This window comes from Rickettsiales bacterium, assembly GCA_035765535.1.
Taxonomy (GTDB): domain Bacteria; phylum Pseudomonadota; class Alphaproteobacteria; order Rickettsiales; family JABCZZ01; genus JABCZZ01.
Genome location: DASTXE010000002.1, coordinates 1 through 57,671 on the forward strand (window position 1 = coordinate 1; position 57,671 = coordinate 57,671).

The window sequence follows — 57,671 nt, forward strand, 5'->3', positions numbered from 1 at the left end:
CGGGGGCAATACCATCACGATCAATGGTGGTGGCAATACGGTCAGCGCTGCGAACGGAGATACTATTAATCTTTCCGGCAATGGCACCACCGGCGCGAATGGCGGCATTGATACGGTCAATATGTATTACGGCACGATCAACGTATCTGCGAATACCGACGTACAAGGCAATTACTCGGGTAATACGATCAATGTAGCCAATAACGATACGGTGAGTGTTTCCGGTAATGCCAACACAGTGACTTCCACTGGCAGCAATACGTCGATTTCCGTCACAGGTAACAATAACATCGTCAATGCGGTGGCTTCCGATACGGTTACCATTGCCGGTAACGGCGATACGGTCAACACGACCGGCGCAGCTACGATCTCTCTGTCCGGTTATAGCAACATTGTGAATGCCTATAGCGGCAGCAGCATTACGCTGGCGACCAATGCCACAGCGACTATCAACGGCTCCAATCTGACGATCCAAGGTAATGGCAACCACTACCAGTTTGCTCGCGGTGCAGGTCAGGACATCCTGACCAATGGCTTGTCCACGAATACCGGTCCGAGCGGTGAATTGGATATGGGAACCAATATCGCAAAGGACCAGATCTGGTTTGAGAAGGTAGGTAATAATCTGCAGGTCGATATTTTGGGCACAACCGATCACATGACGATCAACAACTGGTATAGCAATAGCTATTCTCAGCTGAGCAGCATCCACACCGCTGCAGGTAATGTGATCGATACCCAGATAGCGCAGCTGGTGCAGGCGATGGCAACTTACAGCGCTAATAACTCGGGTTTCAATCCCACCACCGCTACCGCCATGCCGACCGATCCGACGCTGCAAAGCACGCTTGCAGCAAGCTGGCATTGAGAGAGAGCACATCTATGCAGGAGCGAAAGAATCGCTCCTGCAATATGTCCCTTACGTTCAACAAAGAGTAATGTTGTCTAAGAAGGGCTATTGCAATTCATCAATAGGATATTATAGAGCCAGATTACGCAATATAAGTGTGTCTAAATTAGCTTGGCTATATGGCCGAGCCTTTAATTGTAGATCTTTTGCAAGAATTAGTATTGAAAATAACTAAAGATGTCCTATAATTAATTATTCGTAACACTATAATTGTGTTTAGAATCATCCCAGCAACAGCTGGGTTTTTTATTGCTTCCAGTATAGAAATCCAAATACGCTTAGTAAGAATGGCCAGAGATTGGCTGCCTACTAGGGCAAGGCTATTCTCATAAGATTTTCTTATTTCTACCAAGAAGGGGGATTGCAAAATCCTATAATTATACTATTATTGAATAATCGCGTCAGCAGTATTGCGTCTAGAATTTATATCCCACCTAAAGGTGGGTTTTTTATTTTTATCCAGTTTTTGTATTTAATCGGTTAGCGCCAACTAACTGTCTATGGGCTGCCCGAAGCTTTGTTGAAGGCATAGAAATCAGCTGAAAATTGTAAATTTCCTGATAAGGAGGTGATTATTATGTTAATCTAAAGTCTTAATGACGCAAACTCGCCTATAGTCTTGAGGACGCCATTATTGCGTCTTCAAAAATAAAAGCCCGCTTCTTAGCGGGCTTTTTTATTCCGGCGCACTTTAACATCCAGTTCAAAGTAGCGGTTAAGAGCATTCAAGCTTAACCATACTCCATATCCGGCTTAAGTACGAAACGCAGAGTAGCCGCATTTTATCTCCTTTCATACATACTTTTTTACGAATCCTGGGGCTTTGCGCTGTACTGGGAAATGGATGCTTATGCTGTGCCATTATATCCCAATCATTTCTATTGAGGAATTATATGCATAAAATTCAAATAGTGCCCATCAACTCCCTCAAGCCTTATCCTAATAATGCCCGTACACATAGTGACCGGCAGGTAACACAAATTGCCAGAAGCATCCGTGAGTTTGGATTTAATAATCCGATCATCACGGACAATGCGGGTATGGTTATCGCCGGCCATGGAAGATTACTGGCCGCTAAGCAGTTAGGACTGGCAGAGGTGCCAGTGATCTGCCTTGACCATATGAGTGAATCCCAGAAGAAGGCATATATCCTGGCTGACAATAAACTCGCCGAGAAAGCGGGCTGGGATAAGGAGATTCTGAAGATAGAGTTGGAGGGTCTTTTGGCATTCGATGCCGATATCGATCTGACAATTACAGGTCTGGAAACCCCGGAGATTGATCTGCTGTTCCATGAACCAGCAGTGAAGCAAGCCAAAAACCCTATCGATGAATTGCCTTTAGACAGTACCATTACGCCCCAGGTATGCAAAGGCGATCTCTGGCAGCTTGGGGGGCACCGTCTTTATTGCGGTGATAGTCTGCAGCAGGAAAGCTTTAATATACTGATGGGTGATAAGAGAGCCGACCTCGTATTCATCGATCCACCTTACAATGTGGCGATCGACGGCCATGTCTGTGGGAGCGGTAAGATAAAGCATGCAGAATTTGCCTATGCCTCGGGAGAAATGACCCCAAAGGAGTTCATGGGGTTTTTAACAAAGTCCTTTGAATTGCTGGTGCATTTTAGTCAAGACGGATCCCTGCATTATATTTGTATGGATTGGCGCCATGTATTGGAGATTAGCAGTGCGGGAACAGGTGTTTACGATTCGCTTAAGAATATTTGCGTCTGGAATAAGCAATTGGGAGGCATGGGCAGCCTGTACCGTTCACAGCACGAGTTCGTGTTTGTATTCAAGCATGGTAAAGCGCCGCATGTAAATAATATCGAACTCGGTAAGCATGGCCGTTACCGGACTAATATCTGGGACTATCCCGGTGTCCACGCCAATAATGGACATAAGGATGATCTAAAACTGCATCCCACGGTAAAGCCTGTACAGATGATCGCGGACGCTATCATCGATAGTTCCCGTCAGGGAAGCATTATACTGGATAGCTTTGCTGGAAGCGGTTCGACCCTGCTGGCAGCGGAAAAGACCAAGCGCAAAGCGTATGTCATCGAGTATGAGCCTCATTACTGCGACGTTATCCTGTATCGCTATGAAAAACTGACCGGCGTAAAACCGGTTCTATTGCAGGGAGGAGCCCATGCCTAAAGAATATAATATTGGGTACGGAAAGCCGCCTGCAACTACCCGGTTCAAACCCGGCCGGTCCGGTAACCCGAAAGGGCGTAAGAAAGGGGTAAAGAACTTTGCCAGTGTCTTTCAGGAGGAGTTGGAAGCATATATCACCATTACCGAAAATGGGGAGCGCAAAGCCATTCCAAAGAAATTGGCTATCATTAAGCAACTGATTAATAAGGCCTTAAGTGGAGACCCTAAAAGTATAGCCATGCTAGTAAATATCTATCGCCAGAATGATAACCACCAATCGGACACAAGAGCAGCCTCTATGGAAGAACTACTGGAGGAGGACCAAAAGATTCTGAAACATCACAGACGCGGGAGGGAAAACCATGATGCTATCTGAACCTACACCGAAACAAATATTTCATGCGCTATTGCGTAATGAATTGAGCGCTTTCATAGAGAAAACCTACTATACGGTCGATGGCAGTCAGGAATATATTTCGAATTGGCACATCGATCTGATTGCGGACGCCTTGAAAAAGTGTGAACGCGGTGAGAGCAGACGTTTGATCGTTAACTTGCCACCCCGCAGCCTGAAGTCGATTTGCGTTTCGGTAGCGTTTCCGGCATGGCTTCTAGGTCGGGATCCGCGGCGGCGCATCATTAATGTGAGTTATTCGGAAGAGTTGGCGGCGAAACATGCGAGAGATTGCCGCGCGGTTATAGAGTCTGATTGGTACCGCAACATATTTCCATATACACGCCTGAATCCCCATAAGCGCAGTGAAGGAGAGTTCGAAACCTTATCGCATGGTTATCGTCTTTCAACTTCCATTGGGGGCACCCTCACAGGGCGTGGTGGTGGCTTTATCATTGTAGATGATCCGCTGAAACCTAACGATGCGAATTCTGATACGAAGCGCAATCTTGTGAATAACTGGTTCGGCAATACGCTGTTTAGTCGATTGGATAATAAGGAAACCGGATGTATCATCATAGTAATGCAACGCGTGCATCTGGAGGATTTAGCGGGGTTTTTGCAGCAGCAGGGAGGATGGGAAGTGTTAAATCTTGCAGCCATTGCCCCTCAAGCGGAAACCCATATCTTAAGTGATGGCCGAAAATTTCATAGGGCGCAAGGAGAAGTGCTGAATCCTGCACTGGAAGCCGAATCAACCTTGACTGCGATTAAAGCCAATATCGGCAGCTATAACTTTTCTGCACAATACCAGCAGGAGCCTGTTCCGCAGGATGGTAATATTATCCAATGGAAGTGGTTTCCAGTCTACCAGGATATTCCCGCCAAAAGAGGGCGATGGAGCCGAATCGTACAAAGCTGGGATACGGCGATGAAAGCCCATGATGGCAGCGATTACTCGGTCTGTATTACGGCATGTGAAGTGGATAAAAAACTTTATATACTGGATATATACCGGGCCAAGCTGGATTTTCCTGAGCTACGAAAAAAGATTCCATCATTAAAGCAGCAATTTGGAGCAGATGTGGTCATTATCGAGGATAAGGGATCGGGGACGGGACTCATTCAGCAACTGCGCAGCGAAGGATTTGGGGTTATCGAGTATAAGCCAGTGGGAGATAAGAAGGATCGTGCGGTTGCGCAGTCGGCGCATATCGAAGGGGGAAAGGTCTATCTGCCAGAACACGCCTCCTGGCTGGAGGATTTCCGAATGGAAATCGCCTCCTTCCCCTATGGGCGCAATGATGACCAGATCGATGCTCTGTCACAGCTTCTCGATTGGGTATGGAAAAAGAAAGTGGGAATTCTTGATATACTTGCTGGCGACGATGATTGTGAGTTACCCATGTAATCAAGCATCGAGATCTTCGTTTGATCAGGTTTACCCTTATTTAACTTATATATTTTATTATTCATGTTTCAAAGTTATTCCGGAAGGAGTCCCATATGGCGTATGCAAACACTCCCGTTATTATTAGCGGGATAACAGGAAAGTCCATTACCTTGGAGGAACTCCGCGAGAGTGGAGTTCCCGCACTTCAATTTGCCGTAACTAATCAATATGATCTGGTGTGGTGGGGATCTAAAATGCACGGAAGTTGCTCGAGCGTGCGTGTATACCGCCCCCTTCCTCCTGATGATACTTGGTCGATTGTAAGTTATTGCGCTGTATATGGAAGCAATCCGCCACCGGGACCGGCCCTCATTGTACAAGAAGTAAACCGTGATCCACAGAATCCGATTCTAATGCCGCCTAATCCTCAGAATCCTTTTTTTGAAATATGGAATGACAGAGATACAGGGGGATCTCAGAATGGCTCCATCTGGATACCGCAAGCGCCTCAAGGATATTATTTCATTGGTAATGTTGCGAATGGACAAGGATATCAGGGGGCATTTACCGGATATGAGATGCCGATTATACCTGATTTAATGTGTGTACGTGCTGACCTCTGTACAGTAACGCAAGCTACCTATCAGATATGGAATGACCACACGTCCGGGGCATCTTTCGGAAATGCTGCCTTCTGGGCTCTAAATGGTATTCCGAATGCATTTGTGACAGGAACTGATTATGACGGCTATGAGGGCACAGCCTATATACCGAAAGGAGTACCCGCGATAGAATAGAATGCTTTCGAGTCATTTCTCTACGAGCATACTTGTAGCGTCGTTGGCTAAGAAAGAGCTGGACTTCCTCCCCAAAGGAAGCATTGCTGTTGTTACGGGCTGACCTCCATGGCCCGTAACACTAGCTCGGACAAGACTCTCCGGGCTTTGGGCAGTACAAGCGCCGGAATAGTTCCAGCGTATCAAATGGAGGATAATATGATAAAGAACGCAAAACCTACTGCCGTAGTGGCCACGAAAATCAAAGCGCCGCTAGGAAAGCCTCAGCCTGGAGAAGTGATCAGGAACCGCAGCAATAATGATCTACTGAAGCAGTCGAGGAAGGCTCCGGTGGCGCATAAGCCAGAAGTTCAGAATGCAGCGGTTCCAGAAGATCAGCTACCTTCTGCAGAAGTTGGTAAGCGGGGGTCGAAGCAGTCAATAATAATTAATCTGCTTATGCGTACAGAAGGGGTAACCCTTCCCGAACTAGTGCAAGCCACGGGTTGGCAGAAACACAGCATTCATGGAACACTGTCTGGGGTCCTAAAGAAGAAGCTCGGTCTGACCATTATCTCGGATCAGGAAGAAGAGCGGGGCGGGGTATATCGCATTCAGACAGTAAAGGCTTAGTGCTATGCCCACTATTTATAGTACGTACCTGCTACGTCATCTGCGGCATGTTATCGGTCAAAACATTCATCGACAGCGTAGCCAACGGAAGTTGACCATCCATAAGCTCAGCTTACGCACCGGCATCCCGGAATGGCTGCTTGATCACTACGAACTGGGAAAGAGTAATATCACCCTTGAAGCGATACTCCGGATTGCCTGCATACCGGAAGTAACAGTGGGGGAGTTGGTACACGATGGTAGGAGCAGTGCGGTATGAAGCACCTCGTGACTCAAGAGAACCTCGCCAGGGAACTGGCGAGGCTTCCCGGGATGGACCGCCAGGAGCTCGTAGAATACTGGCTAAAACTTTATAACGCGCTACCTCCTGCTAATTTAAGTCGTCGCTTGCTGCTATGGGGTACAGCTTATCGGTTGCAGGAAAAGGTGCTGGGAGGATTGCGGCCAGCTACTCGGCGACTATTAACCAAGATCGCTAAGGAGAACAAAGCGGTTGAGCAGCTTCAAAAAAACACTGCTCGAGTTGGTGCACAGCTGATCCGTGAGTGGAACGGCCGGACTTACGAAGTGACTATACTGGAAGACGGCGTGTTGTTCCAGGGCAAGCAATACCGGTCGCTTACGGAAGTAGCCAGCCTGATTACCGGTGTCAAATGGTCGGGGCCGTTATTTTTCGGGCTGCGTGGTAAACGACAGGTGAGGCGTTCATGACATTACGTTGCGCTGTATATACACGAAAATCCTCCGAGGAGGGATTGGAGCAGGATTTTAACTCCCTGCATGCGCAGCGTGAAGCTTGCGAGGCCTATATTACAAGCCAGAAGCATGAAGGCTGGCAGGTAATTAAAACCCTTTACGACGATGGCGGTTTTAGTGGTGGTAATATAGAACGCCCAGGATTGCAGATGCTGCTGGAGGATATTGAAGCGGGCAGGGTCAATATAGTAGTGGTCTACAAGGTAGACAGGCTAACGCGTTCTTTGGCGGATTTTGCCAAAATTATCGAGCGCTTCGAAAAGCACGGAGTTTCCTTCGTTTCGGTCACCCAGCAGTTCAACACAACTACCCCTATGGGGCGGCTGATGCTAAATGTGCTGCTCTCCTTCGCTCAGTTCGAACGTGAGGTTACCGGAGAACGCATCCGCGATAAGATTTCTGCCTCGAAAGCCAGGGGCATGTGGATGGGCGGAAACATACCTCTGGGGTATAAAGTGGAGGCTCGCAAACTAGTAGTTGTTCCAGAAGATGCCGATACAGTTGGACAGATATTCCAACGCTACCTAGAGCTGGGTTGTGTCCGCCTTCTGCAGGAGGATATTGTCCAGCAGGGGATTCGGTCGGTAAAGGGGCATTTTCTGTCCCGCGGTAGCTTGTATAAAATGCTATCTAATCCGATCTATATCGGTCAGATCCGTCATAAAGAGAAATGCTATACGGGACAGCATAAAGCAATCATCGATCAGGCATTGTGGGAGCAGGTGCAGGCCCGTCTGTCGAGTAATAAAAACGGTGAGAAAACCCGTTCCCAAAAAGTTCAGTCCGGTTTTCTAACCGGGAAGTTATTCGATAGCGCCGGTAAAAGGCTGGTGCAGGTGCAGGCTAACAAAAAGGGGAGGCGCTATCGATATTATGTGTCAGAAGGCATAACGAATGGTCCTGCGAAAGAATGTCCGGATGCGTGGCGATTACCAGCCCAGGAACTTGAAAATACCGTAACACAATGCGTTATACGCATGATGAATGACGATGGAGCAATAAGTTCTGTCTTGCATGATGCGGGGATATCCGGGCAGGATATTGCTATCGTCCTGAATGCGGCAATAGAGCACCAGAAAAAATTGGCCTCCGAGGTTCATAAGCATGAGGCATTGAAAGAGTTGGTTGAGCGGATCGAGCTGAAACCGGATCAGTTACATATCAGCCTAGATTTGAAATCCTTCTTTAATAGCAAATCAACTTCCCAGCCGCTTACCTTAAAGCAGGACATTATGATGCAAATGAAACGGCGAGGAATAGAAACCAAGCTGATTATTGAAGGAAACCATACGGCGAAAATTGATCCAATGCTCGTGCGGACTGTAGCGCAAGCATATACAAGGGCTGAAGAGCTATTTTCAGGAAAAGTTCCATCCATGGCTGCAATTGCGTCTCGGGAAGGGATTGATAAGGGAACACTTAGCAGAATGATGGATCTGGCATTTCTGGCCCCCAATATTGTGGAAGCGATAGCGGAAGGCCGTCAACCGCCAAAGCTTACTACTCAATGGTTATTAAGGAATACTCAATTACCCTTAGCATGGAAGCTACAGGAAGTCTTAACCATATAAATATCTATAGTTCTTTATTGAAATTCAACTTCAAGTTGACAACAATGTCCCTGGCGTATAAAAAACTCATAAAGAAATAACATGCCAATTTGGGGTATTATGAAGTTCTATCAAAAATCGATAGCGATTGTAACGACTTCTTGTTTGTTGCTTTGTTCCTGCGCTCATCCTGATCAAAATACCTATGGAGATAAGGAAGTAGGACATGATGCCGTAATTTTTCATGGTAGAGTTAAATCTGCACGCCAGGTTGATATAAAGGCCCAGAACACCGGAACGGGTGCGGCACTAGGTGCTGTAGGTGGTGGTGTTGCCGGTTCTACTATAGGAAGCGGCAGGGGATCGGTTATTGGTATACTAGCCGGGGCTGTTATTGGTGGCGTAGCAGGTGCAGCAGCAGAACAGGCTCTCAAAGACCGGCAAGGAATCGAATATATTATAAAGATTTCCGAAACGGGTGAGACTCGCTCTGTTGTGCAGAATATTGCAAAGACAGAGACGCCAATTGCGAAGGGACAATGCGTAATGCTGCAGGTAAGTGGTAGCTACCAACGCGTATTGCCAGATGATGACGAAGATGATTGCCCCGCACCGGTAGTGCATAAACAAAAGCATGTCAAAACCGTTATAAAACATCACGAAGCGGCGACAGAAGTCAGCGACGATCCCAATGAGTAAATAGTCGGATCTCTACGATTTTGGATTCCGTAAGTGTTACATAGAGTTTTTTACTAACAGGCTTTTCTTTATTCTTATTGCTACCTTATCTATAAGCTATTCTGTTTGCATTATTATTTAATGCCATCGAATAAGTCGCTGATGGCGATGCCTAATGCATGAGCGATTTTAATTATATTATCGATTGAAATATTGCGTTCGCCACGTTCTACATCTCCCATGTACGTGCGGTGGAGCCCGCACTCATAGGCAAAATTTTCTTGTGAAAAGCCTTTCTCTTTACGCAGCTTTCTTATGCGCTCTCCGAAACTCTTTCGTATCTTCTTGATTCTAGCTTCATCCATGAAGCCGGATTTTCAATCTATGATGTCTATAAGTCTACAGACTATAGGTGGCATTTTCTCTTGCATTTCAAAGTAATGACACTTATAGTCATCATTAGGTTGAGCTCTTAAAGAGCTAATAATGATGATAAAAAGGAGCTAAAGGGTGGCACTTGTTGCTTGCAAGGATTGTAATAAAGAATTCAGTATGGATACTGTAAGATGTCCCCATTGTGGTGCAAATCGGCCAGAAACCATCTGGAGCATAACTAAGAAAGTAGTAGGAGCTGCATTACTGGCAGGAATAGTACTTTATTATTTTAAAGTACCGGGATTCTATAAAGCTCAATCGGTAGAGTCACAAATGTCTCTGGATAAAATAATCCCTAATACCTGTCCGATAGAAAATATAGAGCTTAGACAAACTTCATGGCACACTTTGGAATTTGGCCAGAATGTCAAAGTGCTCGGTGAAATTTATAATGGCTGTGACGATGATGCGGGTGTTCAAATACAGGTAGTCTTCAAAGATAATAATGGTCATGTGGTCTCTGCTGATGAGCTATGGCCTGCTAGTGTTCGCAATATCCGTTCCCATGATACTTACTCATATGCTATAACACTTCAGCGGCCCTTAGTATCTGCTGATGAGAAATTGAAGATGTCAGTACATGTGTTAAAAACACATCGCTGGTAAACAAGAAAAGAATGGCGGTTATAAGATTGAGCAATGGCTAATAATTATTGCTTTTTTTATACTGCGTAGATCATGATCCACAATCAACATATATGAAACTTAATGCTAACGGCTCCCGTGTGTGCCATATCCACGAGCTGCACCTGTTTGTGTATTAGTCCTTCCAAGAATATTGCTCTCTCTTTGTTTACAGGCTAATTCCACCATCCTTTGAGCCATTCGATCAGCTCCATTATAATCCAACTCCAATGTAGGATCTGATTGCAAGGTACGGGTAGAATCCAGCGTTTCAGCAAGTCTCGTAGCAATAGTTTGCTGCTCCGATTCTGTAAGCGACTGGTCCCTTTTAAATTCTTCCTGAGGAAACTTCCTGGCAAGGCCATGCCGCTCTAATAAATCAGCGCGCATTATTTGTTCATCTGAGAAGCGGGGAACTGTTACGAAGGGCATGTTGTAATACAGTAATTCAGTGGTGACATTATAGCTGCCGCCAATAATAGCGCCTGCACAATTAGCAATATCGTTTGTAAAATCGGCAGAATTATAGGGTTTGGTAACAATGATCTTAGTTCCACTAGGATCAATATCCCTTGCCCTTTCAACAAGCTCTTGAAAAATAGGTTCGGGACATTTTTCCGAAACAACAATTTTCCAGGGATTATCACGGAACTGTGCGGAATGGCTGCGTGCTTCTATCGCTGTTTTAAATAACGCTTCATCACTTGGATTGTAGCCGCCGCCTGCAAATACCATAAGGGGACGTTCGGCATCATTTATAGTATCATCACGCACTGGTAGGTCCCGAATGACATTTCCCATATATTCTATAGGTGTGGTAATCTGATGCCAATCCTCCTGACAATCCTGCAATTTATTCATAACTCCATCGCTATGCACAAGAATATGATCGAAATCTTCTAATGCACCCAAAACACGTTGTGGATTATGGGAGTGCATTATATCCCTTCCCAAACAAATAAAGCTGGGATCTGCCGAGGTATCTGCGAAAGAACTTTTGAGTGCGTTCATATCATCGATACGATAATTAGAGCCTGCAAAAGGATATATATCAAAAACGACAATATCAGGTGTAAACTCTTCCGTAATGGCTTTCAGTTTATCTGCCCGCAATGCCTGATATTCCGTATCTTCCTTGTAAAGCGTTCCTTTAGGGGTAATATATTGTTTGCCTTTTTCGGGATCTCTCCTGGACAGTACGGGCGGGAGAGAATGCTGCTTTACCCCTTTCATATCGAATATACCTTCTGAAGCTTTGGCAGTGCTGGACGCAATGCATACATCCGCCCCCATATCACGCATGCGACTACATACTTCGGCGGCTGTATTAAAGTGTCCAAAGCCATTGGTAGAATCCACCATGAACAATATGGATGGAGGACGTCCATGTCGTTCTGTCCATTGTGCAATTTCATCTTTATTAATGCTAACCATATATAATTCCTGTGATTTAAGTGTGTTTCCGGTCTTGACTGCAGTACCCCATCCTTTTCATTTTCTCTATGATATGCGGAGGAGGAAACGAGCCGTAACCTGATTCTAATATTGTGCCATATCTCTTGATATCGCCGCCGATTCTTTTCATATCGCGCTCAAATTGCCTCAATTTGAATGGGCTGACATCGACAAAATACCATGCAATTCTGTTGGTATGGTCTCTTGCGAGTAAAAAACTAATCAGGGGCACCTTACGAGAGTGCTGTGCGGTATATCCCATATTATCTCTCATGCTGAATCTGTCCCGGAACTTCTATATAAATCGCTGGCTGAGGCGTTCCTGGCTTATCCTGCGACTGGTGGATATATTGATTGAACAATTTCTGAATAGTTCTAACTTCATGTTCAGCCGACCATTTTCTATCAAAGACTTCTCTGATGCGAGTCCGAGCTAATTGACCGATGCTATGCACCGCTTCGACAGCGCGCGTTATAGCCTCTTCTTCTGTATCTGCAGATATCTTAAAACCTGTAACTCCCTCATCTACAATTTCCTCGACGGCACCGACCCTAATATCACCAAGCCTGGAGAATCCAATGACCGGTGTGCCAGAAGCCATAGATTCAATCATAATCAGCCCAAACGGCTCTCGCCACGAAAGCGGCATTAAGGTGGCGTCGGCATTGGCATATAAACGCTTCTTCTGTGCATCATTTACCTCGCCCACAAAGATCACTGGTGGTTTGGCTCTACCCGGATGTTCGGAATAGAACTTATCTTCTATTGCTTTAATGATCTTTTCTACTTCTTCGGGCTTTTTATCTGCAATCCGTTCCGGAAGAGTCTCATCATAAATATCGATATGGGGCTGGACCTTTTCATCAAAATACTCTTGTTTTCCGTATTTTGTGGTTCCGGCTATAATTAAAGTTTTTCTAGAACGCTGCGCAATCTCTATCGCTCGATGGGTACCCTTATATTCGGCAAATCTTCCAATAGAAAGCAAGTATCCGGCAGATTGATCCGTAGCTGGCCAGTTTTCTGCGAAAAGGCCATGATGCGCGACTCCTAGAATATCAACATCGGGCATCTTATGGAGAATATTATCTGCATGATCTTGGGATAAGGCTATAATGGGATAAGGATATTTTTTCTCCTGTGTTCCTGAAGAAGTTCTCGTATGCGCGGTATGCTCATGAAGAATAACATTCTGTAATCCTCCTGCTGCAAGGTAATCCGCACGTTTTCTGTCATGCAAGTGGACCACATCGGAAGGGTGTTCATGTTCATCTGCTATCAGCAAATCCAGTAATTTCGTATTCGCTTCTAAGTCTCGAGTTGCATTCTCTCCCGTTGTACGAAGGGTTACAGTGCCCCAACTCCCATTTTGGTTCTGAATACGTATTGTAGAATAATCCCGGCTTATCTCGGACTGTAGTTTCAATGCATCTGCAATATCTTTTGTATAATTGATAATGTCAGAATCTGCGGGGGCATATAACGTTACATCGTCTGCGCATAAAGCGGCCTGCATGGCTGTGAGCTGCGCCATAACACGCTCCGTACCTCCATATCCCAAAGGAGGTACGACGTTATTTTGAGATCGAATGCGGGCAATCTTCATACGTAATAAACCAACACGAATGCACTAATCATTTTTATGATCGGTGTTCTCACGCACTTTGCGAGGATACTGCTTGCTAAGAGCATCGTAGACGTTTTTATATAATTTCGCCGATTCGGATAGGAACAGTTGTTCAGTTGCAGTCGTTAAGTGTTTATCCGGAACAGCTAAAGGCTTTGTGTATATGGTTTTCTTATGCATAATTATACCCTGTGATAAATAGTTCTTCGGCTTTCTTCTACGCCTTCTTTAATGAATTTTCCTAGCGTGCCAGGGCTTATTGGTGGTTTTTCAAGCATTGTAGAAAAACTATCCAACCCCTCTCTAACATCATTTCCGTCTCCTATTGCTTTTTTAAGATCATTAAACCATTTCACTTCATCTCTATCTTCGCCGTTGATTAACATGGCAATAATGTAGAGCGCTTCCATGTTGGTAATAGTCTGACGACTTAATCCGACTAGGCTAAGGCTTCGATCGAGATCATTCTTATATTTTCCAGCGTCTTGATTAAAATGGTCTGCGCATTTTTCCAGTGCTGCATCTAAGGCTGTTAATATGGGAGGACTTATTCGCAGATCCTGGCAAAGATTATGGCTTGATAGTGCGGCATAACCAATAATATCAATAGGAACAGAATTGCCTATATTGTGTAGGGCCCATGCTACTCCCCCAGCTTGAATATGCTCATCTGCCAGTAATACCATATCACCTGGGTGAAACTCGGATGGATCAAATACAGGATGAGATGTTAATCTGCTGACAATACCAGCGGTAGTGCGAGGAACTCTATCACTCACAAGTGAGATCATCGGTCGATCGTTCCTAAAAACTATCTGACTTTCAAGGCCTCTCTCCTCTAAGCGCTGATTAAGCCGTTCGGTTATTTCAATACCATATGTCAAGGCCATGTAATTAATGTTAACACCAGGGCGTGTGGTATCTTTTACAGGGCTGGCAATATGGACAACGGCTGGCAATTGGGAAGAAAATGTGCCGTTTGTTTTAGATAATACATTATCAATAATGGCATCCAGTGATTCGGTATTAAGCCAGCTATCTACCACCAGTCGAGATGCCAGCATTCTCACATCATCCGGTGCTTTTGACCGCCATGGATCAAAATCTTGACCATCTAGAAACTTTCCACGTTTTGCAATATGGCGTAACTCTAGCGTTTGATCTGTACTATCGGCACTATTCACAACCGGAACCTCTGTTTCGTAATGGCCAGAGAAAACCCTGGATTCTTCTCCTTTCACAAAGGGTTCCCGTGTCTCAAATTTTTGCCCTCTTTCCTTATCAATTTTCCTGAGTAAACTGCCTTTATTACTGTGGTAGAACGTATCCAGAATTAAAATAGCCTGCTCCAGTGACTCACTTTTATTGGCGCGATATAAATCATAATTTGTAATTCGTATCCCTGAATCGGCAGAGTATTTTAAATATTCAGCACCAGTCTTTTTGTCTGTAAAACTAATGTCGGAAATAGTGAGTGCCAATTTATTAAAAATATCTACGGGATCAGCATGAACGTTAGCATTACTATAATAATCAATGGATGATTTTTGGGCTAGATCGAGAAATTTAGGAAGATCACGAATATCCAGAAATCCTCTTTTTAAGTCTGCATGGGCAATAACAGGTTTTATTTTATCAGGCGATGTTCCATCTAAAACCTTAATCTTTGTATTCGTGCCGACATTATGAATGAGCAGTGAGATGATGTACTGAGAAGATTTATGATGTCCTTCAATAACCTCTTCTTCTAAACTTAAACGCCCATGGTTTACTCCCGGGATTCCCTCAACATCATGCGCTCTTTTTAAAACGCGACTCTTTGCTTCTTCATAAGGAACATGAATAAATATAATACTTTCACGTGCATTCCTGGAGGAAAGAAGTTCAAATTGCTTAGGAGTGATAACCGAAGAATCGATTACGAGGTTTGGTAATTGCCCCTTTTGAGACAGCTCACCTATAAATCTCCACTGCATATCTTTAATGACGCGCGCTTCATCCTCTGTAAACCGACCATAATCCTCGAGATATTTTTCTGAAGCGCCGTCCCGGCGTGCAGCTGCTTGATGCTCTAATAGTAAAGGCCTCAATACATCTATATTTAAGCATGCTGGCGTATCATTACAGCGGGTTATTCTATCTTTAACGATATCCGCTCGTAATGTTGTTTTCCCGGAGCCTTGCCCACCAATAACGGCGATATGTTTTCTTTTTGTTGTATCACTTGCAGCCAAGAGCTCTAAGGGTGAATCAGGAGAAGAGGCACACGTCTCAATCGCTTGTAGCACAAATGGCTTGAGTTTATTGACTGCCATTTTGTTATAAAGATGGGACGCGGTTAAAAGGGAAGTAAGTTCTTTTGTATCAACATGAGGGCTATCAATCATGCCTAAGTTTGCTCTTAAAGATATCAAGCGCCTTATTCGTAATGCTGCATCCGCAACTTCATTATGCGGAGGCGAAGGTGGTTCCTCAGAAAATATTTCTTCGACTGCATTAGCCGCATTCTGCCTAATGCTTTCCCTTTCTTGGATTATTTCTTGTCCCAACTTTTCCATAGAAGGAAGAATGGTACTATAATAGAGGCTGTTAACAGTATCTAAATACTGCTGATCATCTGCTACCTTGACTTTCAAGGGCACTAAGGCTGCAGTTAACTGTAATGCGATGCGTTCCGGTCTGGCTTCAATAAATTTGGATATAGGAAGCCCTGTGGCTTCACTCATATCACGCAGCCAAGCGTGGTTATTAGGAAAAACATTCTCATTATTGAGAATGGTATAATTTTCTAATTGATCATCAGGCTCTGAGCGTAGTGCAGCTGTTCCGTAACGTGGTCTATACATTGTACTTAATATCCCTAACCAAATTTGCGGCGCGGATAATAAGTATAATGTGTTAAAGAAGTATGAACTGCTTTGTCCCAATTCAGATAAATCAAGTAACCTTTGCGTAATTAAATTTCTTAAAACGCTCTATTTCGCATACAGAGCTAGTAAATGAAATCTGTCGTTTCAGCGGATATAATTGGTAGCGTTTGAGTTTATAAGCATGTTCACAGGACGTTTGTATAGAAAGAGAGAAAAACATCCCTGCTAACTAGTAGATAATCCCTGTTCTACAGAAAAAAATTCCCTGTTATGTTTTTAGGGAATTTGAAGATAACTATCTAATATAACGCTGTTTTCTATATCGCCCGAGAATGATGTGCCTTTGAAATACTAGAAATTCCCTGTTTTTTCCCTGATAAACAGGGAATTTGATGCGGAGACTGGTTCGCGGTAGACTCCGTCCACTACCATTTACACATTCGCCAGGCTCCGTTAAAGCCCGCCAAACCTATACTCCATATAACCGTCGGAACCTACCCTCAAGTCATTGGAAAATTGACTGCCATTGGGCGCATAAAGACTAATCCATCTCATGTCTATACTTTCAACCGACGGGTTTATATAAGATAAAAGCATAATAAAAATATTTTTATATTTCAATAAATTAAAACATATCTATTTTATTCGATAAGGTATACGCTCGTTTTCCATTCGATATTATTTGAATGCAACTGAAAGGCTATTTTATGACAACCTCAACCTCTCCCACCCCGCAAAAGGATGACGCAGAGAAAAATGGCCCCTCTGTGCCAGCAAACGATACCAATAAGAAACAGGAAACGAATAATGCTCCTGCTAACAGTGATAAGAAATAGCATTGGCTTATACTAAGTAGCAGTCTCTGCAGAGACTGCTACACTTCTTTAGTTATTCCCTATACGAACCGGGCTTATGCCAAAGAATATTGAAGTTGTTCATCTCGAATGAACGGAAAGAATCCATGATGACTTTGATAGATCGCGGCACCAAACACACCTGTGCAAGTTGTGCCACTCGATTTTATGATCTCAATAAGCAACCGGCAATTTGCCCCACTTGCGAAAAGAAAGTTTCCGTAATAGCAAAAACGGTTATTGTACGGCGTAATCGCCATAGAAAAAAGGAATAGGTTCGCTATAGAGTTTATCCATTACTATAAATGTTAGCGCTTTTTCCGGTTAAGTGTCTTCGCTTTGCGTTTTTGTTCAGGCTCCACGAACATTTCCTGCAGCTTATTGCTTCTTTCAACATCGCCTGCGGCCGTCGGGCGTCTTGTGCTGAGGTCGAACTGATCTCCGTCGCTGAGTACATGCAGTCTCACATCGGATATGGATAATGTCCGCTTTTCTTCGCCATCGGTAATATTGGAACATGTGACGCTTGCGCCGTCCACCACATACACCGCGCCTGCGCCCAACACAGTGAATTTTCGCTCTTTGACGATGATGGCGGTATTTTCATCAATACCGATACCGAGAATACGCGGATTCAGTGCAACCGCGCCCAGAAGGCGGCCAATGCGCCCGCGTTCGGCAAAATGCTGGTCGATAATGACGTCGCGCAATAAGCCCAGTCCGGCAGCCATGTGCAGATCGCCGATACGGTGCGATTCGGAATTCGATCCACGAATCAGCATGACTTCACTCATCACAGAGGCCCCTGCGGAGGTTCCCGCAATCATGCCGCCATTGTTGAATATCTCATGAATACGTGTTTCAAAAGGCGTATCGCCAATCTGGCTGCTGATGCGCAATTGGTCTCCGCCGGAGAAGAAGACGCCGTCAATATCATCAAAGAGACGAAGTTTTTCTTCGCTGGCGGATTCCGCACGATCCGAGATGTACAAGTGCCTCAGTTCATGAATGCCGAGCTTTGCAAATGCGATTTTATATTCCTCGAAATAATCTTCCGGCACTTCCGACGCAATAGTAGCCAGCAGCAGCTTGTCGCCATGCACATGCTTGGCAACTTCCTTCAGGATAACGCATTCGCCTTCTTTATCCTCATGGCCGCCGATAATGATAAGCGTGCCATGTTTTCTGGAATTAGGCATATTCAGCGCCTTTTTTTAAGTACACTTTCGGCTCAGGACTTTCTTCCCATGCCATACCGACTGCGAAACCCGGACTGTTATGCGCCCAGGTAAGATGGCCTTCCGCGGTGATGCCGATGATGCCTGCCTCGCCTTTGACTTTATCCAGGAGTTTGATCGCATATTCCGCTGCTTCATTGCTGGACATGGCTTTAAAGTAATGCAGGCACTCGGAGGCAAGCAATACACGCGCAATGGCCTCGCCTTCGCCGGAACAGCTGATAGCTCCGCGCTTGTTGTCGGCGTAAAATCCGCATCCAGGTAGAGGCACATCGCCCACGCGCCCCACGCGTGTGCCGCTCAGTCCGCCGGTAGAAGTGGCTGCCGCCAGATTACCTTGCTTATCCCTTGCCACACAGCCTACGGTGTCGCATTCAGTGGCCTTCTTGGCTGCGGCAGGGGGTGATACCTGTTCGAATCCCTGGGATTGTGCAAACCTCATCGCACCTTCGCCGATAAGAAAGATTGCTTTGTCTCGCAGTAATGCCCGCGCGACTGAAACCGGATGTTCGATATTTTTAAGACCGGCGACGGCCCCGATATCAAGCGTTGCGCCGTCCATAATGGAAGCGGTAAGCTCGATATTGCCTTCCTCATTGCGGACAGCGCCATAAAGCCCGGCATTGTAAGCAGGATCATTCTCCAGTTTTTTGACCACTTCCTCTACCGCTTCAAGCGCCGTCCCGCCTTCCGATAGGATACGGCTGCCGATCATAATAGCTTCATGCAGCCCTGCACGATTGCATTGCTCTTCCTGCGGCTCAATGGATTTTGCGCCGCCATGCGCGATTAACGACCAGTGCACGGGATCAGACATAGGTTTGCATTTCCTTTAAAGAGGATGAATGATGCGGATGCTGGAAATCAGGTTTGAATTCCATCACCTGTTTCCAGCATTGCTCGACATCGCTGGGAGTCAGGATCACTAAATCGCCCGGCCGTGCTTTTTGAAGGCACAATTCCGTTGCGTCTTCTTCCGAATAAACGCCGATAATATGCTCATCCCCGCGTCCGGCCAGACGGGCTCCCTCGCAAAGCAACCGCACGATCTCGCCATCCGGGCGGCCGCGTGTATCCGGTTTTTCGCGGAACACGGCCAGATCCAGTTCTTTCCCGGCAATACGGCCTACTTCAAGTATGTCTTCATCCCGCCTGTCTCCCGGCGTGCTGACATGACCGATAACGCGTAAGTAATTTCCTCTCATATGCCGGATCATGCGAAAGAATGCGCGCAGGGCAGCGGGATTATGCGCATAGTCCACAATAATCCTGAAACCGTGCCCGTCATGGATATTGAAGCGCCCGGGGTTCTGCTCGTAAGAAGAGCTGAACGACATAAGGGCGGAACGCATGACTTGCGGATCAATATCAAGCCCGCTTGCAATGGCAATGGCCGCGAGCGCATTTTCGATGTTAAACGCAGCCGCGCCGGAATAAGTGGCCGGAATCTCATCCGCTGCCACAATCGGGATGCGGATGCCGTCACGGTACATGACCAATTGCGCTTTGCCGCCGATCGTCTCACGGGAAACACAGCGCCCTCCCTTTTCCAGATGCTCGCGCAACGGTCCCCCTTTGGCACTGGACATAGAGAAATAACACACCGAACCGCCTGCATGCTCCGCCATGGCTAACGTGCGCGGATCGTCGGCGTTAAGAACGCTTATCCCTCCGGAGTGGACGGATTCCACCACGACGGATTTAATCGCAGCCAGATCTTCTATGGTTTCAACGCCGCTGATACCGATATGGTCTTCCGTCACATTCAGCACCGCGCCGATATCGCAGTCCATTACACCGAGCCCTTCGCGGATAATGCCGCCTCGCGCCGTTTCCAGCACGGCGACGTCGATAGTAGGATCTTTTAGCAGCATGCGCGCGCTTTTCGGCCCGCTGGCATCGCCTTCCCAGATACAATCATCGCCGACATACACACCGGATGTGGAGGTGAATCCTACCTTCAGCCCCGATTGCCGCAGGATATGCGCTACCATCCGCACCGTGGTGGATTTGCCATTGGTCCCGGTGATCGCAATAACAGGTGCCCTGGTTTTCTGATGGGCGGGAAATAAAGCGGAAATAACAGGTTTTGCGACGTCACGCGGACGGCCTTCTGCAGGATAAAGATGCATGCGGAAGCCGGGAGAGGCGTTGACTTCAACAATGCCGCCCCCCGTTTCGCGCCATGAACGGCTTATATCCGGCACGATCATGTCGATGCCCGCAACATCAAGGCCGATCATCAGGGATGCCCTGCGTGCAATGCCCGCATTATCCGGATGCATATCGTCGGTGCGATCGATCGCTGTTCCTCCGGTCGAAAGATTAGCCGTTGCCGCGAGCACAACATGCTGTTTAAGCGCAGGCACACTTTCCAGAGTCATGCCGGAGCGGGCCAGCCATGCGATAAGAGCATCGTCTACCTTGATGCGTGTCATAACATCTTCATGACCGTCGCCACGGCGTGGATCATCATTCACCTTTTCGATAAGCGCGGCGATACTGTCCCGTCCATTGCCAATCACATGGGCGGGTACACGCTCAGCAGCGGCGATAACTTCCCCATTTACGACAAGCACGCGGTAATCTTTGCCGGTATAGTGTTTTTCAATGATAACATAATGAGAAAGCTCTTTTGCTTTATTGAAGGCTTCCGTCACCATCTCGAGCGTATGAAGGCAGGTGCTGACGCCACGGCCATGGTTACAATCAAGCGGTTTAATGGTGATAGGAAAACCAATATTTCTTGCAACTTCCAAAGCGCCTTCCACCGTGCGCACTGCTTCGCCTTCGGGAACGGGAATACTGACTCCCCTCAATATTTTCTTGGTTAATTCCTTGTCCGATGCCGTTTCAACCGCCATGTTAGAGGTGGTGCTGGTAACGCTTGCGCGGATAAGCTTGCGGTATTTGCCCGTACCCAGCTGCACCAGGCTTTGTTCATCCAGCCTGAACCAGGGTATATCCCTGCGCTCCGCTTCATCTACGAGCGACTGGGTAGTCGGGCCGAATTTTTCTGCCCTGACCAACCTGCGTAATTCAGCAAGGGCTTTTTCCAGATCGAAACCACCTGTATCGGGCAGGCTATAAACTTTCTCAACTCCCTTAAACTGATTGAAAGGAGAGGGGAGCAGGGAAGCCACCAGATCCAGCGCAGCACGACCGGCATAAAGCCCTGCCTCCTCGAAGCGATAAGTATACATGATGTTGTAATGGCCCGGCTTGCCCTTGACGGAGCGCGTCTTGCCGCGCGTTACCTGCAGGCCCGCCATAGTCTGCAATTCAATAGCCACATGTTCGATGATGTGACCGATCCATGTGCCTTCATGGAGCCGTTCCACAAATCCGCCTGCTTTTCTCCTGGAACAGGTATGCTCATGGAGGCCGGGCAGGCATGCCACTAATTTTTCCGTAAACCCCGAAAGTTTATTGGAAGGCCAGTCTTCCAGCGCTCCCAGATCCACCTGCAGGCGGATCATCGGTTTGTGGCTATAAAGATGAGGGCCACGATAAATTCTGCATTCTAAAACATGTAAGGGGGGTGAAAGTACATCTTTGTTTGCATTTGACGCAAGCACCGGAAATTCAGCAATCGCTTGTCCCATTGTTATCCCTGGTTGGTTAATAGTGTCCACTTTTGTTCCAGTAGGCGGTGGAAGTAATACTATTAAACTTGGATGCTTATAAAAACACCGGACGGAAAAGCGTATTGCGAGTTAAAAATTAATAAAGTGTACTGGCGTTTAAAGAATCTGGTGGCATTAATTAAGTAAGGAGAAGAATGCCAATATGAAAGTCTATCAACGAGAGGCGAAGCCTGAGGGTGATTATACAATTACACAAGCTACTCAGGAAAAAGTCATATCTCAGAATAACGTGCTATTTTGGTTTCCTGGAGTGCTGGTGACAGGACGTAAAACGCATTATCTTAAAGAGAATCTGGGCTATTTAGAAGGGGCGTTGGAAGATAAAAGTGGTGCAGCAAATATCTTTGCCGTGGCTTATAATAGAGCGAGAGATAACGAGCGATCATTGAAGAATACGAATGCCGATGTAAATTATAGCAATGAGGAAGCGCAGGCATTTGTAGAGCAATATCTTCTTCCTATGATACATGATCAAAAACAGATTACGCTAGTGGGATATAGTTATGGCGCTTCGTTTATAGAAATGACCCGGAGAGTATTGGTAAAAAAGTTACGGGACAGTTTATTCTCTGATGAAGATATAAATAAAATGTTGCAGAATGTTATGGTGATTAACATATCAGGTGTTAGCACTGAACAACCGGGAACTATGGCAGAGCCGAACTTCACGACTGTGCGTTTTGATAGCCAGCAGGACACAATAGGTAGCACCCTTAATGCTGCCGTGGGTAAATACCAACAACTGTTGCATGGAAAAGGGCTGTCAGATGAAATTGTAGTTCGCCCCATATCTACAAACCGCGTGCAAGTTTCCATTCCTATCAAGCCTGAAGGAGCGATTGCACCGCGTTACAATAAAGAAAGCCGAAAAACAGAGCTATTGCCGCATGATCCCGAAAAGCATGGCGTACCGGGCCATAAATTGGTGTATTACGTGCATCCAAACGATGCTACTTATCCGGGAGGAGTAGAGATGGTGCGCAAAACATTGCAGTATGCAGTGAGCAGGCAAGGACCACCGGTAGATATGCTTCCCTATCTGACAAACCTGATGCGACGGTGTGTGCCAGATGAAAGAACATGGACAGTTTATGTGCGAAATAGTTCATCTGCTAATAGAATTCGATAGATGCTTGGTGCATAGGCTATATTAGGTTATATTAACGAACCCATTCTTTAGAGACCCGTAATGACAGAAGTGATCAACCTGAATCAGAAGCGCAAAGCAAAGGCGCATACGGAAAAGGAGCGGAAAGCTTCGCAGAACCGTATTAAATTCGGGCGTACCAAGGAAGAAAAGAACAAAGAAAAGCTCAAAACCAAGCTGGCCGAGCAGCATCTCGACCGGCACAGGCTGAAACCGGAAGAAAACGAATAATACAAATCTGTAACAAGGAGACGACATGACTAAGCAAGCCAAGACCGCATTGCCGCAATGGAACCTGAAGGATTTTTACGATAGCCTGCAATCGCCTGCTGTAGGAAAAGACATAAAGCGCGCACAGGCAATGGCGGAGAAGTTTGCCAAGGAATATGCGGGCAGGGTGGCGAAGCTGGAGCCAAAGGAATTCACCGAAGCTGTGAAACAGTATGAAGCACTGAGCGAGCTACTTGGCAAACTTGGTAGCTATGCGTCGCTGCTCTATGCGGGCGATATGAGCAAACCGGAGAACGCGCAATTCTACCAGAATATCCAGGAAACACTGACGAATATCACGTCTGAACTTTTATTCTTCACGCTATCGGTTAATAAATTAAGCGATGCGCAGGCGAAGAAGCTGCTGAATGCGCCTGAATTCGCGCATTACGCGCCATGGCTGCGTGAGCTCCGGGTGTTGAAACCTTACCAGCTTTCTGACGAGATCGAAAAACTGCTGCATGAAAAGCAGGTGGCAGGAGCGGCGGCATGGTCGCGGCATTTTGACGAAGTAATCGGTGAGCTGCGTTTTCCGGTAAACAAGAAACCGCTCGTGCTGGAAGAAGCTTTGCATCTGATGTCCGACAGCGACGAGAAAAAACGCAAAGAGGCGGCGCTGGCTGTGGGGGATGTGCTGGCAAAGAACATCAAGACCTTCGCGCTGATTACGAACACGCTCGCCAAGGATAAAGAGATCGAGGATAAATGGCGCGGTTTCAAGCGTCCCATCTCATCGCGCAATATCGCCAATCAGGTGGAAGACGAAGTAGTAGATGCGCTCATGACCTCCGTGCGCGCCAATTATAAAAATCTCACGCATCGTTATTATAAGATGAAAGCAGGTTGGCTCGGCAAGAAGCAACTGGCTTACTGGGATCGTGCGGCACCGCTGCCGAAAGTACCTGAGCGTAAATATAGCTGGGACGAGGCGAGGGAGCTCGTGCTTTCCGCCTATGCCGCTTTTTCACCGACGCTTGCCAAAACCGGCAAACAGTTCTTCGAGAAAAACTGGATCGATGCCGAAGTGCGCCCCGGCAAAGCTCCGGGTGCGTTCGCACACCCTTGTGTACCGTCTGTGCACCCCTATCTGCTGGTAAACTTCCAGGGCAAGGCGCGTGATGTGATGACGCTTGCGCATGAGCTTGGGCATGGCGTGCACCAATGCCTGTCCGCAAAACAGGGGGCGCTGCTGTCGGATACACCGCTGACGCTGGCGGAAACGGCTTCCGTCTTCGGCGAACAGCTTGCGTTCCGTGAAATGCTCGCACGTGAGAAAAACGCCGCGCGACGCAAATCTATTCTTGCAGGCAAGGTGGAAGATATGCTCGCGACCGTCGTGCGCCAGATCGCGATGTGTGAATTTGAAGTACGCGTGCATGACGAACGCCGCAAGGGCGAGCTGACAAGCGAGCAGATCGGGCAGGTCTGGGTGGACGTACAGACGGAGGCACTGGGCAAGCATGTGAAGGTGACGTCGGAATGCCGCCATTTCTGGGCTTATATTCCGCATTTCATTCACACGCCGTTCTATGTCTATGCCTATGCGTTCGGCGATTGCCTCGTGAATTCGCTCTATTCAGCCTACCAGAAAGAACAGAGCAGGGGCAAAGCGAAGGATTTCGAGCAGAAATATATTAAGATGCTGGAGTCCGGCGGCCGCTACCGCCACAAGGAACTGCTAGCACCGTTCGGGCTGGATGCCTCAAAACCTTCCTTCTGGCAGGGAGGACTGGATGTAATCGCCGGTCTCATTGATGAACTGGAAGGGATGTAGGGCTTTATAAGGGGAAGGAAACTTCCCCTTATTGCTTTTATAGTCCCCAATCAGAGAAAAGAAGGGAGAGTATAAGGCCATATTTTTTGATTAATGATCAGCAGAAGCATAATTTATATACGGCCCAAATATAAAACATCGAAAGATGAATATAAAAAACTCATAAAAACAATTGGTTAAAAAAATATTAAACAAAGATGTTTTTTGTTGTTGACTCTCCCCCCCTAATCCCATACATATGGCCTCCCGCTGATGAGGCGGACGAGAGAAAAAAGACGAAAAACTCTCTGATGTTTTACAAAGTGAAAATGAGCATTTAAGCGCAGGTGATGGCGTAAGTAGAATTTTAACGTACGCTGTTATTTGTGCTAAACCATGTAATTATTAAGTAATAACGTGGTCGCAATTATCCTTAGTTGTAATGACGGGATAATGTGACAGCGTGCGAGTCAATCAATTCGCTTTAGTTAGACTAAAGCACGGATCAAAACTTGAGAGTTTGATCCTGGCTCAGAACGAACGCTGGCGGCAGGCTTAACACATGCAAGTCGAACGGTTGTAGCAATACAGCAGTGGCGCACGGGTGAGTAACGCGTGGGAACATACCTTAGAGTCGGGAATAACAGCGGGAAACTGCTGCTAATACTCGATATTCCCTCCGGGGGAAAGATTTATCGCTCTAAGATTGGCCCGCGTCAGATTAGCTAGTTGGTGGGGTAATGGCCTACCAAGGCGATGATCTGTAGCTGGTCTGAGAGGATGATCAGCCACACTGGAACTGAGACACGGTCCAGACTCCTACGGGAGGCAGCAGTGGGGAATATTGGACAATGGGCGAAAGCCTGATCCAGCCATGCCGCGTGAGTGATGAAGGCCTTAGGGTTGTAAAGCTCTTTTGTCAGGGAAGATAATGACGGTACCTGAAGAATAAGCACCGGCTAACTTCGTGCCAGCAGCCGCGGTAATACGAAGGGTGCTAGCGTTGTTCGGAATTACTGGGCGTAAAGAGCGCGTAGGCGGTTATACAAGTCAGGGGTGAAATCCCGGAGCTTAACTCCGGAACTGCCTTTGAAACTGTATAGCTGGAGTGTGTGAGGGGATAGCGGAATTCCTAATGTAGAGGTGAAATTCGTAGATATTAGGAGGAACACCGGTGGCGAAGGCGGCTATCTGGCACACAACTGACGCTGAGGCGCGAAAGCGTGGGGATCAAACAGGATTAGATACCCTGGTAGTCCACGCCGTAAACGATGAATGCTAGCCGTTGGGCCCGTAGGGTTCAGTGGTGCAGCTAACGCATTAAGCATTCCGCCTGGGGAGTACGGTCGCAAGATTAAAACTCAAAGGAATTGACGGGGACCCGCACAAGCGGTGGAGCATGTGGTTTAATTCGAGGCAACGCGAAGAACCTTACCAGGCCTTGACATGGATAGTATGGTTCCCTGAAAGGGGATCCTTCAGTTCGGCTGGCTATTCACAGGTGCTGCATGGCTGTCGTCAGCTCGTGTCGTGAGATGTTGGGTTAAGTCCCGCAACGAGCGCAACCCTCATCCTTAGTTGCCAACAGGTTAAGCTGGGAACTCTAAGGAAACTGCCGGTGATAAGCCGGAGGAAGGTGGGGATGACGTCAAGTCTTCATGGCCCTTACGGCCTGGGCTACACACGTGCTACAATGGCGGTTACAGTGGGCAGCTAACCCGCGAGGGTATGCTAATCTCAAAAAACCGTCTCAGTTCAGATTGCACTCTGCAACTCGAGTGCATGAAGCTGGAATCGCTAGTAATCGTAGATCAGCACGCTACGGTGAATACGTTCCCGGGTCTTGTACACACCGCCCGTCACACCATGGAAGTTGGTTCTACCTTAAGCTGCTGTGCTAACCGCAAGGAGGCAGGCAACCACGGTAGGGTCAATGACTGGGGTGAAGTCGTAACAAGGTAGCCGTAGGGGAACCTGCGGCTGGATTACCTCCTTTCTAAGGAAAAGAAGTATTAACGTTACAGAATTATCTGTCGTTTATTTCTTTTATCTTACACATCTGCTACGTCGTCACCTGTGCCTAAATGCTCTTCACTTTTAAACAACGCGAAAAAGCCTCTGTGGAAACACGGGGGCTTTTTTGTTGTCCGGGAGAGGGAAAAAAGACGTTTCGGTGAACTTTTTACTTTAAATCTATGGAAATTAACCCATAATTAACCTCTCGCGTGTACAATTTAAAGTTGCCCTTTCTGTTTTTATTCCCGTAAATTAGTTGGAAGCTCAGGAGGCAGGGGTTGTCGATAAGGCGTAAACTGACTCTGATGACGATCTTTATTAGCGTCATAGCGGTGGCTGTCGCTGTGGCCTCGGTGACGCTTTTTCTGATTTACGACATGCGCAAAAGTAAAATTGAATCGGTAGCGCTGATTGCCAAGATCGCTGGCGACAGAAATTCAGCGGCGCTCGCATTCGGCACGCAGGATAGTATTCAAAATAACCTAGAAATCTATAATTTCAGCCCTTCCATCCGCGCAGTCTGTATTTATAACGAATTCGGTCTGCTTTTTGGGAAATACCGCCCGGAAAAAGCAGGGAAAGAAGAGCAATACTGCCTGCCGCAGTTTGTAAAATTACCGCAGACCATACCGGGCCTGATTACCGTGCGCGATGAAATCCGCCATAACGGAATGTTTCTGGGCAGTATCTATGTCGTCAGCGATACAAGAGAAATTCATAGCTATGTAGTGAAAATAACTCAGATAAGCTGTGCTGTAACAACAATAACATTGCTGTTTGTGCTGCTGGCGACATTTCATTTCAGCCGCATATTCTCCGGCCCCATCCAGGAACTGACGGAAACCATTCAGACCATCACAGAGAGTAAAAATTATAAACTGGAGGCCAAAAGCGGCTATACTGGCGAAATCGGCATCCTGGCTTCCGCATTTAATGAAATGCTTGGGGAAGTACTGCGCCGTGACAAGGCGCTTGCAAGCGCAAATGAAAAACTGGAAGAAAAAATAGCGCTGCGCACCGGTGAGCTGCTGGAGGCAAAAAGGCGCGCGGAAGAGGCGAGTGAAGCCAAGTCCGAATTCCTGCGTAACATGTCACACGAATTCCGTACACCGCTGCATGCGATCTTAAGTTTCTCATCCTATGGCCTGAGCGAATGCACGGATGAAATGAATCATGAAATACGCCGCTACTTCGAGCAGATTTACAAGGGGTCGGAACGTCTGGGCAATCTGGTTAATGAGGTACTGGATTTCGCCCAGTTGGAGAAAGGAAGCCAGACCTTTGTGATGCATCGCGCAGATCTGCGTGAGCTAGCGTCGCATGCCTGTGAAGTGGTTGCGCCGCTGATCAAGGAAAAAAAGCTCATGCTCCATATCGAGCAGCACAAAGAGCCTGTCCCTGTTATATGCGACCATGCCAAGATCGAGCAGGTTATCACCAATCTGCTTTCCAATGCGATTAAGTTTACCCCGCCGGATAAAAAAATTGTGGTGCGCACGCAGGTGATCAGCAATATGGCAATGCTCTCCGTCGTAGATCAGGGGATTGGTATTCCCGAAGGGGAAAAGGACGCTATTTTCGAATCCTTCAGGCAGAGCAGCCGTACGAATACGGGAACGGGCGGAACAGGATTGGGGCTGGCTATCTGCAAGAAAATCATCGAGATGCATCGTGGAAAGATATGGGCGGAAAATAATGCGGGAAGCGAAGGGGCTTGCGTCGCATTCATTCTGCGCAGGCAAAATGAGGAAACTCAGGAGACGGAAATATGATGAACGCAGTGCTACCCAAGCCCAAGCGCACCATACTTGCGCTGGACGACGATGAAGCCAATCTCATCATTCTCGAAAAAGCGATAGAGCGTGCGGGCTACGAATCCAAGTGCTTCATGTCGAGTGAGGAGGCGCTGCATTATCTTTCGGAAAATCCGCGTAGCGTGCAAATCGCTGTCATAGATAAGATGATGCCCAAAATCAGCGGTATCGAATTCCTGAATAAGGTAAAACAGAATAATGCGCTGAAACATATACCTGTGATCATCCAGACCGGGGATGTCGGGCTGAAGCAGATGCAGGAGGGCCTGGAACACGGAGCCTATTACTATCTGACGAAGCCCTTTACGCCCGAAACGCTCATGGCGATTCTGAAGTCGGCCGAGAATGAATGCAGCCTGTTTGAGGAAGTGGTTTCCCGATCTGCTGCAGAGCAAAAAAAGCTGGTTAAATTGATACATGAAGGGGAATTCCACATCCATACGTTTGCGGAAGCGCGTGTGCTGGCGGCATTTATCGCACAGAGTAGTCGGACGCCTTCTTATGTAGCGCGCGGGTTAATGGAATTGCTGTTTAATGCTATTGAGCACGGCAATCTTGAGATCGGCTACCAGAAAAAGCACGAATGCCTTGTAAATAATACGTATAATCAAGAGATTGCGATCAGGCTTTCCCAGGAAAAGTACCAGAATCGCTCTGTGAAGGTCCATGTGCAGAACCAGCTGCTGGAAATGCATGTGACGATTGTGAATGCCGGGAATGGGTTTAACTGGCGCCAGTACATGATTCCTGATATGAATCTGAGGCTTAATATGCCCAATGGCCGGGGCATGGCCATTGCTGCGAAATTGCTGGGCGGTCTGCATTATAATGAAAAAGGCACGGAAGTGACCTGCAAGATCGATAATTAGACCGTTTCCTAAAGAACTTATCTGCCTCAAACCCGCGCGCTCCGCTATTCTTTGCCGGATCACGAGAACTAGTGCTTGCGCTTTCAAGGCTCGTATGCTAACAGGTGCGCCTGTGTGAAATACAACCCGGAAAAATAAGATTTTAGGAGCTGAGGCATGGAAATTCGTCCGTCGGAAATATCAAGCATTCTGAAGAAGCAGATCGCATCGTTCGATGCTGGTGCTGAGCTGGCGGAAACTGGCCAGGTGGTTGCGGTCGGTGACGGTATTGCCACCGTATACGGCCTCGAAAACGTGCAGGCAGGGGAAATGGTCGAATTTCCCGGCGGCGTAAAAGGTATGGCGTTGAACCTCGCGGCAGACAATGTCGGTGTGGTTATTTTCGGCAGCGACCAGGGCGTGAAAGAAGGCGACACGGTAAAGCGTACCGGTGACATCGTAGACGTTCCGGTAGGCAAAGGCCTGCTTGGTCGCGTGGTGGATGCGCTCGGCAACCCGATCGACGGCAAAGGCCCGCTGAAAGATGTGAAGCGTTCACGCGTGGAAGTAAAAGCTCCGGGTATCGTATATCGTAAATCCGTACATGAGCCGATGTCCACGGGCATCAAAGCGATCGACTCGCTGATTCCGATCGGTCGTGGCCAGCGCGAACTTATCATTGGTGACCGTCAGACCGGTAAAACGGCGATCGCGGTTGACACCATCCTGAACCAGAAAGCTGCTAACGCAGGCACCGACGAAAGCAAGAAGCTGTACTGCATCTATGTCTGCGTCGGCCAGAAGCGTTCCACCGTTGCGCAGGTTGTAAAGCGCCTCGAAGAAACCGGCGCGCTGGAATACTCCATCGTTGTAGCTGCTACGGCGTCCGAACCGGCTCCGCTGCAGTATCTCGCTCCCTATACGGGCTGCGCGATGGGCGAATTCTTCCGCGACAATGGCATGCATGCTCTCATCATTTATGACGATCTCTCCAAGCAGGCTGTGGCTTACCGTCAGATGTCCCTGCTGCTGCGCCGTCCGCCGGGCCGTGAAGCTTACCCGGGTGACGTATTCTACGTTCATTCACGCCTGCTCGAACGCGCTGCTAAGATGTCCGACGATAAAGGCGCAGGCTCGCTCACCGCATTGCCGGTGATCGAAACCCAGGCAGGTGACGTTTCTGCTTATATTCCGACCAACGTGATCTCCATCACCGACGGTCAGATCTTCCTCGAAACCGAATTGTTCTACAAAGGCGTTCGCCCGGCTGTAAACGTCGGTCTCTCCGTATCCCGCGTAGGTTCTGCCGCGCAGATCAAGGCGATGAAGCAGGTTGCAGGTACGATTAAGCTCGACCTCGCGCAGTTCCGTGAAATGGAAGCATTCGCGCAGTTTGGTTCGGACCTCGATCCGGCGACCCAGAAGCTGCTCGCTCGCGGCCAGCGCCTGACCGAACTCCTGAAGCAGGCGCAATATTCGCCGCTGCAGACGGAAGAAGAAGTGCTCGTGATCTACTCGGGCGTAAAAGGCTATCTCGACAGGCTCCCGGTGAACAAGATCGGCGCGTTCGAAGCAGCATTGCTTGCGACAGCACGTTCTGAGAAGACGCTGCTTGCCAGCATCCTGAAGGAACAGAAGCTCACGGACGAGATCGAAGCCAAAATGAAGGCGATGATCGAAGAAGTGCTCAAAAAGTTCTAATGCCGGTTTTCAGCAGGTCAGTTTTAAGGAACATTCATGCCTAGTTTGAAGGATTTAAAAAACCGCATTAAGTCGGTCAAATCGACGCAGAAGATCACCAAGGCGATGAAGATGGTCTCTGCGGCGAAGCTCCGCCGCGCTAAAGAGCGTGCCGAAGCGGCCCGTCCGTATGCGGAAAAGATGGCGGCTGTGGTGGCATCCGTTGCTGCAAGCCAGTCGGCGAAGTCCAGTAACAATCCGTTGATGAGCGGCACGGGAAAGCTTGATACGCATCTGATCGTAGTCATGACGTCTGACCGTGGTTTGTGCGGTGCGTTCAATAGCTCCATTACACGTGCTACGAAAAAGAAAGTGGCAGAGCTGCGCCGCGCCGGCAAAGAAGTGAAACTCTTCTGTGTAGGCAAGAAAGCGTACGAATTACTGAAAGCGGATTTTGGTCATGTGATTGTGGGCCGTCTGACGGATATCGGCCGCAAGCAGATCGGTTATACCGATGCAGAACATGTGGCCCGTGCTGTAATGAAGCAGTTTGAGACCGGCACTATCGATGCGGTGCATATTGTGTTCAATCACTTCAAATCCGCTATTTCACAGGTCGTTACGTTCCAGCAGATCATTCCGCTGGAAGCTCCGGAAAACTCCGAAACTGCAGGTAATCTACTGTATGAATTCGAACCGGAAGAAGACGCAATTCTGCCGGATCTTCTGCCGCGCAATATTACTGTGCAGATATACAGCGCATTGCTGGAAAACGCAGCTTCCGAACAGGGCGCGCGTATGACAGCGATGGATAACGCAACGCGTAACGCAGGTGAAATGATCGGCAAGCTGACACTGCGCTACAACCGTACGCGCCAGGCGACAATTACGAAGGAACTGATTGAAATTATTTCGGGTGCGGAAGCGCTTTAAAAGGATAAGAAGGAGAGGGTGAAATGGCTAAAAATGTGGGTATAATCACGCAGGTTATCGCGGCGGTCGTGGACGTGAAGTTTGAAAGCGGCCATCTTCCGGCTATTCTGAGCGCGCTGCACACGCAGAACGACGGCAAGACGCTCGTGCTTGAAGTAGCGCAGCATCTGGGCGAAGGCGAAGTTCGTACCATCGCAATGGACTCGACCGACGGTCTTGTGCGCGGTCAGGAAGTCACGGACACCGGCGCACCGATCTCGGTTCCTGTAGGTCCGGAAACGCTCGGCCGTATCATCAACGTCATCGGCGAACCGATCGACGAACGCGGACCGCTGAAGAGCAAGAAAAAAGCTGCTATCCATGCTCCGGCTCCGGAATTCACGGACCAGTCCACGGAAAACGAAATCCTCGTTACCGGCATTAAAGTAATCGACCTTCTCGCACCGTACGCTAAAGGTGGTAAGATCGGTCTGTTCGGTGGTGCAGGTGTAGGCAAAACCGTACTCATCATGGAATTGATCAACAACATCGCGAAAGCGCACGGTGGTTTCTCCGTATTTGCAGGCGTAGGTGAACGTACCCGTGAAGGTAACGACCTTTACCACGAAATGATCGAGTCCAACGTTATCAACCTCGAAGACCAGACCAAGTCCAAAGTGGCGCTTGTTTACGGCCAGATGAACGAACCCCCGGGCGCACGTGCCCGCGTCGGTCTGACGGGTCTCACGCTCGCTGAATATTTCCGTGACGAAGAAGGCCAGGACGTACTGTTCTTCGTCGACAACGTATTCCGTTTCACGCAGGCCGGTTCCGAAGTATCCGCACTGCTCGGACGTATTCCGTCCGCGGTAGGTTACCAGCCGACGCTTGCAACCGATATGGGCGCAATGCAGGAACGCATTACCTCTACGAAGAAAGGTTCGATTACGTCCGTACAGGCGATTTACGTACCTGCCGACGACTTGACCGACCCGGCTCCGGCGACCTCGTTCGCGCATTTGGACGCAACCACCGTACTTTCGCGTCAGATTGCCGAATTGGGTATTTACCCGGCAGTTGACCCGCTCGACTCCACGTCGCGCATGCTCGACCCGCAGATTATCGGCAAAGAACACTATGAATGCGCTCGTGACGTACAGAAAGTACTGCAGACCTACAAATCGCTGCAGGATATCATCGCGATTCTCGGTATGGACGAATTGTCGGAAGAAGATAAGCTGATCGTGGCTCGCGCCCGTAAGATCCAGCGCTTCCTGTCGCAGCCGTTCCACGTAGCTGAAATCTTCACCGGTTCGCCGGGTAAGCTTGTGAAGCTCGAAGACACCATTAAAGGCTTCCGCGCTATCGTTGACGGTAAGTATGACGATCTACCGGAATCCGCCTTCTACATGGTTGGTTCGATCGACGAAGCTATAGAGAAAGCCCGTAAGCTCGCGCTCGAAGCGGCTTAAACTAAACGTTATGTTTTAATGAAAAGGGGAGCAATGCTCCCCTTTTTTTATATTATAAATCAATTGTTTTGCAATTCTAGCGGCATGTTTGTGGTTAAATTATGAAGTTTTGATGACATAGGTATTTCCGCATCGCATTAGCTGCTAAAACTTGATAATCTTATAAAATTACAATCTAGCTGGCGGTAGTATGCAAACATTGCAAACAAATCGATTTATCTGCGGTGAAGAGGATGAATTATCCTATGCCGATATGTGTGCAATCGTGGAGAAGGATAAAGAACTAAAAAGTAAGCTGGATCAGCTGAATACCTATTTAGAAACCCCCGGTCTTCCTGTTGAGAAAAAGCTTGATGCTGTTATCAGTACATTCGGTAAACTGGATGATAAACCGGGCGTTCCTTTAGACGAGGAATCGCGTAATCTGATAGGAAGTGAGGAATCTTCACTGTTGCGGATCCCCGACGGTATAACGCTGGAGGGCAAACAGGCAATGCGGGAACGATGTGAAAAGCGTGCCGCAATCGTCAGTGAAAAATACCTGAACGGGAAGCCGTTGCGTGTTATCGAGGTAAAAAAATGATATAGATGGCACAAGCTATTTTTGCACGGTTGGCATTGATGCGGAAGCGATGAACGCCATTGGTCGTAAAGAATATGCGGAAGTGCTATTAAAGCAGAAAGAACTGGAACGTGCGGCGGCGCAAGCAGAGCGCGCGGCAGGACAGGAGCAGGGTACGTCCACAGGAATGGTTTCCCCTGAGAAATTATCGAAGGTGGTAAGTGAGATGAGAAGTTCAACGACTGGTGACGAACCTGCTGCGAAGGTGGAAGTTCAGAATGTTGATAAAGTGCAGGTACCCACACCTATGCCTAAACCGCCGTCTGTTGGAGGCGGTAGTCCGCGACTTGGATAATTGAGAAGCGATTGATAAAGCCTACAACATTAATTCCCAGGTTTGCCCCACCAGATTCTTTCCAAAGCTTTGGTGAGGTTCCTGTCTTATGAGCTTAAAACCGGCCTTGTTATAGATATGATGTGCAGCAGTCAGGATGCTCTGCGTCCATAATGTAATCCTCCGGTACCCGCAGGCGCGTGCAAACCTGATACATTCATTAACAAGCGCATGGCCGATGCCGGCTCCGCGTGCTTCGCGTTCCACCATTAATAAGCGAATCCTGGCCGTATCCTGATCATCAGGATGCTGCGTCAGGAAAACATGGCCTGCGTGCTGCCTGTTTCGCTCCGCTATCCAGCAGCACTCGCGTTTGGGATTAAAATTACGGGTGAAGTCTATCACAATGCCCAGAACAAGATGCTCGAAGGTGCCATCCCATCCGTATTCAGTTGCATAAACATTGGCTTCCCGTTGAACCACTAACCCCATATCGCCTGGATAGGGCGGGCGCAGCATGAAAGCCTGAGAAGAGGCTTCGTGTGGCAACATAATATTTTCAATGGTCTTCATTGCGCCAATCAACTCTCTGCGCTGTGGATGCGATATATTCTCCAGCATAGCGGCTGCATGCTTTTCAGAGTTATCATTCAGTTTTGCAAATTCGGCTCTGCCTTTACGGGTGATATGCAGTTCAGAAAAGCGGCTATCTTCAGCGGATGTTTTACGTTTAATAAGTCCGGCCTGCTCGAATTTGCTGATGGTGCGGCTCATGTAACCGGCGTCCATATCCAGTGCGGCGGCGATTTCTTTGGCGGTGGGCCTTTCCCGGTTCGCCAGTTCATACAGCACACGCGCTTCCGAAAGACTGTATTTTGTCTGCAGCAGCTTTTCATCCAGCGTGCCGATCAGGCGTGTATAGGTACGGTTGAAATGCCGGAAGGCGGCAACATCGTCCGAGATGAGGAGGGGAGCAGGTTGCATAAATTCTTACATATAATTGATTAAGTCAATTAATATTGATTGATTATATCAACTTTCATGTCAATAATAAAATGATACGAGTTGTGAAAGGCAGTGCGATCAATCAAATAAAAGGACAGTCGTCCTATGGCTGCGAATAGCAAGCAGTGTCAATGGCCAGAAGGTAAAAATGGCCGCTCATATGCCGTACATTGGCGCAGGGATTTGTTTTGCTTGCCAAAGCGATCTTGTCACTCTCATCGTATTCTATGGAATACTCACCACTATCCGTGCCCACGAATCCCCAGCCACCTTCAGGAAAAGAGTGGGTGCGGGGAATTCCGGATGCAACGGGAATTTTGGAAATCCGTTCAAGATAATACGATTCTTTAATTTTAAATTGGAGCCAGTCTGTAACATAGGGGAGTTGGACTGCTTCCGCCAGAAGTAGAATGCCAATCACCAAGAATGGTGAAGCTATTACTGCTAACGCCGATTGCCAGTGACTACGAATAATATGAATAATAAGATAGGCGATCAGATAAATGATTAGAATAGGAATGCCAAACAATAAAAGTGGCACTAAAAATACCAGAAAGCCTTGGTCAACCTTCCACAAACACGAAGCAATAATAAAAGGCAACACGCAGATCAATATGAGAAAAGTATAATAAAAAGTGAACTCACCGTTCTTTGGCTTATTGAGCCAGCGCATATTAAAGATCCTCTTATTTCCTAATATATTAACATATACATAATTTATACGGTATCTATTGAAACCTCATATTTAAAGGACTATATTATTATGCAGCTTGTTTTAAGCTGTCCTTTTAAGGAGGGAATTTATGAACTACAACGACAACAATCCGATGTCTTATTCCGTCAGGGAAGGCGCCGTATCCTACGATATGGGGCTGCGCGCGTACATGCTGACGATCTATAATTACATGGCGAGCGCGCTGGCGCTGACCGGGCTCACGGCTTACGCCGCCGCATATTATGAACCGCTGAAAAACGCACTTTATACGATGAACGGCGCTCATATGGGTATGACCGGGCTCGGTATGCTCGTCACTTTCGCCCCGCTGGCATTCGTGCTGGTGATGAGCTTAGGCCTGAACAGTCTTAGTGTGGTAGCGCTGCAGGCAACTTACTGGGCCTTTGCCGCTGTAATGGGACTTTCACTGTCTTCCATCTTCTTCGTTTATACGGGCGCAAGCATCGTGCGCGTATTCTTTATCACGGCGATCCTGTTCGGCTCCATGAGCCTCTGGGGCTATTCCAGCAAACGTGACCTGACCGGCATGGGCCACTTCCTGATGATGGGCCTGTGGGGGATCGTACTGGCAAGCATCGTAAATATCTTCATGCATAGCTCACCGCTGCAGATGGCGATTTCCATTCTGGGCGTCATTATCTTCACAGGCCTCACGGCTTATGACACGCAGAAGATTAAGGCGATCTACTACCAGACTGCAGGCAGCGCTGTAGCGGCAGGTAAAACCGCCATCATGGGCGCGCTGACGCTGTACCTTGATTTCATCAACCTGTTCATTATGCTGCTGCGCTTCTTCGGCGACCGCAGAGACTAAAGACTGGTCCCGCCGCCTGCCCGGATCGGGCGGCGGGATTCCCCCTATCCGGTATCATGCATGACGATGAATAATTCGCCGGCAAACTCCAAAAGTACATTCCGCATACAGCTCATCTTCTGGTCAGCCGGAATCATTCTGTTTTTCTACTTCCTCTCGCTGATTAAAAGCATATTGCTGCCGTTTGTGGTTGGCATGCTGGCGGCTTACTTCCTGAATCCTGCCGTGCGTCGCCTGCAGATGATGACAAAAGGCTCGCGCAGCGGCGCGGCGGCGGTGATTACCATCCTATTCTTTTCGGTGACTATCCTGCTCGGTGTGGTGCTCGTGCCGCTCATTGCGCATCAGTTGACCAATCTGTTGCAGCAACTGCCGGACTATATTAAAGACCTGCAGGATAAATACAGCCACCAGATTAACCATTACGTGGCGGCGCTGAAATCCGACAAGGCAGGCGCAATTAAGGACGCTGCCGGCAATGTAGGCGGCACGTTGGCAGGCTGGGCGGGCAACATGTTGTCCGATCTGCTGCGTTCCAGCCTTGCGCTTCTGAACGTCCTTTCACTGGTGTTCATTACCCCAATCGTGGTGTTTTACCTGCTGCGCGACTGGGAACAGGTCGTCGCCCGTTTCAATGCGCTGCTGCCCCGTAAGCATGAACGGGTAATCCGCGAACAGTTACGCGCGATCGACCGCACTTTATCTGGCTTCATCCGCGGCCAGACGAACGTCTGCCTGATCATGGCCACTTATTATGCCCTGATGTTGACTGCCGCTGGGCTGAATTTCGGTCTCGGACTGGGTATTATGACCGGTTTTTTACTGTTCGTACCCTTTGTAGGGATTATGATCTGCCTTACACTGAGCATGACGGTCGCATTATTCCAGTTCGGTCTTGATCCGCATCTGATCGTAATCGCAGCGATATATCTGGTTGGAATGGCTCTGGAAGGTAGCATGCTTACTCCCAAACTCGTGGGCAACGAAGTAGGGCTGCATCCGGTATGGATTATCTTCGGTATGCTTTCCGGCGCTGCATTGTTCGGTTTCGTTGGTGTCCTGATCTCCGTGCCGGTGACGTCGGTCATCGGTGTGCTCGCCCGCTTTGCCATTGAGCGTTATAAGCAGAGCGTGATTTATTTAAGCAAATAACTGGTCGTATTCGATGTATCCCATTATGTTGAAGGCATGAGGAACTTTGCCCGATGACAACCATGCTGCAGCTTGCATTCCGCTGGCCTTCCGCAGATAGCCATGCAGTGGAAGATCTGATCGTGTCCGACTTCAATGAGCAGGCCGCACGGTTCTTGCGCGGCTGGCCGGATGGCAAAAGTGCAGCGGCGGTGCTGAGCGGGCCCGAAGCCAGCGGTAAAACGCATCTCGCACAATACTGGCGCGAGCGGGTAGGGGGTATTACGCTCGACAAGGCTTTGCTGGGACAGATGCCGTCGGATACGCTGTGGCCGGGACGTGCGCCCGCCCTATTGGAGGATATTACCCAGATTAAGGATGAGGAGGCGCTGTTTCACCTGCTGCGCCATGCGGAAACGGAAGGCAAGGCGCTGCTGCTGACCTCATCGCTGCCCGTAAGAGGGCTGCCGTTCACATTGCCTGATTTATGCTCGCGCTTGCTTTCGCTGCCGGGAGCGGCTATAGATTCGCCGGATGATGTAGCGCTCGCTACGTTCATTGCCAAATGCTTTGCCGATCGCCAGCTGCGTGTTAGTGCGGAAGTGCAGGAATATATGCTCAAACGTGTGGAGCGCTCACTGCGTAGCGTAATTGCGGAGGTGGAGAAGATAGAGAAAGCCAGCCTGGAGATGAGGAAAGAAATCACCGTGCCGCTGGTCAGGAAAATACTGGAAAGCTGAATAATCATAACCGGAGTCATTATGCGTTTCCTATTGTCACTGTTTGTCGTGCTGTTCATAAGCCAGCAGGCTGTTGCTGAAGGCGTAAAGCCCTATAAGCTTTCCTCAGATGACCGTGCAGCGCTTTCGCGCATTGAAGCCTATCTCTCGAGCGTCCATACGATCTCTTCGGATTTCATTCAGGCCGCTCCCAACGGCGATATCTCAACAGGGAAATTTTTCCTCCAGCGTCCCGGAAAGTTGCGTATGGAATATCTGCCCCCGACACCGGTGCTGATGGTGACAAGCGGTGGCCAGATCGTTTATTACGACAAGGAACTCGACCAGGTGACGCGCATTCCGCTGGAGTCGACGCTTGTGGGTTTCCTTGCGCGCGACAATGTGAAGTTTGATAACACCGTAATCATCACCGACTTTGAACGCGGCGATGAAACCATCAGCATTTCCCTTGTACAGGCAAAACGGCAGAAAGACGGTTCCCTGACGCTGGAATTCTCCGACAGTCCGCTGGCGCTGCGCCGTATGGTGGTAAAGGATAGCGGCGGACAGATAACCACGGTTTCGCTGAACAATGCCCGCTTCAATTTCCCACTGCCTTCCAATATGTTTGTCTTCAAAGACCCGCATCTGGGCAAGGTTGGCGGCATCCATAGAAATTAAAGGCTGAGCACCATCAGTTTTGGCGCGGCGGTCCATAACAGCGCGCAACGGATCGTCTTATCCGGATAGATACGGGAAATAAGGCGCTTGTATGCTTCCATCTGCCGCACATAAGCCTCGTGCACCTGCGCCTCATTTTCAGGAACATGCAGCCCGGTCTTGTAATCGATGATATACACTTCATCGCCTGAGACAGTCAGGCGGTCTATCTGCCCGGAAACCACGACCGGCTGGCCGTTCTGATTTTCCACAATGCCGGAAACCGGAGCCTCTGCAATAGAGCTTGTGCTATGGAACAGCGGCGCGAAATCGGGGCTTTCAAGAACGGTGAGCACTTCCTGCAACATAGCTTCTTGCACAGGGGCTTCAAGCATCTGCGCATAGTGATGGATAAGGCGCGCAGCCGTTTCCATCCTAGCTGCAGGTGCGACATCCGGCAGGTGCTGGAGCATGCGGTGGATGATTTGTCCGCGCAGCATAGCCGCTGTATCGATAAGCGGTGAAGATGTGGTCACGGGCCCTTCATCCATACGGGAAGGGGAAAGCGGGCGCGAAGGCGCAGGTTCCGGAGCAGGCGGTGTAAGCGCCCATCCAGGTAACTCCACACGCACTTCCTGCTGCGCAGCTGCTTGTTTATACTTAGGCGGTACGCTCTGCTCGCATAGCAGAATACGCCTTCCATCCGGCTCTTGCGACCATGCACCCTGTTCGGCGGCGCTTTTGGCCATGGCATACCAGCATTTGTCGGAAATCTGCCGTATTCCTTTCCAGCCGCAAATATAAAGTTCATCCTCCGCGCGCGTCATGGCCACATAAAGCAGGCGGCGATACTCGCGCTCGCGGTCGAGCCGGATCGTTTCGCGGATGCGGCGGCATGCGCTATCTTCCTGCGTCGACCATAAGGGTAAAGCAGGCTCGCTGCTGCTCCACAATATCCCTGTTTCAGGGCGCGGCAGGCGTGTCGTGTCAGGCAGGAAGACGATAGGCGCCTGCAAGCCTTTCGAGCCATGCACCGTCATGATGCGCACTTCGTTTCCGGCATTTTCCAGATCGCGCTTGATCTCATTGACACCGGATGCCAGCCAGTGCAGGAACCCCTGCAGCGAGGGCGTGTGTAAAGTGGTATATTCCAGTGCAAGCGAGAGAAACTCATTCAGCGGATCGTGTATTTCAGCACCAAGCCGCTGCGCCAGTTTTCTGCGTCCTCCAAGCGTATCCAGCACGTGGCTGAACAGTTCATAAGGAGCCAGGTAATCGGTCTTGGCTAGAATGCCGGAAAGAAACTCGTACGCATCCGTAAACTTTGCATTCGCTTTCAGCCTCTGCCAGAGCGTCTGCTCGCCGCGAGCGTATGCCAGTTCAAATATATCCTCTTCCGAAAGCCCAATGAGAGGGGATTTTAATATAGTGGCGAGTGTGAGGTCATCCTGTGGCAGCAGCAGGAAATGGCCGAGCGCAATACAGTCCGCCACGGCAATATGTTCCGTGAGCACGAGCCGGTCTGCACCTGCAACGGGTACTTCATATTTTTTGAGTGCGCTGATCATGGCGGAAGTGAAGTCGCCGCGCCGCTGCACAAGGATTAATATATCGCCTGCTCGGACTGGCCGATCCTGCGAAGCGAGTTTTCGCCCGCTGTCGATCCATTGCCGGGTTTGGACCGCGATGCGCTCCGCCAGCATAACTTCCGGTGAGTTGCCTCCTATCTGGCGATCGCTCACATGCCAGGCAGGCAATGCTTCGCTCGCTTCGAGTTCCGTAAGCGGCCATAATTCAACGCGGCCCGCCATGCCCATGCGGTGCGCGGTATGATCGACGTAATTCTCCGAGAATACCAGCCCATCACGCGCATCTGCGCTGGCAAAGACCGTATCAACTGCATTCAATACGGCCTGTGTAGAACGGAAGGAAAGGGCTAGCTGCACATTGCGAAATTCCATGCCGGAAGTATCCACTCGCTTACGCAGAAGATGCTGCATGCGGTCGAATTCCATCGGCACCGCGCCTTGAAAACTATAGATGGATTGCTTGCCGTCGCCCACGACGAACAAAGTGCGTTGCGTGCTGACTGCACCGGTTCCTGCAAAAAATTCACTCGTTAATGCATCTACAAGCCGCCATTGATAGGGGCTGGTATCCTGCGCTTCGTCCACAAGCAGATGGTCAATGCCGCCATCAAGTTTAAAAAGCACCCAGGCGGTGGCGTCGCGCTGCGTGAATAGTTTGACGGTATGGTCAATCAGATCGTCATAATCCATGTAGCCATGGCGTTCTTTCAGGCCACGATAGAGACCGAGCAGCGCTTCCGCCAGCGTGACCAGATGACGCGTGGAAACGGCTACGCGGAGCGATTTAAGTGCATTGGCGAATACGAGAACGCGCTGCTGTTCCGCAAGCAATATATCCTTGAGTCCTGCCAATGATTTTTCTGCGCTTTGCGTGCAGAGTTTCTTGCGCGGTTCGTCTTCGGCGGTGAGAAACGCGCGGATATAATCGGCGCATTTCGTAATATGCGGCGGAGATTCGAGCCATGCCTGCAGGGCGGCAGCCATATCTCGGTCGGTCTTGCCGTCACTCACGCTTAAGGCAGCACAAGCTTCCCGTAGCGAAGTAAGCACGTTCGGAAGATAATTGAAATGCGAGTTCAGCAGGCTTTCTTCCGTGCTTGCCGGATCGCAGCCGGTTTCTTTGTATATAGCTTGCAGCAGCGGTGATAAATCCCTTGCGTGGGGACGCGGAGGAGTTCTATAGGACGACCCCGCAGGGGAATCCGAACGAAGTTCGGATGGGGGCAGCGTGCCCCCCATATCAAACCATACACCGAAGCGGCTGCGTTGCTGGATGATATTTTCCAGCAGGCGGTTGAAAGTATATTCACCGACCATGCCCGCCAACGCTTCAATGGCAGTGGCGACGGCTTCATTGCCGGAATCCGTGAATAGCCGGTTGCGTGCGGTATCCAGTAACTCGGCAGTAGTGTGTTCGTCAATCAGTGTGAAATGTGGGGCGATACCTGCTTCGAGCGGAAAACGCTTGAGCACCGACTGGCAAAACCCATGGATCGTCTGGATGCGCAGCCGTTCAGGAGAATCCAGCACGAGAGCGAACAGGCGGCGCGCTCTTTGTATGGTTTTTTCATCCGGTGCTGCGCCTGTAAGACTGCTGAGGGCAGTGAAAAGTTCCTCGTCTTCAGCAACCGCCCAGTTTCCCAGCTGCGCTTCGATACGGTGCTCCATTTCGGCGGCGGCGGCTTTGGTATAGGTAATGCAGAGGATTTTAGATGGTTTAGCCCCTGCAAGCAGCAGACGCAGCACACGGTCGGTTAAAACCTTGGTTTTTCCCGTTCCCGCACTGGCGGACACCCATACGGAAATGCCCGGATTGGAGGCTATATGCTGGTCAACGGTCATAATCGGGTGTTTGTAACAAAATCTTCATAAACTGAGAATAGGTGAATATGGGCTGCAATGATAGAATAAAGAACAGCTTGCTGCAATGGTGCGGCGGGCGGTTCTCGGTTTCAGTATTATGGGAAAAGAACCATCTAGGCAGCCAGGTTATTATCCGGGACAAATGGCGACTGTGGGCCTGCTGCTGGCGGGGGCTACCGCTATTTTCTTGGGGATTGCGGTTGCGCTTCCCGCGCTGAGTTTTACCATCCCGTTCATATGGGGTGGAGCGGCTGCTCTAGGCGTTGGCCTGTTTGGCTATATGAACCACCAGAAACATCAGTATGAAGCCAGAATGGCTGCTGCAGGCGAACAGCCGGAACGCGCGAAGGGTATGGAACATTCCCATGGAATGGTGCCACATGAACATGGTCATGGGCACGATAATGGACACGGATACGGATATGATCACAATAATGGATACGGGCACGATCACGGATACGCGCATGGGCAAGGACATGCGCATGAGTATGGATCTGGGCATCACCGCGGGCACGATGATGACAGCTGGGCGCAGAGCGTGCTGGACAGCAGGGAGTATGCCGCCTCGGACGATATACAGCGCTAAGCTGCCGCAACACTTCATCATATAAAGCTGTTATTCCTATTTAAATGCCGCTATAATAGCGGCTTATTGCATTTTGGGATAATAGCGGGACATGGCGTCATCGGTCAGCGTAATTGTAGTAAGTTATTATACGGGGCCGACTCTCTGGCTCACGATCGCTTCGGCGCTTCGGCAACCTGAATGCCGGGAAATCATCATCGTCAATAACGGCAACATGACAGGCGTGGAAAAACGTCTGCGCGACCTCGCGGCCAAGGATCTGCGCGTGCGGCTGCTCTCCGGTCATGGCAATGTCGGTTTCGGCAAGGCAAACAATATGGGCGTTGCCGTTGCCACGGGAGATTATGTTCTCCTGCTGAATCCGGACAGCTTGCTCTTTGAGGGAGCGCTCGCGAAAATGCTGGAAGAAATGGAACGCTGGCCGGAAAATACCATGGCCGGGTGTTACTTGATTAATCCCGACGGCAGCGAACAACGCGGCGGCAGAAGGGCCTTGCTGACACCGACTAATGCTGCGGCGGAAAGTTTCGGACTGGGCTTTCTCCTTCCGTCCGAGCAGCGGTTAAATCATAACCGCCTTCCCATGCCGGAAGCAACGCATGAAGTGCCCGCCATTTCGGGAGCGTTCATGATGCTATCCCGTTCATTTTACCAGCGGCTGGGCGGTTTTGACGAAGCCTATTTCCTGCATATGGAAGATATGGATTTCTGCTACCGCGTGCACAAAGCGGGCGGCAAAGTAATATGTGTACCGTCCGTTAGGGTCATGCATTTCCGCAGTACGAGCGAGGTGACAAGCGCGTTCATAGAGAAATTTAAAGCCAAAGGATTTATCCGTTATCTGGAGAAATTCTTCAGCGAGAACACCTCGAAAGCTCTACTGCTTTTGCTTCGTGCGGGGATCTATGCACGCCTGTGGATGAAGATTATCATGGGCAAGATTGATAGTATGTTTGTACCGCCGCTCGCAGGGAAGCAGGAAATAGCGCGGATCGCGCTGCTATATCGCCTCGCAGAATTTGAAGGGCGGGAAGAAAATCTGGCCGGGAAGACGCTCATGGTCACGGGATCGCATTCGCAATTAGGGCTATGCATTATCGGCAAAGCGCTGGCGCAGGGGGCGCAGGTTATCGCGGTCGATAAGGAAGCCCCTTTGCTGTTTAACCATACGCACCTGCAATGGCTGCAGAGCGATCTTTCCAAAGATGATGGGCGTGCGCAATGTGCCGCTCTGAAAGCGGATGTGTTGTTCCATGCCGCGCCGTTAGAGCTGCTTGCGGACTTGCTGCAGGAATTAAAGGAAAGCAGCGTGCACCGCGTGATAGCATTTGTGGACGGCCTAACAAAAGAAGAAAGAGATTCAGAAGCATTGGCGGCCTTATTCCGTACCGCCCGCGAGCGCATGTGCGATCTGACCTTGTTGAATCCGCAGGTTATGTATGGCGTCGGCCTGGACCGCAATATAACGGCAATTGCCGATATCATCCGCCGTTACGGCAATATCCCGATTTCCGGCAAGGGCAGTGGCCTCAGGAACCCCACGTATGTATTGGACGTAGCGGATGCGGCCCTGAAAGCGGCTGAAAATCCGGCAACCTACGGCAGGCATTATGATATCGGGGGCAAGGAAAGCCTTGGCTACCGCGATATGATCATGCGGATCGCCGATTATATCGGTAAGCCCGTCCGCCTGGTGAAAGTGCCGTATATGCCTGCGATTATCGGGGCGCTCGGAGCGATTTACCAGCTGCCGCAGCTTAACGCGGTGATGGCACGCCGTATGAACCGCGATATATCATTTGACAATCAGGCGGCGATAGAGGATTTTGGTTATTATCCAAGCGGTTTTCTGGAAAAAGACGTAACATTGTAGTGGAGCCGGCAGGACAGGTTTATGAATGCAAGCGAAGCGCTAGACTCATACCGTAAAGCAGATGCGGTGTTTATCGTCTGCCAGAATAATGCGAAAAGAATACTCGAAATCGCTGCGCTGAACGATGAAGCGGCGCGTGTGACAGGATACCAGAACGAAGAAATCGTCGGGCGGCCTCTGTCCCTGATTCTGCCAGAGCGCATCAATAGCCTGATTGATGAATTCGTGGAATATGAAAACGATAAAACCGATCTGATGGGCGTGCTGACGAAAGTGCGCCAGTTCGCTATCCGCAAGAACGACGGCAAGGAAGCGGAATTCAAGCTGCGTATCGTTTGCGGCGAATCCATGGATAATAATCCCTGGTTCCATCTCGTGCTGGTAGATGAACAGCGTGTAAGGGATGCAAATGCATTCCGCGCCATCATCAAGGAAAATTTTAAAGGACATGAGGTGCTCGATACGCGCACCGGCCTGCCGAACCGCCTGTCGCTGATCAAGGACATCGAACTGATTACGTATTATGTGCGCGATAAGGGTATCACTGCTTCTTTCGCGGTGGCGGACATCAATAATTACGAACAGCTTCATGAGAAGTACGGTGAGGAAATCTGCAATGGGATGCAGCGCCATATCAGCGAAGTATTCCGCCAGAAAATGCGTACGGAAGATACAATTGGTACATTGTCCGAGCGCACGCTTGGCGTTGTGCTGGTCGGTGCATCGCAGGAAGAAGCCCGCATGGTGCTGAACCGCCTGCGCTGGGCGATCAGCGTGTCGCCCTTCCAGTGTGACGGGCAGGAAGTCGCTGCACAGGTGAATCTTTGCTTCACGCAGATTGATGGCAAGGTAAGCAATCTGGAATTGCTGCAGAAATGTGAGCAGCATATGATCGACCAGCGTGCGACGGCGGCTAATTCACTGCAGCTCGTAGTAGCGCGGGAACGCCGCGGCGAGGTAGCGGTCGACCGGCGTAAGCAGAACATTCCCGTGGCGGTGGAACGCCGTTCGGGCGGTGAACGCCGCAGTAAGCCGTAATAAGGCATTACACAGGTTTCAGGTGACAGGGGCGGCCGGCTTGTTATAAACTATCCGGAAAGAATACTTGGCCCGGATAATATGACTACATCGCTTGATTCATTGATCTCTCTCTTTGCAAAACTGCCCGGCTTAGGGCCGCGCTCTGCGCGTCGGGTCGTGCTGCATCTCGTGCGTAATCGTGAGAAATTACTAGGGCCTCTCGCAGCATCGCTCGCAGAGGCGGGGGAAACGATCCGCGACTGTTCCATATGCGGCAATCTTGATGTGAGCGATCCATGCAATATATGCAGTGACGAACGGCGCGATAAGACGCAAATTTGTGTGGTCGAAGAAGTGGCGGATCTGTGGGCTATCGAACGTAGCGGCATGTTCCGCGGCGGTTACCATGTGTTGGGAGGCGTGCTTTCAGCGCTGGATGGAAAAGGGCCTGATCAGCTGAATATTGACAGTCTTGTCTCCAGGGCTTCTTCCGTCATAGTGGGCGAAGTGATTCTGGCGACCAACGCGACCGTAGAAGGCCAGACGACAGCGCATTATATCAGCGACCGGCTCGCAAACAGCAATGTCCGCATTTCAAGGCTGGCGCACGGTATTCCCATTGGTGGCGAGTTGGATTATCTCGATGACGGAACATTGGGCGCTGCGCTCAAGGCCAGGATTGCCGTCTAGGAAGCGCTTTCCCAGCCGAATGCGGTGATAAAAACACCCTCGGAAAGAATATAAGAATCTTTGACTGCGATAGAATCGTGCAGATTAGTGTTCCTGTTTGCAGGCTCTATGAATTCGGAAGCTTGAGCACGGAGCCACTTGGAATGGCAGGGAAGTACAAGGCAATGCTGTGTATGTTCGAGAAGCAATGTGCCCAGCGAACGGTTTTCCATATCGGCATAATCTTCTGCGCGCAGTAAGATGCATTTACGTTCATGCTGCGCATGATCGAGCGCTTTCTGGCATTGTATAAACTGGCCGGGCGCGAGCATGGCCGCTTCTTCACATAACAGCCGCGGATCGTAAAGCGTCATGCCGCTATCCCATAACCCGCCCTGGCTGATAAGAACGCGTGCGAAGGTCTCATCCGCCCGCTCGGTAAAAACGCCCACCTTGCATAACGGGCCATCCTGCACATTCTGCCCCGGAACAATATAGCTATGGTGTGAGTCTGCATTGGCGGCAGGTGTTCCGAACAGGACAAAATTCGTCATTCCCGCTGCTGCAGCAGCATGAGATACCGCATTATGGAAATCTTCTTCCTGCTCCATGATATGGTCGGCTGGCAGTATGAGATGCAGCATGTCCTCAAGATGTTCGCTAAGAGCGGAAATAATCACGGCCGCGGAATTGTGGCGTGCTTCCGGCTCCAGAAAAATAATGGCATCGTTGATATCCATTCGCTTCAGGTCTGCCAGAATGAAAAAGATATGTTCGATATGCGCCACGATAATGGGCGCGGCGTAACGCGTACGGTCACTGACACGTTTCAGCGTAATGGAGAACAGGGAATCTTGTGTGGAAGATTGCGCAAAAGATGCGGAGGAATGCGCAAACGAAACGGGCCACGGTTTCTTGTCGAAACCATTACAAAGTATGACCGGCCGAACTCCCGCTGCATTGATGTCGCTCATCTAAGCCGCCTGTGATTGCTCGAAAACGCAGACAGCAATACACTCAAATGTTGCCTAAGGGAAAAAATAATACAACTCGGGCGTGGGTTTCCAACGCCATATGGCAAATAAGTCACTATACTTTGCGGTGCTTGGTATCCGGTAGGAATACTGTAAGCAGGCCGAGCGCCGGAAGCCACGCACAAAGCCCGTAGACATAAGTGATACTGGTAGCATCCGCCAGCCTGCCGAGCAGCGCCGCTCCGAGGCCGCCCATTCCGAAAGCAAAGCCGAAGAATAATCCTGCGATTGTGCCAGGCTTGCCGGGAATGAGTTCCTGTGCATAAACGATAATTGCGGAGAAGGCGGAAGCGATGATCACGCCGATAACGAAACTCAGCACGATAGTCCATGTGAGATCGGCGTGAGGCAGCATAAGCGTAAACGGCAGCACTCCAAGAATAGAGCCCCAGATAACGCGCTTGCGGCCAATCAGATCGCCGATATGACCGCCCGACAACGTGCCGATGGCAACGGCACCCAGAAAGATGAACAGGTAAAACTGGGAATCCTGCACCGAAACACCGAACTTATGCATCAGGTAGAAGGTGTAGTAATTATTGATGCTGGCAAGATAGAAAAACTTTGAGAACATCAGCAGCATCAGCACGGCGATAGCTCCGATAATCCGTCCCCGCGAGAATGCGAGGGGTTGCGCGGCAGAAGCTTTCGCCCTGCCGGTGCGTACATGATGCGTATGATACCAGCGGCTGGCGAAGGTCAGCACGCCAATGGCTGCCAGCGCTGCGAAAGAGAACCATGCAATACTGTGCTGCCCATGCGGCAGAATGACGTAAGCCGCAATCAGCGGACCGAATGCTGTGCCCGCATTCCCGCCCACCTGGAAGAAGGACTGGGCAAAACCATGCCTGCCGCCGGAAGCCGCGCGTGCCATGCGGGAGGATTCAGGGTGAAAGACGGAAGAGCCGCTGCCCACTAAAGCCGCACCCAGGAGAATGGTATAAAAATGCCCTGCCATGGAAAGCGTCAGCAATCCGCTGAGCGTCAGCCCCATGCCAAAGGGAAGGGAATAAGGCTTGGGCCGTTTGTCCGTATATAACCCGATCATAGGCTGCAGCAGCGATGCGGTCAGCTGGTAGGTCAGCGTAATCAGGCCTATCTGGGTGAAGTTCAGCGAAAAGCTGTTTTTAAGAATCGGGTAGATCGAAGGCAGCAGCGACTGAATCATGTCGTTGAGAAAATGGCTGAAACTCAGGGCCAGTAGAATGCCCATCGCGACGGATTTTTCGTCGTAATGCTTTACGGTATCGTTCATGATGCTTATGCCAAAACTGCTTGCGGAAGGCGCATAATAAAGGCAAAAGCACCCTTAATCAATATAAATTACCTGCTTTGGCAGTCTTCTTGTGTCCGGCAGGAACACGGTGAGCAGTCCGATGGCCGGAAGCCATGCGCAGAATTGATACACAAGCTCAATGCTGATTTTATCGGCTAGTTTTCCTAAGGCAATTGCGCCGGTAGCGGACATGCCGAAAGCGAAGCCGAAGAAGATGCCCGATATGGTGCCGGGCTTGCCCGGAATAAGCTCCTGCGCATACACAATGATGGTAGTCAGTGCCGATGCCAGAATGAAGCCGATGATGAAGCTCAGCACGACGGTATAGAACAGGTCGGCATAAGGCAGCATAACGGTGAATGGCAGGGGGCCGAGTATGGAAATCCAGATGACGCGCTTGCGGCCGAACCGGTCGCCGATCGGGCCGCCAGCGAGCGTGCCGAGCGCAATCGCACCAAGGAATATGAACAGGTCAATCTGCGCCTCATGCACGGGGATATAAAATTTATTCATGAGGTAGAACATGTAGTAATTATTCATGCTGGCGATATAGAAATATTTGGAGAAGATCAATAGCATCAGAATGAAAATGGACATTGCGAGCTTGCGCGGGGGCACGGTGGCAAGCGTGGTTTTAGCGCGCACCGGCTGAAAAACCTGTTTGCGGATATAATGGGCTTTGTACCAGAGGCTGGCGAACACAAGCAGGCCGATGGCCAGCAGTGCGTCTGCCGAGAACCAGCAGATGCTCTGTTGTCCGTTAGGCAATACAAGATAAGCTGCAAGCAGCGGGCCGAAAGCCGTACCTGCGTTACCGCCCACCTGAAAGAATGACTGTGCCAGGCCATGTTTGCCGCCGGAAGCTGCACGAGTCATACGCGAAGCTTCCGGATGGAAGATTGCCGATCCGGTGCCGATAAATGCGGCACTCATTAATATGGTTATGAATTGGTCCGCATGGGATAGGAGAATGATACCGGTCAGCATAAGCACCATGCCGAACGGTAATGAATAGGTCTTAGGGTTTTTATCCGTATAAATGCCCACCGCTGGCTGAAGAAGGGACGATGTGAGCTGATAAGTCATTGTAATTGTACCGATTTGGGTAAAATTCAATGCCAGCGAAGCCTTTAAAATTGGATAAATAGAGAACAGCAGCGACTGGAGCATGTCGTTGATAAAGTGACTGAAGCTTAGTGCCAGTAATATGTTTACAGACACAGCTCCGCCAGAGGATCCCTTTGTACTTGCCATAATGATACCTTAAGTGAGATAGCAGTAGGCATTTTGTAGAGAACTCGACGCACGCACTTGCTTATCAACTTTGGAAATAGCAGAAAACCGCGAAAAAGTCATGAAATATGAACGTTTCAGTTGCAAATAATAAAGTAGTTTTTTTGAGAAAACTGCTATATTATCAACGCGCTTTTTGTAACGAAACTGTCACATTTCGGTGACCCGGGTAATCCGCCGTGGAACACATAGCCCGATATTTTTCTTTTGTCCAGCGCCCCTTTAATGCCGTAATCAGCCGGTGGCCTTCCTATGCCCGGCTGATGCGTCTCGGCCAGCCTGTGGGCATATTTCTGCTGCTTTGGCCATGCTGGTGGTCGCTTGCGCTTGCGCAGCATGCAATGCCGTCATTCGGCCTGCTGGTGCTGTTTGCGGTAGGGGCCGTGGCGATGCGCAGTGCCGGCTGTATCATAAACGATATGCTGGACCGTGACTTTGACCGTCATGTTGAACGCACGCGCACTCGCCCGCTTGCCAGCGGCGAAATCACGATGCGGCAGGCGGCATATACGTTACTGGCCTTGCTGGTGCTGTCGTTGCTGATCGTCCTTTGTATGAATCTGATGGCATTTAAGCTTGCCGCTTTTTCTCTGGTGCTGGTAGCGTCCTATCCGCTGATGAAGCGCATCACATGGTGGCCGCAGGCATTTCTCGGAATCACCTTTAACTGGGGAGCATTGATGGGGTGGGCCGCTGTCAATGGCGATGTGGCGTTGCCTGCCATACTATTATATATAGGCGGTATCTTCTGGACGCTGGGTTATGACACGATATATGCACACCAGGACAAAGCGGATGATATGAGGATCGGTGTGAAGTCCACGGCACTTCGACTGGGAGAAGAGAGTCGTTTCTGGATTACATTATTTTATGTGGCGGCAGCCCTTTTGTGGGCAGTAGCCGGAATTACCGCAGGCAACAATTGGCGCTATTATATAGGCCTGATGGCAGTAGCTGCGCATTTTGCATGGCAGCTGCATATAGTGAACATTAATGATCCTGCAAATTGCCTCCGTGTTTTCCGCTCCAACTCCGTGCTGGGATTGATCCTGTTTCTGGCGCTGGTGGTGTAAGGCTTAGTGTATTACCGTTTACGCTGCTGCATCTCAATATCTATGCCACGTTCCTGCAGGGCTAATGTGGCATGTCGCATAATACCGCCAAACCCCTTATTGTCCGGATGTGATGCATGAATGGTAATTACACTGGTATCGCCATTTTTTTTAACGGAGATTCCGTCTCTGCCTAGCGCCTCTCTGAGACCTGCTTCCACGACGGCATCCGGGTCGTGTAATGTTAGAGTAATAATACGATCAGTCGGTTCAGATCGTCTTTGAGTGCCTGCAACACTGGCCTGGATGTCGGTCTCCTCACCGGCCAGTACTCCAGCCAGTTTTACCGCCGCATCTCTTGCTGCTTCAATATATTTATGATCGAATTGATTGCCCGTAGGTAGGGCTGTCCTAGAGTAATAATAATTTTGTCCTTCTTCATCCTTATCCAAATCGGCATATGCATCGCTGACTTTATTCGTTAATTTTCTCAATTGCATAGTGTCCGCAGAGAAAGTAATTTCTACGCCTGTATGATTCTGATCTTTGAAATCTTGTTTATTTGCGTTGATTCCGGCCTGTTCTAGAAAGGTTTCTACAGACGATATGAATTGGTCCGTTTTGGCTTGATTATGTTCTATGTCCTTATCCCTAGGAGCCATCCGTCTCGCTTCTATCTTCTTGTTTGTATAAGAGATCCTTATACTATATTGGCTATCTGTATCCGGAATCTGCGTTAATTCCAATAAGTGCTCGGCGTAAGGCTGACCATCTATATATTTGATTCTGCCATTAAATGCTGCAAGAGCCTTATCTAAACTCGAAAGCTCATTATTATTATCGTTTCGTTTTAATATTTTATCTAAAAAGCTCATTATATTTTCCGCATGTTAAAAGTTATATTAAAGGAATAATATTAAGGATTAATTAATGCTTGTTGAATTCTCCCGGCGTAATGCCGGTAGGGCTGGAATTGCAAAAAATAATTTTGTACAAACCTATCTGTAAAAGATTAAGTATACAGGGGAAGAACCATGTCCGCAGTCACGATTTATCACAATCCGGCGTGCAGCACGTCACGCAATGTGCTGGAAATGATACGTAACACAGGCGTAGAGCCGCAGGTTGTTGAGTATTTAAAAAATCCGCCCAGCCGTGCTGAACTTGCCAGACTGGTAAAGCAAAGTGGGTTGAGTGTGCGGGAAGTGTTGCGTCAGAACTCCGAGCCGTATGAAACTCTGGGGCTTGCGGATCCGAAATGGAGCGACGATGAACTCCTCGATTTTATGGCGCAGCATCCGGTTTTAATGAACAGGCCGATCGTTACTACGCCGCGCGGTGTTCGTCTATGTCGACCCAAGGAAAAAGTACTGGAGATATTACCCTAGCGTTTCTGGACTTCCATCAATTAATTACCTCTAATATTAATATTAAAATTATTTATATTATAAACCAATAGGTATAATTTAGCGGCCTGTTTCACTATATATGGAGACGGTCTGCATTCCGTCAGTGAATTACAGCTTGATTTCACGCCGGTTTTCCACCATGAATAGCTGCGTATAACTTGCAGGATGTGGAAATATAATGCGATCTTTCAAAATCATTATGATGACTGCTGCAGCGCTGACATTGGTCAGCACAAATGCATATGCCCAGGCGGACAGTACGCTGGCGCAGGAAGCGGGGCAGCCATCGCAGGGGCAGGTGCTTCGCCGCATTGAAATCAAGGGCAATCAGCGCATTGAGGAATCTACTATCCTGACTTATCTCGGCCTGAGAGAAGGTGAGCATGTTTCCCAGTACGATGTGGATACGGCTCTGAAGAACCTCTTTGCTACCGGCTTTTTTGCAGATGCGAATATTGACCGCTCCAATGCCGCAGAAGGCCAGGTTGACCTGGTGGTGAATGTCATCGAAAACCCGCTGGTAAACAAAGTGGTTTTCGAAGGGAACAAAGAAGTTGAAGACAAGGATTTGAACGCGGAGCTGGAACTGAAGGCGCGTTCGATCTACACGCGCACGAAATTGCAGAACGACGTTAAAAGAATTCTGGATATCTACCGTCGCGGCGGCCGTTATTCCGCGCAGGTGAACCCGAAAGTAATCGAGCTGGATCAGAACCGCCTGAACCTGGTGTATGAAATCCAGGAAGGACCGGTAGCGAAAGTACAGAAAATCTCTTTCATCGGAAATGAGAACTTCGACAATAACACGCTGGAAAAAGTCATCCGCACCGAAGAAACCCGCTGGTATAAGTTCTTCACCAGTGACGACAAATACGACCAGCAGCGTCTGCAGTATGACCAGGAATTGCTGCGCCGTTTCTATACCTCAGCAGGCTTTGCCGACTTCCAGGTGAAATCCGCGATTGCCGAGCTTTCCCCGGAGAAAGACGCGTTTTATGTGACCTTCACCGTGGAAGAAGGCAAGCGTTATGATTTCGGCAATGTCCAGATCGTTTCCGGTCTGAAGGGCGTAAATGTAGCTGAGCTGCAGGATAAGCTGCAGACCAAGCAGGGAGAGATCTATAATTCCAGTAAGCTCGAAAGCACGATTGATGCACTGACCAAAGAGTTGGGCAATCGCGGTTTTGCATTCGTTGATATCGATCCGCGCCTCAAGCGTGATCCCAAAAAGCGCACCATTGATGTAACCTACGCCATCAAGGAAGGCCCGCGCGTTTATGTGGAAAAGATTAACATTATCGGTAACGTGCGCACGCTGGATGAAGTGATCCGCCGCGAATTCCGCCTTGCGGAAGGCGATCCGTACAGCACGTCGAAGATCGCGCGTTCCGAACAGCGCCTGAACAATCTGGGCTTCTTCGAGAAGGTGAAGATCTCCACTTCTCCGGGTGACTCACCGGATAAGGTCGTTATCAACGTACAGGTACAGGAAAAATCCACCGGTGAAATTTCCATCGGCGGCGGTTTCTCGACCACCGAAGGTCCGCTGGCTCAGTTCGGCATTAAGGAGACCAACCTGCTCGGACGCGGCCAGGATCTGCGCTTCAATGCAGCGGTGTCTGCGGTCGACCAGCAATATGACATCAGCTTCACAGAGCCCTATTTCATGGACCGTGAGCTGGCTGCCGGGTTCGATCTGTTCAGGACGGAACTCTATACCTATACCGGCATTCCATATGACTCTACGACAACGGGTCTGAAGCTGCGTATGGGCTATGCATTGTCCGAACAGTGGAAGCAGATGCTGAACTATACGATCAAGCAGACCGACATCACGAACATTCAGGCAGGCGCATCGACCTTCATTGTGGACCAGGCCGGAACCTGGACGGAATCGTCTGTCGGTCAGGCACTGTCCTATGACAATCGCGACAATAAATTTACCCCGACAACGGGTGAATATTTCCGCCTGAATAACGATGTGGCCGGTCTCGGCGGCGACGCGAAATATCTGCGTACCGAAGTGCACGCCTCATATTATTATCCGGTCGCGCCGAAATGGACCTTCTCGCTCAGCGGTGCTGGCGGTTATATCTTCGGCCTGGGTCAGGATATCCGCATTGAAGACAGGTTCTTCCTCGGCGGTGACTCGTTCCGCGGCTTTGAACCCTACGGTATTGGCCCGCATGCCAGCACGACGGGCGATTCGCTTGGCGGTAACATGTATTACACCATCACGCCTGAGCTGACGTTCCCGCTCGGCCTGCCGGACGACCTGGGCTTCCTGGGGTCGATATTTGTTGACGCTGGTAGCTTGTGGGATGTACAAGAAAGCGGACCGGGCGTAGTGGATCCGTCTGCAATCAGAATGTCGGCAGGTGTGGGAGTGTCCTGGTCATCGCCGTTTGGGCCGATCCGTGTCAACCTGTCGCCGGCACTGATTAAAGAGAAATATGACTCCACCCAGATATTCCAGTTTAACTTCGGTACAAGATTCTAATAAGAAAGGTAATTTTATGCGTTTTCGTACCCTCATTTCTTCCACGGTTGCAGCCGGGATCATGGCATTTGCCGCAACGTCCTATGCGGACAACATTGCCTATGTGAATGTTCAGGACATCATGAACAAGTCGAGCGCCGGCAAGTCCATTAAGGAACAGCTGGAAGCCAAGCAGAAAACCTTCCGCTCGGAAGTCGGCAAGAAGGAAGAATCACTCCAGAAAATGGGTCAGGAGCTGAGCAAAGAGCAGAGCGTTCTGTCCGCATCCGCATTCGATAAAAAAGTAAAAGCATTCCATGCTAAGGAAACCGAAGCGCAGAAAGATGCGCAGGAAAAAGGTTTCGTGCTGGAAAATGCCAAGCAGACCTCCCTGACCGAACTTCAGAAAGCGGTATTCGATATTGTCAGCAAGATCTCAAAGGACAAAGGCTATAGCGCAGTCCTGCCGAATACGGCGCTGCTGTATGCGGATTCCAAACTCGACATCACAAACGAGGTGCTCGACCAGCTGGATAAGAACCTGCCGAAGGTGACGGTGAAATTTAAATCCCCGTCTTCTCTGAATGCGGAATAATAAGCCTGGCTATCACTGAATAGCCGGGAGAGCATATGGCAGATCCACGTTTTTTTAATAACGCCGGTCCGTTCACTATCGCGCAGATAGCCGGACTGACCGGCGCTGAAATCGTCGGCGGCGATGCTGCGAAGCCGCTTAGCGATGTGGCGCCTCTGGATAAGGCATCGGGGAACGAAGTTAGTTTTCTCGACAATGTCAAATATATTGATTCGTTCCGGAAATCGGCCGCAGGTGCATGTTTTGTTCATGCCAAGCATATCAAACAGGCGCCGGAAAGCATGACCTTGCTGGTATGTGCGGAACCTTACAGCGCTTATGCGCTGGCGGCACAGCAGTTCTATCCCTTGCTCCCGGCAATAGGGCATATATCCGGGCAGGCCTCTATCGCATCTTCCGCGAAAGTCGGTAATAACTGCGTCATCGATCCCTTTGCCGTGATAGGGGAGCGGGCAGAGATAGGCGAGCATTGCCATATCGGCGCAGGAGCGGTCATCGGGGCGGGCGTAACGATAGGTCGTAACAGCTCTATCGGGGCAAATTCCACCCTGAGCCATTGCCTGGTGGGAGAAAATGTGATTATCCATCGCGGCGTGCATATAGGGCAGGACGGATTCGGCTTCGCGTTGGGCAGGACCGGCCCCATCAAGGTGCCGCAGCTCGGACGCGTTGTGATCGAGGATAATGTCGAGATCGGTTCCGGAACATGTATCGATCGCGGCGCCGGGCCGGACACAGTAATCGGGCAGGGAACGAAAATCGACAATCTCGTGCAGATAGGGCATAACGTCACGATAGGAAGATATTCCATCATTGTGTCGCAGGTCGGTATTTCCGGCAGCACGCATATCGGTGCAGGCGTCATGATCGGCGGCCAGGGCGGCATTGCGGGACATTTGCGGATCGGAAACGGCGCAAGGGTTGCGGCACAGGGCGGCGTCATGACGGATATTCCGGACAAGGCGGCTTACGGCGGTTCACCTGCCGTACCGGTAAAAGATTGGCATCGCCAGACCATCGCGGTGGCGCGGCTTGCAAAAAGAAAAGGAGCGGAAAA

General features: G+C 49.4%; 47 protein-coding genes, 1 rRNA gene and 1 pseudogene (1 of these 49 running past the window's edge). 35 read left to right on the plus strand and 14 right to left on the minus strand.

The window, feature by feature from the left end; genetic code table 11:
• The 9 genes from VFT64_02235 to VFT64_02275 form a co-directional block, all read left to right on the plus strand.
• Positions 1-868: DUF3060 domain-containing protein (locus VFT64_02235; GenBank protein HEU5046640.1), on the plus strand; the 868-nt coding region annotated here is incomplete at its 5' end.
• Positions 869-1,803: 935 nt separating this feature from the next.
• Entirely contained in the window at positions 1,804-3,072 is a 1,269-nt protein-coding gene (locus tag VFT64_02240) for a DNA methyltransferase (GenBank protein HEU5046641.1), read from the plus strand.
• Positions 3,065-3,448, plus strand: coding sequence for a DUF5681 domain-containing protein (locus VFT64_02245; protein ID HEU5046642.1), 384 nt, complete (start codon positions 3,065-3,067; stop codon positions 3,446-3,448). The genes VFT64_02240 and VFT64_02245 overlap by 8 nt, the downstream gene beginning before the upstream one ends.
• Entirely contained in the window at positions 3,435-4,877 is a 1,443-nt protein-coding gene (terL, locus tag VFT64_02250; protein ID HEU5046643.1) for a phage terminase large subunit, read from the plus strand. The genes VFT64_02245 and terL overlap by 14 nt, the downstream gene beginning before the upstream one ends.
• 95 nt (positions 4,878-4,972) lie before the next feature.
• Positions 4,973-5,656 (plus strand): Vps62-related protein, encoded by a 684-nt coding sequence (locus tag VFT64_02255; GenBank protein ID HEU5046644.1) that lies wholly within the window; start codon positions 4,973-4,975, stop codon positions 5,654-5,656.
• Between the two features lie 198 nt (positions 5,657-5,854).
• On the plus strand, positions 5,855-6,268 hold the full coding sequence (locus VFT64_02260; protein HEU5046645.1) for a DUF3489 domain-containing protein: 414 nt from the start codon (positions 5,855-5,857) through the stop codon (positions 6,266-6,268).
• 255 nt (positions 6,269-6,523) lie between these two features.
• On the plus strand, positions 6,524-6,979 hold the full coding sequence (locus tag VFT64_02265; protein ID HEU5046646.1) for a DUF2924 domain-containing protein: 456 nt from the start codon (positions 6,524-6,526) through the stop codon (positions 6,977-6,979).
• Positions 6,976-8,595: a recombinase family protein gene (locus VFT64_02270; protein ID HEU5046647.1), complete on the plus strand. Its 1,620-nt coding sequence runs from the start codon at positions 6,976-6,978 to the stop codon at positions 8,593-8,595. Before VFT64_02265 ends, VFT64_02270 begins: the two co-directional genes overlap by 4 nt.
• An 81-nt stretch (positions 8,596-8,676) precedes the next feature.
• Complete coding sequence (locus tag VFT64_02275) at positions 8,677-9,273, plus strand: glycine zipper 2TM domain-containing protein (protein HEU5046648.1); 597 nt, start codon at positions 8,677-8,679, stop codon at positions 9,271-9,273.
• 113 nt (positions 9,274-9,386) lie between these two features.
• Here the strand turns inward: VFT64_02275 and VFT64_02280 are convergent, their stop codons facing one another.
• Positions 9,387-9,617, minus strand: a complete 231-nt coding sequence (locus VFT64_02280; protein HEU5046649.1) for a helix-turn-helix transcriptional regulator — start codon at positions 9,615-9,617, stop codon at positions 9,387-9,389.
• Between the two features lie 145 nt (positions 9,618-9,762).
• On the opposite strand from VFT64_02280, the gene VFT64_02285 reads away from it, so the two are divergent.
• Positions 9,763-10,293 (plus strand): hypothetical protein, encoded by a 531-nt coding sequence (locus tag VFT64_02285; protein ID HEU5046650.1) that lies wholly within the window; start codon positions 9,763-9,765, stop codon positions 10,291-10,293.
• Between the two features lie 105 nt (positions 10,294-10,398).
• On the opposite strand, the gene VFT64_02290 is transcribed toward VFT64_02285, so the two are convergent.
• The 3 genes from VFT64_02290 to VFT64_02300 all read right to left on the minus strand — a co-directional run bounded on the left by VFT64_02290 (position 10,399) and on the right by VFT64_02300 (position 16,240).
• Positions 10,399-11,745: a hypothetical protein gene (locus tag VFT64_02290; GenBank protein ID HEU5046651.1), complete on the minus strand. Its 1,347-nt coding sequence runs from the start codon at positions 11,743-11,745 to the stop codon at positions 10,399-10,401.
• A gap of 284 nt (positions 11,746-12,029) precedes the next feature.
• A complete protein-coding gene (locus VFT64_02295) occupies positions 12,030-13,301 on the minus strand; it encodes a glycosyltransferase (GenBank protein ID HEU5046652.1) in 1,272 nt (423 codons plus the stop codon).
• A gap of 275 nt (positions 13,302-13,576) precedes the next feature.
• The gene (locus VFT64_02300) at positions 13,577-16,240 is read right to left on the minus strand and encodes a hypothetical protein (protein ID HEU5046653.1); all 2,664 of its coding nucleotides are present in this window, start codon (positions 16,238-16,240) and stop codon (positions 13,577-13,579) included.
• 731 nt (positions 16,241-16,971) lie between these two features.
• Here VFT64_02300 and VFT64_02305 point away from each other — a divergent pair.
• The gene (locus VFT64_02305; GenBank protein HEU5046654.1) at positions 16,972-17,100 is read left to right on the plus strand and encodes a hypothetical protein; all 129 of its coding nucleotides are present in this window, start codon (positions 16,972-16,974) and stop codon (positions 17,098-17,100) included.
• Positions 17,101-17,426: 326 nt separating this feature from the next.
• Here the strand turns inward: VFT64_02305 and VFT64_02310 are convergent, their stop codons facing one another.
• Genes VFT64_02310 through cphA form a run of 3 tightly spaced genes read right to left on the minus strand, consistent with a single transcriptional unit; the run spans position 17,427 to position 21,961 of the window.
• Positions 17,427-18,317, minus strand: a complete 891-nt coding sequence (locus VFT64_02310) for a cyanophycinase (protein HEU5046655.1) — start codon at positions 18,315-18,317, stop codon at positions 17,427-17,429.
• A complete protein-coding gene (locus VFT64_02315; GenBank protein ID HEU5046656.1) occupies positions 18,310-19,173 on the minus strand; it encodes an isoaspartyl peptidase/L-asparaginase family protein in 864 nt (287 codons plus the stop codon). Before VFT64_02315 ends, VFT64_02310 begins: the two co-directional genes overlap by 8 nt.
• Positions 19,166-21,961: a cyanophycin synthetase gene (gene cphA / locus VFT64_02320; protein ID HEU5046657.1), complete on the minus strand. Its 2,796-nt coding sequence runs from the start codon at positions 21,959-21,961 to the stop codon at positions 19,166-19,168. Before cphA ends, VFT64_02315 begins: the two co-directional genes overlap by 8 nt.
• Before the next feature lie 184 nt (positions 21,962-22,145).
• Between cphA and VFT64_02325 the strand changes: the two genes are divergently transcribed.
• From VFT64_02325 to VFT64_02375, 11 genes are all read left to right on the plus strand, one after another.
• Positions 22,146-23,132, plus strand: coding sequence for a hypothetical protein (locus VFT64_02325; GenBank protein HEU5046658.1), 987 nt, complete (start codon positions 22,146-22,148; stop codon positions 23,130-23,132).
• 60 nt (positions 23,133-23,192) lie between these two features.
• Positions 23,193-23,381 carry a DUF4169 family protein gene (locus VFT64_02330; protein ID HEU5046659.1) on the plus strand — a complete coding sequence of 63 codons (189 nt, stop codon included), beginning with the start codon at positions 23,193-23,195 and terminating at the stop codon, positions 23,379-23,381.
• A gap of 25 nt (positions 23,382-23,406) precedes the next feature.
• A complete protein-coding gene (locus VFT64_02335; GenBank protein HEU5046660.1) occupies positions 23,407-25,194 on the plus strand; it encodes a M3 family oligoendopeptidase in 1,788 nt (595 codons plus the stop codon).
• Positions 25,195-25,681: 487 nt separating this feature from the next.
• Positions 25,682-27,169, plus strand: a 16S ribosomal RNA gene (locus VFT64_02340).
• A gap of 325 nt (positions 27,170-27,494) precedes the next feature.
• Entirely contained in the window at positions 27,495-28,961 is a 1,467-nt protein-coding gene (locus tag VFT64_02345) for an ATP-binding protein (GenBank protein HEU5046661.1), read from the plus strand.
• A complete protein-coding gene (locus VFT64_02350) occupies positions 28,958-29,872 on the plus strand; it encodes a response regulator (GenBank protein ID HEU5046662.1) in 915 nt (304 codons plus the stop codon). The genes VFT64_02345 and VFT64_02350 overlap by 4 nt, the downstream gene beginning before the upstream one ends.
• A 156-nt stretch (positions 29,873-30,028) precedes the next feature.
• Entirely contained in the window at positions 30,029-31,552 is a 1,524-nt protein-coding gene (gene atpA / locus VFT64_02355) for a F0F1 ATP synthase subunit alpha (protein HEU5046663.1), read from the plus strand.
• A 36-nt stretch (positions 31,553-31,588) separates the two neighbouring features.
• On the plus strand, positions 31,589-32,464 hold the full coding sequence (locus VFT64_02360; GenBank protein HEU5046664.1) for a F0F1 ATP synthase subunit gamma: 876 nt from the start codon (positions 31,589-31,591) through the stop codon (positions 32,462-32,464).
• Positions 32,465-32,487: 23 nt separating this feature from the next.
• Entirely contained in the window at positions 32,488-33,915 is a 1,428-nt protein-coding gene (atpD, locus tag VFT64_02365; protein ID HEU5046665.1) for a F0F1 ATP synthase subunit beta, read from the plus strand.
• 190 nt (positions 33,916-34,105) lie between these two features.
• Positions 34,106-34,498, plus strand: a complete 393-nt coding sequence (locus VFT64_02370; GenBank protein ID HEU5046666.1) for a hypothetical protein — start codon at positions 34,106-34,108, stop codon at positions 34,496-34,498.
• A gap of 49 nt (positions 34,499-34,547) precedes the next feature.
• Entirely contained in the window at positions 34,548-34,832 is a 285-nt protein-coding gene (locus VFT64_02375; GenBank protein ID HEU5046667.1) for a hypothetical protein, read from the plus strand.
• Between the two features lie 21 nt (positions 34,833-34,853).
• Here VFT64_02375 and VFT64_02380 read toward each other — a convergent pair whose 3' ends face one another.
• Together VFT64_02380 and VFT64_02385 are read right to left on the minus strand one after the other, a co-directional pair.
• Positions 34,854-35,795 (minus strand): helix-turn-helix domain-containing GNAT family N-acetyltransferase, encoded by a 942-nt coding sequence (locus tag VFT64_02380; GenBank protein ID HEU5046668.1) that lies wholly within the window; start codon positions 35,793-35,795, stop codon positions 34,854-34,856.
• 124 nt (positions 35,796-35,919) lie between these two features.
• On the minus strand, positions 35,920-36,489 hold the full coding sequence (locus VFT64_02385) for a hypothetical protein (protein ID HEU5046669.1): 570 nt from the start codon (positions 36,487-36,489) through the stop codon (positions 35,920-35,922).
• A gap of 130 nt (positions 36,490-36,619) precedes the next feature.
• On the opposite strand from VFT64_02385, the gene VFT64_02390 reads away from it, so the two are divergent.
• From VFT64_02390 to VFT64_02405, 4 genes are read left to right on the plus strand one after another with little or no spacing between them, the layout of a single operon-like run.
• Positions 36,620-37,366 carry a Bax inhibitor-1/YccA family protein gene (locus tag VFT64_02390; protein HEU5046670.1) on the plus strand — a complete coding sequence of 249 codons (747 nt, stop codon included), beginning with the start codon at positions 36,620-36,622 and terminating at the stop codon, positions 37,364-37,366.
• Between the two features lie 60 nt (positions 37,367-37,426).
• The gene (locus VFT64_02395) at positions 37,427-38,518 is read left to right on the plus strand and encodes an AI-2E family transporter (GenBank protein HEU5046671.1); all 1,092 of its coding nucleotides are present in this window, start codon (positions 37,427-37,429) and stop codon (positions 38,516-38,518) included.
• Positions 38,519-38,571: 53 nt separating this feature from the next.
• On the plus strand, positions 38,572-39,237 hold the full coding sequence (locus tag VFT64_02400; protein ID HEU5046672.1) for a hypothetical protein: 666 nt from the start codon (positions 38,572-38,574) through the stop codon (positions 39,235-39,237).
• A gap of 21 nt (positions 39,238-39,258) precedes the next feature.
• Positions 39,259-39,897 (plus strand): outer membrane lipoprotein carrier protein LolA, encoded by a 639-nt coding sequence (locus VFT64_02405; protein ID HEU5046673.1) that lies wholly within the window; start codon positions 39,259-39,261, stop codon positions 39,895-39,897.
• Here the strand turns inward: VFT64_02405 and addA are convergent.
• Positions 39,894-43,307, minus strand: coding sequence for a double-strand break repair helicase AddA (gene addA / locus VFT64_02410; protein HEU5046674.1), 3,414 nt, complete (start codon positions 43,305-43,307; stop codon positions 39,894-39,896). The two genes, VFT64_02405 and addA, sit on opposite strands and share 4 nt — an antisense overlap.
• A 163-nt stretch (positions 43,308-43,470) precedes the next feature.
• Here addA and VFT64_02415 point away from each other — a divergent pair, with 163 nt between their 5' ends.
• From VFT64_02415 to recR, 4 genes are all read left to right on the plus strand, one after another.
• Complete coding sequence (locus VFT64_02415) at positions 43,471-43,914, plus strand: hypothetical protein (protein HEU5046675.1); 444 nt, start codon at positions 43,471-43,473, stop codon at positions 43,912-43,914.
• 91 nt (positions 43,915-44,005) lie between these two features.
• Positions 44,006-45,787: a glycosyltransferase gene (locus VFT64_02420; GenBank protein ID HEU5046676.1), complete on the plus strand. Its 1,782-nt coding sequence runs from the start codon at positions 44,006-44,008 to the stop codon at positions 45,785-45,787.
• Between the two features lie 21 nt (positions 45,788-45,808).
• Positions 45,809-46,825: a diguanylate cyclase gene (locus VFT64_02425; protein ID HEU5046677.1), complete on the plus strand. Its 1,017-nt coding sequence runs from the start codon at positions 45,809-45,811 to the stop codon at positions 46,823-46,825.
• Between the two features lie 81 nt (positions 46,826-46,906).
• Complete coding sequence (recR, locus tag VFT64_02430; protein HEU5046678.1) at positions 46,907-47,497, plus strand: recombination mediator RecR; 591 nt, start codon at positions 46,907-46,909, stop codon at positions 47,495-47,497.
• Here the strand turns inward: recR and VFT64_02435 are convergent.
• From VFT64_02435 to VFT64_02445, 3 genes are all read right to left on the minus strand, one after another.
• On the minus strand, positions 47,494-48,450 hold the full coding sequence (locus VFT64_02435) for a sugar phosphate nucleotidyltransferase (protein ID HEU5046679.1): 957 nt from the start codon (positions 48,448-48,450) through the stop codon (positions 47,494-47,496). The genes recR and VFT64_02435 overlap by 4 nt on opposite strands.
• A gap of 115 nt (positions 48,451-48,565) precedes the next feature.
• Positions 48,566-49,765, minus strand: a complete 1,200-nt coding sequence (locus VFT64_02440) for an MFS transporter (GenBank protein ID HEU5046680.1) — start codon at positions 49,763-49,765, stop codon at positions 48,566-48,568.
• Positions 49,766-49,819: 54 nt separating this feature from the next.
• Positions 49,820-51,040, minus strand: coding sequence for an MFS transporter (locus VFT64_02445; GenBank protein ID HEU5046681.1), 1,221 nt, complete (start codon positions 51,038-51,040; stop codon positions 49,820-49,822).
• Between the two features lie 218 nt (positions 51,041-51,258).
• On the opposite strand from VFT64_02445, the gene ubiA reads away from it, so the two are divergent.
• Positions 51,259-52,152, plus strand: a complete 894-nt coding sequence (gene ubiA / locus VFT64_02450; protein ID HEU5046682.1) for a 4-hydroxybenzoate octaprenyltransferase — start codon at positions 51,259-51,261, stop codon at positions 52,150-52,152.
• An 11-nt stretch (positions 52,153-52,163) separates the two neighbouring features.
• On the opposite strand, the gene VFT64_02455 is transcribed toward ubiA, so the two are convergent.
• Positions 52,164-53,006 carry a hypothetical protein gene (locus VFT64_02455; protein ID HEU5046683.1) on the minus strand — a complete coding sequence of 281 codons (843 nt, stop codon included), beginning with the start codon at positions 53,004-53,006 and terminating at the stop codon, positions 52,164-52,166.
• Positions 53,007-53,165: 159 nt separating this feature from the next.
• Between VFT64_02455 and arsC the strand changes: the two are divergent.
• The 4 genes and pseudogenes from arsC to lpxD form a co-directional block, all read left to right on the plus strand.
• Positions 53,166-53,516 (plus strand): annotated as a pseudogene (arsC, locus tag VFT64_02460) (arsenate reductase (glutaredoxin)).
• Positions 53,517-53,718: 202 nt separating this feature from the next.
• The gene (bamA, locus tag VFT64_02465; protein ID HEU5046684.1) at positions 53,719-56,040 is read left to right on the plus strand and encodes an outer membrane protein assembly factor BamA; all 2,322 of its coding nucleotides are present in this window, start codon (positions 53,719-53,721) and stop codon (positions 56,038-56,040) included.
• Positions 56,041-56,056: 16 nt separating this feature from the next.
• On the plus strand, positions 56,057-56,614 hold the full coding sequence (locus tag VFT64_02470) for an OmpH family outer membrane protein (GenBank protein HEU5046685.1): 558 nt from the start codon (positions 56,057-56,059) through the stop codon (positions 56,612-56,614).
• A gap of 35 nt (positions 56,615-56,649) precedes the next feature.
• Positions 56,650-57,671, plus strand: partial view of a UDP-3-O-(3-hydroxymyristoyl)glucosamine N-acyltransferase gene (gene lpxD / locus VFT64_02475; protein HEU5046686.1) — the 5' portion only. Its footprint extends 7 nt past the window's final position; 1,022 of the gene's 1,029 nt are visible here — the first part of the coding sequence; the start codon lies at positions 56,650-56,652; its stop codon lies off the right edge, out of view.

What these genes read in the sequence shown, in the direction of transcription:
- VFT64_02240 (HEU5046641.1), top strand. Translation starts at nt 1,804, where the DNA reads ATGCATAAAATTCAAATAGTGCCCATCAACTCCCTCAAGCCTTATCCT.
- VFT64_02245 (HEU5046642.1), top strand. Translation starts at nt 3,065, where the DNA reads ATGCCTAAAGAATATAATATTGGGTACGGAAAGCCGCCTGCAACTACC.
- terL (HEU5046643.1), top strand. Translation starts at nt 3,435, where the DNA reads ATGATGCTATCTGAACCTACACCGAAACAAATATTTCATGCGCTATTG.
- VFT64_02255 (HEU5046644.1), top strand. Translation starts at nt 4,973, where the DNA reads ATGGCGTATGCAAACACTCCCGTTATTATTAGCGGGATAACAGGAAAG.
- VFT64_02260 (HEU5046645.1), top strand. Translation starts at nt 5,855, where the DNA reads ATGATAAAGAACGCAAAACCTACTGCCGTAGTGGCCACGAAAATCAAA.
- VFT64_02265 (HEU5046646.1), top strand. Translation starts at nt 6,524, where the DNA reads ATGAAGCACCTCGTGACTCAAGAGAACCTCGCCAGGGAACTGGCGAGG.
- VFT64_02270 (HEU5046647.1), top strand. Translation starts at nt 6,976, where the DNA reads ATGACATTACGTTGCGCTGTATATACACGAAAATCCTCCGAGGAGGGA.
- VFT64_02275 (HEU5046648.1), top strand. Translation starts at nt 8,677, where the DNA reads ATGCCAATTTGGGGTATTATGAAGTTCTATCAAAAATCGATAGCGATT.
- VFT64_02280 (HEU5046649.1), bottom strand. Translation starts at nt 9,617, where the DNA reads ATGGATGAAGCTAGAATCAAGAAGATACGAAAGAGTTTCGGAGAGCGC.
- VFT64_02290 (HEU5046651.1), bottom strand. Translation starts at nt 11,745, where the DNA reads ATGGTTAGCATTAATAAAGATGAAATTGCACAATGGACAGAACGACAT.
- VFT64_02295 (HEU5046652.1), bottom strand. Translation starts at nt 13,301, where the DNA reads ATGGCGCAGCTCACAGCCATGCAGGCCGCTTTATGCGCAGACGATGTA.
- VFT64_02300 (HEU5046653.1), bottom strand. Translation starts at nt 16,240, where the DNA reads ATGTATAGACCACGTTACGGAACAGCTGCACTACGCTCAGAGCCTGAT.
- VFT64_02305 (HEU5046654.1), top strand. Translation starts at nt 16,972, where the DNA reads ATGACAACCTCAACCTCTCCCACCCCGCAAAAGGATGACGCAGAGAAA.
- VFT64_02310 (HEU5046655.1), bottom strand. Translation starts at nt 18,317, where the DNA reads ATGCCTAATTCCAGAAAACATGGCACGCTTATCATTATCGGCGGCCAT.
- VFT64_02315 (HEU5046656.1), bottom strand. Translation starts at nt 19,173, where the DNA reads ATGTCTGATCCCGTGCACTGGTCGTTAATCGCGCATGGCGGCGCAAAA.
- cphA (HEU5046657.1), bottom strand. Translation starts at nt 21,961, where the DNA reads ATGGGACAAGCGATTGCTGAATTTCCGGTGCTTGCGTCAAATGCAAAC.
- VFT64_02325 (HEU5046658.1), top strand. Translation starts at nt 22,146, where the DNA reads ATGAAAGTCTATCAACGAGAGGCGAAGCCTGAGGGTGATTATACAATT.
- VFT64_02330 (HEU5046659.1), top strand. Translation starts at nt 23,193, where the DNA reads ATGACAGAAGTGATCAACCTGAATCAGAAGCGCAAAGCAAAGGCGCAT.
- VFT64_02335 (HEU5046660.1), top strand. Translation starts at nt 23,407, where the DNA reads ATGACTAAGCAAGCCAAGACCGCATTGCCGCAATGGAACCTGAAGGAT.
- VFT64_02345 (HEU5046661.1), top strand. Translation starts at nt 27,495, where the DNA reads ATGACGATCTTTATTAGCGTCATAGCGGTGGCTGTCGCTGTGGCCTCG.
- VFT64_02350 (HEU5046662.1), top strand. Translation starts at nt 28,958, where the DNA reads ATGATGAACGCAGTGCTACCCAAGCCCAAGCGCACCATACTTGCGCTG.
- atpA (HEU5046663.1), top strand. Translation starts at nt 30,029, where the DNA reads ATGGAAATTCGTCCGTCGGAAATATCAAGCATTCTGAAGAAGCAGATC.
- VFT64_02360 (HEU5046664.1), top strand. Translation starts at nt 31,589, where the DNA reads ATGCCTAGTTTGAAGGATTTAAAAAACCGCATTAAGTCGGTCAAATCG.
- atpD (HEU5046665.1), top strand. Translation starts at nt 32,488, where the DNA reads ATGGCTAAAAATGTGGGTATAATCACGCAGGTTATCGCGGCGGTCGTG.
- VFT64_02370 (HEU5046666.1), top strand. Translation starts at nt 34,106, where the DNA reads ATGCAAACATTGCAAACAAATCGATTTATCTGCGGTGAAGAGGATGAA.
- VFT64_02375 (HEU5046667.1), top strand. Translation starts at nt 34,548, where the DNA reads ATGAACGCCATTGGTCGTAAAGAATATGCGGAAGTGCTATTAAAGCAG.
- VFT64_02380 (HEU5046668.1), bottom strand. Translation starts at nt 35,795, where the DNA reads ATGCAACCTGCTCCCCTCCTCATCTCGGACGATGTTGCCGCCTTCCGG.
- VFT64_02385 (HEU5046669.1), bottom strand. Translation starts at nt 36,489, where the DNA reads ATGCGCTGGCTCAATAAGCCAAAGAACGGTGAGTTCACTTTTTATTAT.
- VFT64_02390 (HEU5046670.1), top strand. Translation starts at nt 36,620, where the DNA reads ATGAACTACAACGACAACAATCCGATGTCTTATTCCGTCAGGGAAGGC.
- VFT64_02395 (HEU5046671.1), top strand. Translation starts at nt 37,427, where the DNA reads ATGACGATGAATAATTCGCCGGCAAACTCCAAAAGTACATTCCGCATA.
- VFT64_02400 (HEU5046672.1), top strand. Translation starts at nt 38,572, where the DNA reads ATGACAACCATGCTGCAGCTTGCATTCCGCTGGCCTTCCGCAGATAGC.
- VFT64_02405 (HEU5046673.1), top strand. Translation starts at nt 39,259, where the DNA reads ATGCGTTTCCTATTGTCACTGTTTGTCGTGCTGTTCATAAGCCAGCAG.
- addA (HEU5046674.1), bottom strand. Translation starts at nt 43,307, where the DNA reads ATGACCGTTGACCAGCATATAGCCTCCAATCCGGGCATTTCCGTATGG.
- VFT64_02415 (HEU5046675.1), top strand. Translation starts at nt 43,471, where the DNA reads ATGGCGACTGTGGGCCTGCTGCTGGCGGGGGCTACCGCTATTTTCTTG.
- VFT64_02420 (HEU5046676.1), top strand. Translation starts at nt 44,006, where the DNA reads ATGGCGTCATCGGTCAGCGTAATTGTAGTAAGTTATTATACGGGGCCG.
- VFT64_02425 (HEU5046677.1), top strand. Translation starts at nt 45,809, where the DNA reads ATGAATGCAAGCGAAGCGCTAGACTCATACCGTAAAGCAGATGCGGTG.
- recR (HEU5046678.1), top strand. Translation starts at nt 46,907, where the DNA reads ATGACTACATCGCTTGATTCATTGATCTCTCTCTTTGCAAAACTGCCC.
- VFT64_02435 (HEU5046679.1), bottom strand. Translation starts at nt 48,450, where the DNA reads ATGAGCGACATCAATGCAGCGGGAGTTCGGCCGGTCATACTTTGTAAT.
- VFT64_02440 (HEU5046680.1), bottom strand. Translation starts at nt 49,765, where the DNA reads ATGAACGATACCGTAAAGCATTACGACGAAAAATCCGTCGCGATGGGC.
- VFT64_02445 (HEU5046681.1), bottom strand. Translation starts at nt 51,040, where the DNA reads ATGGCAAGTACAAAGGGATCCTCTGGCGGAGCTGTGTCTGTAAACATA.
- VFT64_02455 (HEU5046683.1), bottom strand. Translation starts at nt 53,006, where the DNA reads ATGAGCTTTTTAGATAAAATATTAAAACGAAACGATAATAATAATGAG.
- bamA (HEU5046684.1), top strand. Translation starts at nt 53,719, where the DNA reads ATGCGATCTTTCAAAATCATTATGATGACTGCTGCAGCGCTGACATTG.
- VFT64_02470 (HEU5046685.1), top strand. Translation starts at nt 56,057, where the DNA reads ATGCGTTTTCGTACCCTCATTTCTTCCACGGTTGCAGCCGGGATCATG.